General features: G+C 71.4%; 54 protein-coding genes and 1 pseudogene (2 of these 55 cut by a window edge). 20 read left to right on the top strand and 35 right to left on the bottom strand.

All coding sequences use genetic code 11. The features are described from left to right. The 4 genes from M5362_RS10000 to panD form a co-directional block, all read right to left on the bottom strand. Window positions 1-230, bottom strand: partial view of a transglycosylase family protein gene (locus tag M5362_RS10000; protein WP_260227025.1) — the beginning only. It extends 1,051 nt beyond the left edge of the window; the window shows 230 of its 1,281 coding nt (coding positions 1-230); the start codon lies at window positions 228-230; its stop codon lies beyond the left edge, outside the window. 358 nt (window positions 231-588) lie between these two features. After that, window positions 589-1,299 carry an arylsulfatase gene (locus M5362_RS09995; protein ID WP_260227170.1) on the bottom strand — a complete coding sequence of 237 codons (711 nt, stop codon included), beginning with the start codon at window positions 1,297-1,299 and terminating at the stop codon, window positions 589-591. Beyond that, window positions 1,296-1,643 (bottom strand): GNAT family N-acetyltransferase, encoded by a 348-nt coding sequence (locus M5362_RS09990; RefSeq protein ID WP_260227024.1) that lies wholly within the window; start codon window positions 1,641-1,643, stop codon window positions 1,296-1,298. The genes M5362_RS09995 and M5362_RS09990 overlap by 4 nt, the downstream gene beginning before the upstream one ends. A 27-nt stretch (window positions 1,644-1,670) precedes the next feature. After that, complete coding sequence (panD, locus tag M5362_RS09985) at window positions 1,671-2,096, bottom strand: aspartate 1-decarboxylase (protein ID WP_260227023.1); 426 nt, start codon at window positions 2,094-2,096, stop codon at window positions 1,671-1,673. 299 nt (window positions 2,097-2,395) lie between these two features. Between panD and M5362_RS09980 the strand changes: the two genes are divergently transcribed. Next, entirely contained in the window at window positions 2,396-2,785 is a 390-nt protein-coding gene (locus M5362_RS09980) for a hypothetical protein (protein ID WP_260227022.1), read from the top strand. A gap of 112 nt (window positions 2,786-2,897) precedes the next feature. Here the strand turns inward: M5362_RS09980 and M5362_RS09975 are convergent, their stop codons facing one another. After that, window positions 2,898-4,016: an NADAR family protein gene (locus M5362_RS09975; protein ID WP_260227021.1), complete on the bottom strand. Its 1,119-nt coding sequence runs from the start codon at window positions 4,014-4,016 to the stop codon at window positions 2,898-2,900. Between the two features lie 376 nt (window positions 4,017-4,392). Between M5362_RS09975 and M5362_RS09970 the strand changes: the two genes are divergently transcribed. The 3 genes from M5362_RS09970 to M5362_RS09960 all read left to right on the top strand — a co-directional run bounded on the left by M5362_RS09970 (window position 4,393) and on the right by M5362_RS09960 (window position 6,122). Then, window positions 4,393-4,710: a helix-turn-helix domain-containing protein gene (locus M5362_RS09970; protein ID WP_260227020.1), complete on the top strand. Its 318-nt coding sequence runs from the start codon at window positions 4,393-4,395 to the stop codon at window positions 4,708-4,710. 469 nt (window positions 4,711-5,179) lie between these two features. Further along, window positions 5,180-5,776 (top strand): hypothetical protein, encoded by a 597-nt coding sequence (locus M5362_RS09965; protein ID WP_260227019.1) that lies wholly within the window; start codon window positions 5,180-5,182, stop codon window positions 5,774-5,776. 64 nt (window positions 5,777-5,840) lie between these two features. Then, complete coding sequence (locus M5362_RS09960) at window positions 5,841-6,122, top strand: hypothetical protein (RefSeq protein WP_260227018.1); 282 nt, start codon at window positions 5,841-5,843, stop codon at window positions 6,120-6,122. A gap of 33 nt (window positions 6,123-6,155) precedes the next feature. Here M5362_RS09960 and M5362_RS09955 read toward each other — a convergent pair whose 3' ends face one another. Further along, complete coding sequence (locus M5362_RS09955; RefSeq protein ID WP_260227017.1) at window positions 6,156-6,710, bottom strand: hypothetical protein; 555 nt, start codon at window positions 6,708-6,710, stop codon at window positions 6,156-6,158. Between the two features lie 307 nt (window positions 6,711-7,017). Between M5362_RS09955 and M5362_RS09950 the strand changes: the two genes are divergently transcribed. Beyond that, window positions 7,018-8,115, top strand: a complete 1,098-nt coding sequence (locus tag M5362_RS09950) for a MerR family transcriptional regulator (RefSeq protein ID WP_260227169.1) — start codon at window positions 7,018-7,020, stop codon at window positions 8,113-8,115. 66 nt (window positions 8,116-8,181) lie between these two features. On the opposite strand, the gene M5362_RS09945 is transcribed toward M5362_RS09950, so the two are convergent. The 4 genes from M5362_RS09945 to M5362_RS09930 all read right to left on the bottom strand — a co-directional run bounded on the left by M5362_RS09945 (window position 8,182) and on the right by M5362_RS09930 (window position 13,005). Next, a complete protein-coding gene (locus M5362_RS09945; RefSeq protein ID WP_260227016.1) occupies window positions 8,182-10,665 on the bottom strand; it encodes a bifunctional serine/threonine-protein kinase/ABC transporter substrate-binding protein in 2,484 nt (827 codons plus the stop codon). A gap of 305 nt (window positions 10,666-10,970) precedes the next feature. After that, complete coding sequence (locus tag M5362_RS09940) at window positions 10,971-11,243, bottom strand: DUF3253 domain-containing protein (protein ID WP_260227015.1); 273 nt, start codon at window positions 11,241-11,243, stop codon at window positions 10,971-10,973. Window positions 11,244-11,407: 164 nt separating this feature from the next. After that, a complete protein-coding gene (locus M5362_RS09935) occupies window positions 11,408-12,052 on the bottom strand; it encodes a dihydrofolate reductase family protein (RefSeq protein WP_260227014.1) in 645 nt (214 codons plus the stop codon). 224 nt (window positions 12,053-12,276) lie between these two features. Next, window positions 12,277-13,005 (bottom strand): dienelactone hydrolase family protein, encoded by a 729-nt coding sequence (locus M5362_RS09930; protein WP_260227013.1) that lies wholly within the window; start codon window positions 13,003-13,005, stop codon window positions 12,277-12,279. Window positions 13,006-13,527: 522 nt separating this feature from the next. Here M5362_RS09930 and lanKC point away from each other — a divergent pair. The 4 genes from lanKC to M5362_RS09910 all read left to right on the top strand — a co-directional run bounded on the left by lanKC (window position 13,528) and on the right by M5362_RS09910 (window position 20,516). Further along, window positions 13,528-16,335: a class III lanthionine synthetase LanKC gene (lanKC, locus tag M5362_RS09925; protein ID WP_260227012.1), complete on the top strand. Its 2,808-nt coding sequence runs from the start codon at window positions 13,528-13,530 to the stop codon at window positions 16,333-16,335. After that, a complete protein-coding gene (locus M5362_RS09920) occupies window positions 16,332-16,460 on the top strand; it encodes a SapB/AmfS family lanthipeptide (protein WP_260227011.1) in 129 nt (42 codons plus the stop codon). Before lanKC ends, M5362_RS09920 begins: the two co-directional genes overlap by 4 nt. A 223-nt stretch (window positions 16,461-16,683) precedes the next feature. After that, complete coding sequence (locus tag M5362_RS09915; protein ID WP_260227010.1) at window positions 16,684-18,630, top strand: ABC transporter ATP-binding protein; 1,947 nt, start codon at window positions 16,684-16,686, stop codon at window positions 18,628-18,630. 164 nt (window positions 18,631-18,794) lie between these two features. After that, on the top strand, window positions 18,795-20,516 hold the full coding sequence (locus M5362_RS09910) for an ABC transporter ATP-binding protein (protein ID WP_260227009.1): 1,722 nt from the start codon (window positions 18,795-18,797) through the stop codon (window positions 20,514-20,516). Window positions 20,517-20,554: 38 nt separating this feature from the next. Here M5362_RS09910 and M5362_RS09905 read toward each other — a convergent pair whose 3' ends face one another. Then, window positions 20,555-21,172 carry a DNA-binding response regulator gene (locus M5362_RS09905; RefSeq protein ID WP_260227008.1) on the bottom strand — a complete coding sequence of 206 codons (618 nt, stop codon included), beginning with the start codon at window positions 21,170-21,172 and terminating at the stop codon, window positions 20,555-20,557. 514 nt (window positions 21,173-21,686) lie between these two features. Here M5362_RS09905 and M5362_RS09900 point away from each other — a divergent pair. The 3 genes from M5362_RS09900 to M5362_RS09885 all read left to right on the top strand — a co-directional run bounded on the left by M5362_RS09900 (window position 21,687) and on the right by M5362_RS09885 (window position 24,904). Continuing rightward, a complete protein-coding gene (locus tag M5362_RS09900; protein WP_308354864.1) occupies window positions 21,687-22,418 on the top strand; it encodes an ATP-grasp domain-containing protein in 732 nt (243 codons plus the stop codon). A gap of 798 nt (window positions 22,419-23,216) precedes the next feature. Continuing rightward, entirely contained in the window at window positions 23,217-23,951 is a 735-nt protein-coding gene (locus tag M5362_RS09890) for a phosphatase PAP2 family protein (protein ID WP_260227007.1), read from the top strand. Continuing rightward, a complete protein-coding gene (locus tag M5362_RS09885) occupies window positions 23,951-24,904 on the top strand; it encodes a YihY/virulence factor BrkB family protein (protein WP_260227006.1) in 954 nt (317 codons plus the stop codon). Before M5362_RS09890 ends, M5362_RS09885 begins: the two co-directional genes overlap by 1 nt. A 135-nt stretch (window positions 24,905-25,039) precedes the next feature. On the opposite strand, the gene M5362_RS09880 is transcribed toward M5362_RS09885, so the two are convergent. After that, window positions 25,040-26,116 (bottom strand): hypothetical protein, encoded by a 1,077-nt coding sequence (locus tag M5362_RS09880; protein WP_260227005.1) that lies wholly within the window; start codon window positions 26,114-26,116, stop codon window positions 25,040-25,042. Window positions 26,117-26,184: 68 nt separating this feature from the next. Here M5362_RS09880 and M5362_RS09875 point away from each other — a divergent pair, with 68 nt between their 5' ends. Together M5362_RS09875 and M5362_RS09870 are read left to right on the top strand one after the other, a co-directional pair. After that, window positions 26,185-26,790: a hypothetical protein gene (locus M5362_RS09875; protein WP_260227004.1), complete on the top strand. Its 606-nt coding sequence runs from the start codon at window positions 26,185-26,187 to the stop codon at window positions 26,788-26,790. A gap of 865 nt (window positions 26,791-27,655) precedes the next feature. Continuing rightward, a complete protein-coding gene (locus M5362_RS09870; RefSeq protein ID WP_260227003.1) occupies window positions 27,656-27,829 on the top strand; it encodes a CsbD family protein in 174 nt (57 codons plus the stop codon). Window positions 27,830-28,067: 238 nt separating this feature from the next. On the opposite strand, the gene M5362_RS09865 is transcribed toward M5362_RS09870, so the two are convergent. Further along, a complete protein-coding gene (locus tag M5362_RS09865; protein ID WP_260227002.1) occupies window positions 28,068-28,490 on the bottom strand; it encodes a DUF6003 family protein in 423 nt (140 codons plus the stop codon). Between the two features lie 329 nt (window positions 28,491-28,819). Continuing rightward, on the bottom strand, window positions 28,820-29,374 hold the full coding sequence (locus M5362_RS09860) for a hypothetical protein (RefSeq protein ID WP_260227001.1): 555 nt from the start codon (window positions 29,372-29,374) through the stop codon (window positions 28,820-28,822). An 84-nt stretch (window positions 29,375-29,458) separates the two neighbouring features. Here M5362_RS09860 and M5362_RS09855 point away from each other — a divergent pair. Next, window positions 29,459-30,230: pseudogene (locus tag M5362_RS09855) on the top strand (transposase). Window positions 30,231-30,281: 51 nt separating this feature from the next. Here the strand turns inward: M5362_RS09855 and M5362_RS09850 are convergent. From M5362_RS09850 to M5362_RS09810, 9 genes are all read right to left on the bottom strand, one after another. Continuing rightward, window positions 30,282-30,446 carry a hypothetical protein gene (locus M5362_RS09850; RefSeq protein ID WP_260226999.1) on the bottom strand — a complete coding sequence of 55 codons (165 nt, stop codon included), beginning with the start codon at window positions 30,444-30,446 and terminating at the stop codon, window positions 30,282-30,284. Continuing rightward, entirely contained in the window at window positions 30,443-30,694 is a 252-nt protein-coding gene (locus M5362_RS09845; RefSeq protein ID WP_260226998.1) for a three component ABC system middle component, read from the bottom strand. The genes M5362_RS09850 and M5362_RS09845 overlap by 4 nt, the downstream gene beginning before the upstream one ends. A gap of 186 nt (window positions 30,695-30,880) precedes the next feature. Next, a complete protein-coding gene (locus M5362_RS09840; protein ID WP_260226997.1) occupies window positions 30,881-31,294 on the bottom strand; it encodes a hypothetical protein in 414 nt (137 codons plus the stop codon). A gap of 23 nt (window positions 31,295-31,317) precedes the next feature. Beyond that, window positions 31,318-31,839: a protease inhibitor I42 family protein gene (locus M5362_RS09835; protein ID WP_260226996.1), complete on the bottom strand. Its 522-nt coding sequence runs from the start codon at window positions 31,837-31,839 to the stop codon at window positions 31,318-31,320. Next, complete coding sequence (locus M5362_RS09830; protein WP_260226995.1) at window positions 31,811-33,394, bottom strand: peptidoglycan-binding protein; 1,584 nt, start codon at window positions 33,392-33,394, stop codon at window positions 31,811-31,813. Before M5362_RS09830 ends, M5362_RS09835 begins: the two co-directional genes overlap by 29 nt. 11 nt (window positions 33,395-33,405) lie before the next feature. Then, entirely contained in the window at window positions 33,406-33,774 is a 369-nt protein-coding gene (locus M5362_RS09825; protein ID WP_260226994.1) for a hypothetical protein, read from the bottom strand. A gap of 258 nt (window positions 33,775-34,032) precedes the next feature. Next, window positions 34,033-34,299 carry a DUF4235 domain-containing protein gene (locus M5362_RS09820; protein ID WP_260226993.1) on the bottom strand — a complete coding sequence of 89 codons (267 nt, stop codon included), beginning with the start codon at window positions 34,297-34,299 and terminating at the stop codon, window positions 34,033-34,035. Then, complete coding sequence (locus M5362_RS09815) at window positions 34,296-34,757, bottom strand: DUF3618 domain-containing protein (RefSeq protein WP_260226992.1); 462 nt, start codon at window positions 34,755-34,757, stop codon at window positions 34,296-34,298. Before M5362_RS09815 ends, M5362_RS09820 begins: the two co-directional genes overlap by 4 nt. Further along, window positions 34,754-35,185, bottom strand: a complete 432-nt coding sequence (locus M5362_RS09810; protein ID WP_260226991.1) for a phage holin family protein — start codon at window positions 35,183-35,185, stop codon at window positions 34,754-34,756. The genes M5362_RS09815 and M5362_RS09810 overlap by 4 nt, the downstream gene beginning before the upstream one ends. A 200-nt stretch (window positions 35,186-35,385) precedes the next feature. Here M5362_RS09810 and M5362_RS09805 point away from each other — a divergent pair, with 200 nt between their 5' ends. Then, entirely contained in the window at window positions 35,386-37,560 is a 2,175-nt protein-coding gene (locus M5362_RS09805; protein ID WP_260226990.1) for a SpoIIE family protein phosphatase, read from the top strand. On the opposite strand, the gene gdhA is transcribed toward M5362_RS09805, so the two are convergent. The 8 genes from gdhA to M5362_RS09765 form a co-directional block, all read right to left on the bottom strand. Next, the gene (gene gdhA / locus M5362_RS09800; protein WP_260226989.1) at window positions 37,553-38,899 is read right to left on the bottom strand and encodes an NADP-specific glutamate dehydrogenase; all 1,347 of its coding nucleotides are present in this window, start codon (window positions 38,897-38,899) and stop codon (window positions 37,553-37,555) included. The two genes, M5362_RS09805 and gdhA, sit on opposite strands and share 8 nt — an antisense overlap. A 190-nt stretch (window positions 38,900-39,089) precedes the next feature. Then, window positions 39,090-40,040, bottom strand: a complete 951-nt coding sequence (locus M5362_RS09795; protein WP_260226988.1) for a Ku protein — start codon at window positions 40,038-40,040, stop codon at window positions 39,090-39,092. A 468-nt stretch (window positions 40,041-40,508) separates the two neighbouring features. Then, the gene (gene ligD / locus M5362_RS09790) at window positions 40,509-41,417 is read right to left on the bottom strand and encodes a non-homologous end-joining DNA ligase (RefSeq protein WP_260226987.1); all 909 of its coding nucleotides are present in this window, start codon (window positions 41,415-41,417) and stop codon (window positions 40,509-40,511) included. Further along, window positions 41,414-42,031 (bottom strand): DNA polymerase ligase N-terminal domain-containing protein, encoded by a 618-nt coding sequence (locus M5362_RS09785; protein WP_260226986.1) that lies wholly within the window; start codon window positions 42,029-42,031, stop codon window positions 41,414-41,416. Before M5362_RS09785 ends, ligD begins: the two co-directional genes overlap by 4 nt. Before the next feature lie 2 nt (window positions 42,032-42,033). Beyond that, the gene (locus tag M5362_RS09780) at window positions 42,034-42,990 is read right to left on the bottom strand and encodes an NmrA/HSCARG family protein (protein WP_260226985.1); all 957 of its coding nucleotides are present in this window, start codon (window positions 42,988-42,990) and stop codon (window positions 42,034-42,036) included. 218 nt (window positions 42,991-43,208) lie between these two features. Next, window positions 43,209-43,409 carry a DUF5988 family protein gene (locus M5362_RS09775; protein WP_260226984.1) on the bottom strand — a complete coding sequence of 67 codons (201 nt, stop codon included), beginning with the start codon at window positions 43,407-43,409 and terminating at the stop codon, window positions 43,209-43,211. A gap of 159 nt (window positions 43,410-43,568) precedes the next feature. After that, window positions 43,569-45,173: a phosphodiester glycosidase family protein gene (locus M5362_RS09770; RefSeq protein ID WP_260226983.1), complete on the bottom strand. Its 1,605-nt coding sequence runs from the start codon at window positions 45,171-45,173 to the stop codon at window positions 43,569-43,571. 312 nt (window positions 45,174-45,485) lie between these two features. Next, on the bottom strand, window positions 45,486-46,010 hold the full coding sequence (locus tag M5362_RS09765) for a DoxX family protein (protein WP_260226982.1): 525 nt from the start codon (window positions 46,008-46,010) through the stop codon (window positions 45,486-45,488). A 186-nt stretch (window positions 46,011-46,196) separates the two neighbouring features. Here M5362_RS09765 and M5362_RS09760 point away from each other — a divergent pair, with 186 nt between their 5' ends. After that, window positions 46,197-46,619 carry a DUF350 domain-containing protein gene (locus M5362_RS09760; protein ID WP_260226981.1) on the top strand — a complete coding sequence of 141 codons (423 nt, stop codon included), beginning with the start codon at window positions 46,197-46,199 and terminating at the stop codon, window positions 46,617-46,619. Window positions 46,620-46,696: 77 nt separating this feature from the next. Here M5362_RS09760 and M5362_RS09755 read toward each other — a convergent pair whose 3' ends face one another. The 3 genes from M5362_RS09755 to M5362_RS09745 form a co-directional block, all read right to left on the bottom strand. Next, on the bottom strand, window positions 46,697-47,185 hold the full coding sequence (locus tag M5362_RS09755; RefSeq protein ID WP_260226980.1) for a hypothetical protein: 489 nt from the start codon (window positions 47,183-47,185) through the stop codon (window positions 46,697-46,699). A gap of 55 nt (window positions 47,186-47,240) precedes the next feature. Further along, window positions 47,241-48,770: a glycoside hydrolase family 71 protein gene (locus M5362_RS09750; RefSeq protein WP_260226979.1), complete on the bottom strand. Its 1,530-nt coding sequence runs from the start codon at window positions 48,768-48,770 to the stop codon at window positions 47,241-47,243. 116 nt (window positions 48,771-48,886) lie between these two features. Next, window positions 48,887-49,864, bottom strand: coding sequence for an LCP family protein (locus M5362_RS09745; RefSeq protein WP_260226978.1), 978 nt, complete (start codon window positions 49,862-49,864; stop codon window positions 48,887-48,889). Window positions 49,865-50,185: 321 nt separating this feature from the next. Between M5362_RS09745 and M5362_RS09740 the strand changes: the two genes are divergently transcribed. After that, on the top strand, window positions 50,186-51,676 hold the full coding sequence (locus tag M5362_RS09740; protein ID WP_260226977.1) for a sugar transferase: 1,491 nt from the start codon (window positions 50,186-50,188) through the stop codon (window positions 51,674-51,676). 17 nt (window positions 51,677-51,693) lie between these two features. Here the strand turns inward: M5362_RS09740 and M5362_RS09735 are convergent, their stop codons facing one another. Further along, entirely contained in the window at window positions 51,694-52,662 is a 969-nt protein-coding gene (locus M5362_RS09735; protein WP_260226976.1) for a GDP-L-fucose synthase, read from the bottom strand. A 125-nt stretch (window positions 52,663-52,787) separates the two neighbouring features. On the opposite strand from M5362_RS09735, the gene gmd reads away from it, so the two are divergent. Both gmd and M5362_RS09725 read left to right on the top strand, forming a co-directional pair. Further along, window positions 52,788-53,801: a GDP-mannose 4,6-dehydratase gene (gene gmd, locus M5362_RS09730; protein ID WP_260226975.1), complete on the top strand. Its 1,014-nt coding sequence runs from the start codon at window positions 52,788-52,790 to the stop codon at window positions 53,799-53,801. A gap of 197 nt (window positions 53,802-53,998) precedes the next feature. Continuing rightward, a protein-coding gene (locus M5362_RS09725; RefSeq protein ID WP_260226974.1) for a LamG-like jellyroll fold domain-containing protein crosses the window boundary here: on the top strand, window positions 53,999-56,014 show its 5' portion. 708 nt of this gene lie beyond the right edge of the window; 2,016 of the gene's 2,724 nt are visible here — the first part of the coding sequence; it begins with the start codon at window positions 53,999-54,001; the stop codon falls past the right edge of the window.

Raw genomic sequence — 56,014 nt, 5'->3', positions numbered from 1 at the left:
GTGGACTGGCTGAACTGGAGGCCGCCGAAGTAGCCGTTGCCGGTGTTGATGCGCCAGTTGGAGGAGGATTCGCAGGCGGCCACCTTCTCCCAGACATCGAGGGAGGCCGCCTGGGCCGTCCCGGCGCCGACCAGCGGGAGCGCCATGCCGGCGCCGCTCGCCGTGACGGTGAGCGAGGCACGGTTGATCCGGCTCGGCTGGTACCTGCGGTGTCGTCCCCGTAAGGCCATGGCCCCCCCTTGAACCCGTCTGCCGAACCCATCGGCAGTCGCCCAAGGTAGGGGAAGGTCACAGGCCGTGACAAGGGTTCACGGGCCGGCGGGCCCCGGTTCGGGCTGAGGTTCGGGTTCCGGTACGGGGGCGGGGCGGGGCGGCTCCGGGACCGGGTTGGGCGGCGGTACCGGCGGCGGCTCGGGCACCGGGGCCGGTGGGGACGGGACCGGGCCGGGCGCCGGGATCGGCGAGGGCGGCACCGGAACGGTGGGCTGGGTCATCTCGGGCCTCTCGGTCGACGGGCGTACGGGGGCGTACGGGGCGGTACGCCCCCCAGGCTCTCCCGGAGCGTGTGCCCGCGCCCGCCGGGGCCATTCATCCGTGTCGGCACACGGCCGTGGCCGCGGCGGCGAGTCCGAGGCGGGGGCTGGAGAGGACGGTCAGCGGGGTCGTGGTCCGCTCGGTGGCGTCGGCCATGGAGGCCTGGGCCAGGACGATCACCGGTTCGCCGGCGGGGTCGACGCGGTCCACGGCCGCCGCCACCGCGTCCAGGTAGCCGTCGCGGTCTCCGGCCAGGAAGCGCTCCCACGCGCCGTCGACGACCACGGTGGCGACGGACGGGGTCCGGTCCCCCGACTCCTCGCGCAGCAGGTCGAGCGTGGGAGCGAGGGTGGACTCCACGGTCGCGACGACGACGACCCGCCCCCGGGCCTCGGCCGACCGGTCCTCGCTCCCCCGGGCCTCGGCCGGCCGGTCCCCGCTCTCGTCGCGCGAGGCGCGGACGGCCTCCACCGCCATCGGACGGTCGACCCGCAGCACGGGCACCCCGAGCTCCGCGGCATGCCGCTCGGCGACACCGCCGAGGGTCGAGCAAGTGCAGAGCACGGCCTCGGCGCCGCCCGCGACGGCCTCGGCGAGGACGTCACGGACGGCGCCGGCCACGGCTTCCGGCCCCTCGGCCCGGGCCCGTACGAGCAGTTCCTCGACGACGAGGTGCCGCAGGGCGAGCCCGGGGTGGTGGCGGTCGCGCAGCCCGTCGAAGACGGGCACATGGGCCTCGGAGGTGTGCAGGAGGGCGAGGCTCACCACAGCTCGGGGGTGGCCTTGAGCTGTAGCTTCGCCGCGCTCACGACGTCCTCCGGAGGCACGGGGGCCTCGTCGGGGTGCTTCGCGGCCCACTTCGCGGCGTACGGGCAGAGGGGCACGACGGGGACTCCCGCCCGGGCGGCGACGGCGTAGAACTCCCGCACGAGGGCTCCGGCGATGCCCTGGCCCTCGTGCCCGTCCTCCACGACCGTGTGGACGGCGACGAGCGCGTGGGGCTCGGCGTGGAGGGCGAAGTAGACGATGACGCCGACGTACGTCGTCCCGTCCTCGAACGCCTCCAGGCGCCCCTTCTCCCGGTCGTCGCGGATCTCCAGGTCGGCCATCGGGGAACCTCTCCCTCGTGCGGTCGGTCAGGCGTGCGCGGCGACGGCCTGCGGGCTGCGCTGCTGGTCGCTCCCGGGCACCGGCGCGGAGGCGTCGGCGCCGAGTTCCACGATCCGGTTGTCCGCGTCCACATGCACCACACGGGGAACGAGCGCGCGCGCCTCGGCGTCCTCGACCTGGGCGTAACTGATGAGAATCACCAGGTCGCCCGGGTGCACGAGGTGCGCGGCGGCGCCGTTGATCCCGATCACCCCGGAGCCGCGCTCGCCCTCGATGACGTAGGTCTCCAGGCGCGCCCCGTTGTCGATGTCGACGATGTGGACGAGCTCCCCGGGGAGCAGATCGGCCGCGTCCATCAGATCGGCGTCGACGGTCACGGAACCGACGTAGTGCAGATCAGCCTGGGTCACGGTGGCACGGTGGATCTTGGACTTGAACATCGTACGTATCATCGAGGTACTCCTGGACATAGGCTCCCTGCCTGCGTTTTTGCAGGTCAAGGGCTGTTTCCACACCCTACAACGAGTCGCAAGTCCGGACAGCCGTCCCCAGGCGTTTCAGGACTCATGCTGACCACTTGCCGACTTTACTGACGCATCGTCAGGCGAACCAGGAGCTTCGCATCCTCTCCTGCCCCACCGCGACGACCCCACAAGCCTACGCAGCACTCCCCCAAGATCCCTCGTGACCACCGTCACTCCGACGCTGCGGCAACGATCCCGCTCGCCACGCGCACGTAGGCCGTGGGCGCATGTCCATGGTTCCGCCTGAGGTGGCGGCCTTCGTCACCACGGCATCCCGGCTGCCCGAGCGGACGCTGGACGCGATCCGGCAGACCACCGCCGCAGCGGTGGCGACCGGTGCCTACGACCTCTCCGCCGTGCCCAAGCTGTCCGCCGCTGAGTTCAGTGCCTTGAACAAACTTGTCCGTGAGGCCTTCGCCCCGCGCGGCGACGAGCTCAGCGCCGGACGCCCGGGCGGGCTGCGGTCCGCGATCGCCCGTACGATCCAGACCGCACAGGCGCTCTGGAAGCGCGACCGGCTGACCGCCGATCAGTACGTCTGCCTCACGGAGATGTTCACGGCCCACGGCGTCCTTCTGCCGCCCAATGGTTCGGGATCCGGCGTCGGCTCGTTCTGATGGGGCGGAAAGCCAACCGCCGCAACCGATGCCCGGCGCGGGGGCAGACCGCCCACGTTCGACCGGCAGCCGTACGCTCATCGCCATGCTCCCTTCCCGGCGCACGGCCCGGTCACAGCCCCGGGATCCCGTTCTGTCTCATGCGCAGTTCGGAGCGGACAAGTTCGAGGAGTCGGCCGGTCCAGTTGCGGCCGCGGCCGGCATTGTCACCCCAGAAGGCCGAATCCACATCGTCGTAGACCACGGTGGCGCCGTCCGTCGCCAGCAGGATCTCTGCCAGTTCGGGATGCTGGTCGTACTTGGCGCGGAGCAGGCGGGTCATGACGGCGGCGCGGACGTGCTCCCAGTTCTCACGGCGAGCTGTCGCAGCCGCGAGCTTGTGTGCTGCGGCAGCGGTGTCCGCTGCCGCGATCGCGCTGCGGGACTCCGGCCGAGTCACCGACAGGGCCCAGTAGGCGTGGGCCACGGAGGGGTAGACGACCTCCCCGACGGAGATGGGTGCGGGGTAGTCGTTGCGCAGTCCGAGGTGACCGGGATCGGCCACCGGCTCGTTCGACAACGAGTGGCTGAGCCGGACCGCCGGGGCGTGCGGGGCCGCCGGTCCGTCTGCTGGGACGTACGTGCCCCGCTCCGTACTCCAGCGGGTGCGCTCCTCGAAGTACGCGAGGGCCCTGTCGTAGCTCTCCTGTGACACCGGCGGGTCACTCGGCAGGTAGGTCCGGCCTCCGGGCCCTGCCACAAGAACCCGCAGCGGCCAGTCCTTGGTGTCCATGTCGCCCAGCACGTAGCGGCGCCGTGACGCCGGGACGGCCAGGAACGCGGCGTGTGCCGCGGCCCGGTTCTCCTCTGTCCGATCTGCGAGGAAGGCGTCGACGGCGGCCAGGCACCGGCCGATCGAGTCGGGACGCTGGTTCAGCCGGTCGATGGTGTCGCGGACTTCGGCGACCAGCATTTCAGGGGTGAGCAGGCTTCGCGGCTCGCTGAACGTCCAGCGCGCCAGACCGTGCGCGGATGCCTGGGCGCCGTCCGGGAGGGTGGTGGCCACCCAGCCGGTCCGGACCTTCTCCTCGAACTCCTCGAGGGTGACCAGGCCCCAGCAGTCGATGAGTCCGTCGGCATAGATGCGGAGGTCGGTGAGGAAGTACCTGCCGTTGCGGATGAAGACGTGCCGCCAGGTTCCGGGTATGCGGACGCCGTCCACGGTGCGATAGGTGAGTCGTCTGCCGATCATCCCGTGATTGTGCCGCAGGGGCCGCCGAGTGGACCTGGCTCTCCCGGGGAGAGATCACCTGACGCTCCGCGCCGGCCGGGAAGGGCCCCCTGGCCCGACTGCCCGGTTTGCCTGACGCGCCCGTGAAGTCGCCGAAGGCGACCTCCGAGAGGTCGAGGACGACGCCGGCCCGGCCGCCGTCACAAGCGGTCGGTCCGTGCAGGAGGGAGGGCCGCACAGGTCCGTGACGGTGCCCCGGCCGATGAGGAACGTCACGGCCAACGCCGCCGGGCGCGCGAAAGGCCTGCATCGAGTGCTGCGCACCGCCGTACGTCATACGTCAGCAGTTACGTGAAACCTACTTCGCGTATGGAACGACTGAGGGCAGTATGGGGGTATGGCTGCCAAGGGAGATCATACGGAGTGGACGTTCCTCACCAATCACGCCCGCGTACTACTGGCGCTCTCCCGGGACCCCGGCGTGCGACTGCGGGACGTCGCGGCGTACTGCGGCGTGACCGATCGCACCGTGCAGGCGATCGTCGCCGACCTGGAAGCGGCCGGGTACATCACGCGGACCCGCGACGGACGGCGCAACCGCTACACCCTGGTCCCCGGTGCCGCGTTCCGGCATCCCGCCGAAGCAGGGCAGGAGATCGCCGGCCTCCTCGAACTCCTCGCCGAGCCGCACTCGTCCGCGGGGAACATCATGTAGGGCGCTGCACGCGGGGGCCGCGTACCAAGGTGCACGATGCCGGCGTGGGCTGCGTCCGCCTCCGGGGTGCTCCCCCTGGTCGAGCCGCTGACGTCGCGGCCTCGCGTCATTCGTCGTCCTCGCACTCCCGGACACAACCTCCGTGCAGCCAACAACAGCAGGCGTTGCTGCGTGTCTCGTCGCGATCGGCGAACTCCGTGACGATGCGGCCGTCTTCGACGCGCGACCCCAACTCGTGATCTCTCGACCTCTCATCCGATGCCACTCGACCTTGAAGGGGGCCCCGGCGGAGCAGGGTTGGCCGGTCCCGCGGCAGCAGCCGCGACGCCAGGCTCCCGCGTGATGGCCGAGCGCCGCGGCACTGGGCGACGCATCCCATGCCGTGGTCGGCTGTCGCCACCCAGCCTCTTTGTCAGACACCGCTGTTACGTTGACGTGAGAATCTTGCCTCGGCCTCTGGAGAGCATGCATGTACGACGAACAGCTCGCGGAGTTCTCCCGTGAGCGGCTGGACGGCCGTCCGATACCGGACGATCTGCGCGTTCTGCTGGTGGCGCAGTGGGAAGGCCGCACCGACTTCACCCGCCTTCTCGACCTCGACTTCTTCGAGGCGGGAGAGGTCCACCCGCTCCTGGACACCAGCTATCTGAGCGAGAACGAACTCGCGGACCCGGAGATGCAGGCCGTCAACGCCGCAGCCGCGGAGATGGCCACGTACGTCAAGCTCGTGGCGAAGGGCGGAAAGGGGTGGATCGGCTACTGGCTGCACCCCGACGAACCCGCGGACCGCGCCTGGCATCTCACAGAGCTCGACACCGAGTTCACCTTCTGGAGCCTGGTCGGCCTCACCCTGACCGAGGGAGCCGCTGCCGAGCGGGCAAGCAACCGGGACGAGCCCGACGAGCGCATCGCGTTCACCCAACTGGCCGCCGAGCTCGCCGAGATCGGCCTACCGCTGAGCACCCGGGACTACGACGCCCTCGATGACACCGAGTACAGGGTGGACCCGGAGGAACTCATGGAGGAGCTGATCGAAGCCGAACGCGAGAAGCGTGGCCTTCGCTGAGCGGGAGACGCCCGCGCGCCACGCGGGAGGTGGCTGCCTCCAGCACCTCCCAGACCTTGATCGTGTGGATGCGCCCCTCCACGGTGTTGCGCACCTTGTACAACGCGGCATGGTGAGAGACCCGGGCGTCCGCCCCGAGCACAGGGACCAGTACGGTTGCCGCCAAGGGGGTCACCTGAACGAGCAGAGCTGGGACGACGACACCGACTACCAGTCGGCAGTGAGACGCATGCGGATCACGATGGCATTCGCGTTGATCGGGACCCTGCTGGTGCTCGGCATCGTAGCTGTCGGTGTGCTCGCCACATGGCTGTTCCTGGCCGTCGCGGAACATTTCAGCCAGTAGACGTACGCCTCACGTGCTGTCCGACCCTCGCGTTCAGGCAGTCGGCGGACGGGTGGTGCCGGGCAGGCAGGTGACGGCCGGATTGAAGGTGGAGAACTCTCCCCCGGGGTTCTTCTTCCACAACCACAGATGCAAGGCGTAGTGAACGGGCTGACCAGGAAAGTTGCCGCGCTTGGGGCCCTTGAACGGCACCCCGAACATGCTCGGCCGATCGCCGTCCGTCGTCAGGTCCTGGTCCCTGTCGTGGACCAGCCATTCGACACCGACGAGACGCCTGCCTCCCGTGCCGTCGTCCTCGTAGAAGAGCGCGGCGGGCTTCGCCGGGTCGGTCGAGTTGTCGTAGGCGTGGTTGAAGTGCGGGTACCCCAGCGCGCCCGTCCTCCCTACCGAGTCGGAGACGCAGTACCGGTCGGGCTTGTACCCGGCCTGCACGCCTTTGCCGTGCTGCAGGTAGGGAGCCGTGGCGCGATAGGTCAGGGCCTTGTCGGCCGCCGCCCTCGCGTTCTCCGGACCCGCGGCAGCGGAGGCCGACGTCACGGCAAGCGCGACACCGGTGGTCAAGGCGGCCAGGGCGAACGTGCGTGCCATGAACGGACTCCTCAGGTGCTTGGGGCGCGGACGCACCGGAAGTCCTTCCCCGGCCCCGCTCTCCCGTCCCACATCGGGACCGGCCGGGTGACCCGTCCGGTCCCGATGTGGGACGGGCACATCGAGCACCGCGCGGTGGAGCTCGGCCCGCACCCGAACCTTCGACCACTCGCTGAACCGCCGATGGTCACCGTGACGCGACGTGCGGCCTTGGTCTCCGCTTCCGCTCCTGCTGCCGGGAAGCGCGGCTCTTGACCCTCACGTGACGTCAGGCTGCATAGTCGGTGCCGTGGAGGATCACTGGACCGTGGGACGCGTGGCCGAACTGGCCGGGGTGAGCGTCCGCACGCTGCATCACTACGACGAGATCGGGCTCGTGCGTCCGTCGGCGCGGACAGCGGCCGGGTACCGGGCCTATTCGGCGGACGACGTGGAGCGGCTGCGGGAGGTACTGGCCTACCGGCGGTTGGGCTTCGGGCTCCGGGAGGTTACGGAACTCGTCGGCGACCCGTCCACCGACGCGGTGGCGCACCTGCACCGGCTTCGCGGCCTGCTGCTGGAGCGTCGCGATCGCGCTGACGCCATGGTCACGGCCATCGACAAGGAGCTTGCGGCACGGGCGAAGGGGCTGACGGTGACACCGGAGGAGCAACTGGAGATGCTCGGTGCACGGCTGTACGAGGCGATCGGCGGCGCCTACACCGCAACTCGCCGCACCGAGCCACGGATCGCCGCACAGCTCTGGGACGCGCTCGGGGACGCTCAGACGGTGCTGAACGTCGAGGCGAGCACCGGCTCCTACGAACCTGCTGACCGCGACGTGACCGCGGTGGAGCCCTCGGCGGTCATGCGGGCGCAGCGGCCTGCCGGATCGGCGCGTTGCGTGGCCGCCGTCGCGGAGAGCCTGCCGTTCGAGGACCATTCCTTCGACGTCGCGATGGCCGTCTCCACCGTGCACCACTGGGGGAACCCGATGGCGGGGCTGCGAGAGATGCGGCGCGTGGCCCGCCGCGTGGTGGTGCTCACCTTCGACACCGACCAACCCGGGTGGCAGGACAGGTTCTGGCTCACCCGCGACTACCTGCCGGAGTTCGCCGGCGTCCTCGCGGACTTTCCCTCGCTTGCCGGGATGGCCGACGTGATCGGCGCACGCGCCGAGCCGGTGCCCATCCCGTGGGACTGCGCCGACGGCCTGTTCGAGGCGTACTGGCGCCGACCGGGCGCGTATCTGGAGGACCACGTGCGCCGTGCGATGTCCGTGTGGACGCGGGTCGGGCCGCAGGCCGAGCAGCGGGCGGTACGCAGCCTCGGCGACGACCTCGTCTCCGGCCGGTGGGCCGAGCGCAACAGCGACCTCGCTCACCTCGACGCGGCAGATCTCGGCCTCCGCCTGCTCGTCGTCTGAAGGGACGCCTGTCGCGGTCCTCGACCCTGCCTGGACTGGCTCCGGGCCCTGTCCCTCGGACGGGTGTCAGGGGGCGGCGGGGCCGCTCGTCACCACCTTCCAGCTGCCGGCGTTCACCGTGTACACCGTCAGCCGGCGGTTGACCGTGTCGCCGTACTCGTCGAAGGCGACACGGCCGGTGACACCGTCGAAGGCCGACCCGGCGACGGCCTCCGCCAGCTTCGCCCGGGCGTTGTCGGGGAGGGTGCCGCCGTTGGCCGTCACGACGGCCTTCACCGCCTCGATGAGGGTCCACGTCGCGTCGTAGGCGTAGGGCCCGTACCAGCCGGCCTCCTGCGGGTAGCCCGCCTTCTCGTACCGGGCGAGGAAGTCCCGCCCTGGCTCCGACTCCTCCGCGGGCAGGCCGATGTTGGTCGCGAGATCGCCCTCGGCCTCCGGGTTCGCCGTGAGGTACTGCTGGTCGAAGATGCCGTCGCCGCCCATCAGGGGGACGCTCACCCCCGCCTGCTTGAGCTGCTGGGAGAGCGGCGCCGCGGCGTCGTAGTAGCCGCCGAAGTAGACGGCGTCGGCGCCTGAGGACCGCACTCTGACGGCGAGGCCCGCGAAGGCGCGCTCCGCGGGATCGATCTGTTCGGTGCCGACGACGGTCCCTCCGAGCTTGGTGAACTCGGCCGTGAGGCCGGCGGTGACAGCGGTGCCGTGGGGGCTCGCGTCGTCGATCACGTAGAGCTTGGTCATTTTCGCCCCGTGCAGGTGACGGGCGGCGAACGGCCCCTGGGCGACGTCCGTGGCGATGGTGCGGAAGTAGGTGGCGTGAGGACGGGAGCTGGTGCCCGCGGCCCAGTCGGGGCCCAACGTCAGAACGGGGTCGGTGTTGCCCGGTGACACGTTGACCACGCCCGCCCGCGCGAGCGGCGGCACCAGGGTCCGGGCGACACCGGAGTTGAGAGGGCCGACGACCCCCAGCACCTTGTCGTCGGACACGAACTGGGCGGCGTTGGGTGCGCCCTTGGCGGGGTCGGCCTCGTCGTCGAGGGCCTTGATCTCGAACGTGACGCCGGGGACGTGCCGGGACTCGTTGGCGGTCCTGACCGCCAGGTCGGCGGAGTTCCTGACACCGGCGCCCATCGAGGACAGTCCGCCGCTCAGTGGTGCGTCCACGCCGATCACCACCGTGACGGACGTGGCCCCCGCACCGCTGCCGGCTGCCCCGTCGCGGGGTGCGTCGTCGTCACGGGTGAGGGTCCAGGTCAGGACGGAGCCGGTGGTGAGCACGGCCAGCGCCGTGCCCAGGATCGCGGAGCGCCGGGTGAGGCCGGGGCGTCGCCGGGCGGAAGCCCGCTCGACGTGCTCCGACGTGGCCGTCGCACCGAGCGTGACCGTGTCGTCGGCCGGGGAGGCGGGCGGCGCGGTCGGCCGGTCCGGTACGGGGTGGTGCGGGGGGCTGGCGGAGCCGGAGTCCTGGACCGTGGGGGTGGGTGGGGACGGCGTCGGTGGCTGCTGCGGCCTCGTCGGAGCGGAAGCATGCTCCGCCGCCGCATCGGGTGCCGGCGCGGGCACCCGCGGATCGGGCGTCGGAGTGGGCACCCGCGGAGCGGGGGTCGGAGTGGGCACCCGCGGAGCGGGGGTCGGGGTGGGCGCCGGTTCGCGTCCGGGGTCGTGGTCGTGCGTCGGCCCGTCTTCCTGCGTCGGTCCGTGTACGACGGAGGCGTCGGTCCGGGGTGGGGAGGAGCGCAGCACCGACGCGAGCATCTCGGCCGCATCCGCAGCGCTCACGCGCTGCGCCGGGTCCTTGGTGAGAAGCGCGTCGAGCACGGGGGTCAGCGGGCCGGCGTGGACCGGTGGCCGGTGCGGGCGGGTGAACACGGCCACGGCGAGGGCGTGGAGCCCGTCAGCGTCGAACGGCGGGTGCCCCTCGACGGCGTGGTAGAGGGTGGCGCCGAGCGCCCACAGGTCATTGGCGGGCGTCGGGCGCTTGCCCTCCAGCTGCTCCGGCGGCATGTACTGCGGCGTGCCGATGACGGTCCCGCTGTGACTCAGCTTGGTCGTGGCGTCCGCGAGGTGGGCGATGCCGAAGTCGGTCAGGACGACGCGGTCCTTGGTCAGCAGGACGTTGTCCGGCTTGATGTCGCGGTGGACGATCCTCGCTCCGTGAGCCTCGGCCAGCGCGTCGAGCATGGCGGCGCCGATCTCGGCCACCCGTCGTACGGGGAGTCGGCCCCGTTCCTTTATGGCGGCGGCCAGGGACTGCCCCCGGATCAACTCCATGACGATGACGGGGGCGCCGTGGTGCTCCACCACGTCATGCACGGTGATGACGCCGGGATGGCTGAGAGTGACCGCTGCGCGGGCCTCGCTGGTGAACCGCCTCAGCAGCGCGGCTCGGTCGCCGTCGTCCAGGCCCGGCGGGAAGAGGATCTCCTTGACGGCGACCTCGCGCCCGAAGAGCTGCTGGTCCAGGCCACGCCAGACCCGGCCCATGCCGCCTTGGCCGATGCGTTCGACCAGTTGGTACCGGCCGGCGATGAGTTCGGGATTCTGCTCGGTCACGCGCACACTCTAGGTCCTGCTGAGCCGATCAGGTGGCGGAAAGACGGCATGATCACGCCCACGGTGAGGCGGGAGCGGAGGGTCAGGCAGCGCCGGGTCGGCCGCGGATCTCCCGGGGACGGGGACAGGACCTTGCGCGACGCGGTTCACGGGACGCGGGTCAAAGGGCGCGCTCCGGGACGTGCGACGACGATCCGTTCGTCGTGATTGCCCCCAGGACGCCGTGTGCGGTCGCGGTCGTGGTCGTGGTGGCCCGTGGAGGGCGGTGGCCGGGCCAGAGCTCGGCGTCCTACCGGGGGCCCGCGTCATCCGGCGCGGCGGATACGGATGGGGCCTCGGGCGTCCGCCGGGTCGACGGGGCGACCGCCCTGGGTGATCTCCACCTCGCCGGACGTGAACAGTCGCCGTGCCGCGCGGCGAGCGGGCTCCATGAGCGCGCGCCAGCCGTCGTCGTCCCCCGTGTACACGGCTCGCGCGGCGTCGGAGGGGCAGATCGACGCGGACGGACCACGCCTCTCCAGCAGCTCCAGGATGGCGCGCTCCAAGCGCTGCTCCGCCTGTCGTCCGGCTTCTGTCACTCCTCCAGTGTCGCACTGGTGACGACACGGGCCAGGGCGTCGCCCTCGCGCGCGATCGGCCCCCGGCCCGCACCGGAAGGACACGCGCGAGATCGATCGGGAGGGCCGGCCGCAGGGAGCAGAACTGAGCCGGCACCGGCCGGCCGCACCGCCCTGAGAACCGGTCACTTTCGCCAGAACAGGTGGTGTGTCACCCCGCTCGGGCTGGGGACCACGTCCAGATGGAACCGGTCGAGCAGCTCGTCGGGTGACTCCCAGAGTCGTAGACCGGCCCCGAGCTTCATCGGCGAGACCGCCACGTGCAGGGTGTCGACGAGGTCGGCGTCGAGGAACTGCCGGATGGTCGTGACCCCGCCGCCAAGTCGGACGTCCTTGCCCTGCGCCGCCTCCCGCGCCTGCTCGAGGACCGTGGCAGGGTCGCCTTCGACGAAGTGGAACGTGGTGTCGGAGAGCGTGAACGAAGGACGCTTGTGGTGGGTCAGGACGAACACCGGGGTGTGGAACGGGGGCTCGTCCCCCCACCAGCCCTGCCACTCGTGGTCGTGCCAGGGCCCGCGCTGGGGCCCGAATTTGTTGCGACCCATGATCTCGGCGCCGATGTTGTGCGAGAAGTCCCGGGTGAAGTAGTCGTCCAGGCCCCGGCTCCCGCCGGGGTCGGTGCGCATGGGCCAGCTCGCCGTGGCACCGGCCCAGGAGAACAGCCGCTGGGGGTCCACATGGCCGAATGGCCTCTCCAGGGTCTGGTCCTCACCGGCACCGACCCCGTCACTCGAGACGTTGAAGTTCTGGACCCTCAGCAGCTGGGTCACGTGTTCCTCCTGTGATGGGTGCCTACGGTGGAGAGACTCCCCGAACCACGAAATCTCATCGCTGCGCCCGCGACCAGTCAGAAACTCGGCTTTCGAGGAGTTCGTGACGTCGGGCAGCGCGGGCCCCTGCCGAGTGGGCAGGGGCCCGCGGTGCAGAGCGCCGGGGAAGGTCGGGACCGGCGGCATCGCTCACCTTTTGTTGCCTGCCGGACGGCCCCGCCGCCTCACTTCAGGTGCCGGTCGTAAAACCGCCCCCCGTCCTCCACCTCGAACCACGGGGTCCCGACGTGCCCGCCCACATTGGCGTGCAGCGTCTTCTCCTTGCTGCCGAAGGCGTCGAACAGGTCCAGCGCTCGCCGCCGAGGATTCCCCTCGTCGTCCCACTGCAGCAGGAGCAGCAGCGGAAGGGTGACCTGACAGGCCTCTTCGCGCTGGGCTCGGGGCACGTAACCCCCGGCGAAGAAGCCGGCGGCCGCGAGGCGCGGCTCGACCGCCGCGAGGCGGATGCCGACTGCGGTCCACCCCGAGTACCCGACCGGGCCGCCGATCTCGGGCAGCTCAAGGAGGGCGTCGAGGGTGGTTCGCCAGTCCGGGACCGCCTTCTCGACCAGCGAGCCCACCAGGGACTCGAGGATCTCGTCGACGGGCTCGCCGGCCTGCATCGCGCGGCCGAGGTCGGCGCGCGCCTGCTCGTCGGCAGCGGAACGAGGTCGGTCACCGCACCCGGCGGCGTCGATGGTGGCCACCACGTAGCCGTACGCCGCGTAGTGCCGTGCCCGGGCCACCAGCCGGGGTTCCCTCTTGGGCAGGCCGTTGTTGTGGGCCATCAGGATCAGGGGGGCCGGTGTGGCGGACTCAGGCGTCCACAGTGTGCCGGGGATCTCGCCGAGGGTGAATTCGCGCTCGAGGACGCCGTCGTCGAGACGCTGCTCGGAAGTGAAGCGAAGGGCCATGGTCGTGCCTTTCGGGAGTGCTGTTGCACGGCGCTCCCGGACGACCTACCGCCCGACCGTGACCCCGGAGGAGAGCACCCATGTCGTTGCTGCGTTCACGGGTACCACCTCCTCGTTCTCTCGCACGGCCTCCGGAAACGTAGCAGCGGTCGTTGCGGGTCGCCAAGCGGGTTTCCGCGCGGTCTCCGTCGCGAGCGGTACCCGTGGTCGAACTCGCGGTCCCCCGTCCCCCAGACCGCCTCCATCGACCGCAGCGCCCGGGCCCGCGCCTGCTCGGCCAGGCGGATCGGCCAGGCGGACCTTCTCAGCCTCGGCCTCCCGACGTCCGGCACGCACCAGGCCCCCGACCGAGCCTGCCGCCCCCAGGACTGCCGACACCACCGGTTGATGCGTCCTCAGGAGGCCCCCGGGGAGCCGCGGTTACCTGTGCGTACTGCACATCCGAGACGTGACAGCGGCGACTGTCGGGGCCCTCGGGGGGCGTGACAACGTCGTGTCCGTCACCGACCGAGGGAGTGCGTTGTGAACAAGGGGTACGCGGTCTTCTGCGACGCAGACCGGCACTTCTACGACGCGCCGCACCGTCTCGTCTTCGCCGACGGAGCGGGCGACTCCCTCTACCGGGCCGCCGCTCTTCCCGTCCCCGAGGGGTGGACCAGCCATCGGACGGGTGACTGGCTCGCCCTGCGTCCGCTGGGGCGCAACCTCCCGTCGCAGGGCTGGAAGATCCACGTCTCGGCCTGCCTCGACAACGCGGAGCGGGTCCTCGACACGGTCCGGGAACACTGCCTGCGGCACGAGGTGGCGTTCAAGTTCGTGCCGAGCCGGTACCTGCTGCACCAGCGCAACGCCAAGTACGCGGACCGCGCCGCCAGCGGCAAGTTCATCACGGTGTACCCGGCCGACGACGAGCAGTGCGAGCGTCTGGCGACCGACCTGGCGCACCTGCTCGACGGCGAGCCCGGCCCGTACGTCCTCAGCGATCTGCGCTGGGGAAAGGGCCCCGTGCACCTGCGGTACGGCAGCTTCACCCGCCGCCACTGCTACGACGCACACGGGGAGCTGCGGCCGGCCATCGAGGACGGCACCGGCACCCTCGTGCCCGACGCGCGCGGGCCCGTCTTCCGCGTGCCCGACTGGGTCACTCCGCCGTCGTTCCTGCGCCCGCACCTCGAGGCGAGAGCCGCGGTGACGGTGCAGGAGATGCCGTACGAGATCGACAAGGCACTGCACTTCTCCAACGGCGGGGGCGTGTACGAGGCGCGGCACCGCGTGACGGGCCGTCGGGTCGTCCTGAAGGAGGCACGTCCGTTCGCCGGGCTGGCCGCCGACGGGGCCGACGCCGTCACCCGGCTGCACCGCGAACGCAGCGCGCTGGAACGGCTGTCCGGGCTCGACTGCACACCGGAGGTCCTCGACAGCTTCACCCTCGGCGACCACCACTTCCTGGCCCTCGAATTCGTGGAGGGCAGGCCGCTCAACACCTTCTTCGCCCGCAGGCATCCCCTGATGGAGGCCGAACCGTCGGCGGAGCGGCTCGCCGAGTACACGGACTGGGCCCTGCGGATCCACGGTCTCGTCGAGCAGGCCGTGGCCGCGGTGCACGCACGGGGGATCGTCTTCAACGACCTGCACCTGTTCAACATCATGGTGTCCGAGGACGAGAGCTCCGTGGTGCTTCTGGACTTCGAGGCGGCCCAGCCGGCCGCACAGGGCGGCCGGCAGACCGTCGCCAACCCGGCGTTCGTCGCACCCGCCGACCGGCGTGGCTTCGATGTGGACCGCTACGCACTCGCCTGTCTGAGGATCGCCCTGTTCGTCCCGCTCACGAGTCTGCTCGCCGTGGACCGGGCCAAGGCCGCCCATCTGGCGGAGGTCGCGGCGGCGCAATTCCCCCTGCCTCCCGGCTTCTTGGACGCCGCGGTACGGGAGATCGTGCGCCAGCCCGCCGGCACCTCGGCCCGCACGGGCGCACCGACCCGCACCGGAAACGAGGTCCGCACCGACACCTCGACCGGTACCGGCGCACCGACCCCTGTCGGCGCCTCGCCACCCGACCTTGCCCGGCCTCGCGACAGCGCCCCACTCCCCCGGGGCGTCACCGCACTCGGCGGCGCCGTCGGCAGCAGCTCCGCGTTCCTGCCCGTGGAGCCGGCGCAGTGGCCCCACAGCCGCGACTCGATGGTCCACGCGATCCTGGCGTCGGCGACGCCCGACCGGGAGGACCGTTTCTTCCCCGGCGACATCGCCCAGTTCGCCACCGCCGGGGGCGGCATGTCCGTCGCCTACGGCACCGCGGGGGTCCTCCATGCCCTGCACGAGAGCGGGGCCGCACGATGTCCGGCCGCGGAGGAGAAGCTCTTACGGTACGCCAAGCAGCCCGAGTCCGGCACGCCGCTCGGCTTCTACGACGGGCTCACCGGCATCGCCTGGACCCTCCAACGCCTCGGGCACACGGCGTCCGCCCTCGAGCTGGCCGAACTCGTCCTCGCCCAGGACCACGTCGCCCTCGCGCCGGACCTCCACGGCGGAACCGCCGGAATCGGCCTCGCCCTCGACTCCCTGGCCACCTCCACCGGCGAGACCGGCCTGCACGCGGCGGCGCTGAGGTGCGCCGAACTGGCGGCCCGCCCGCCCGCCGCGTCCGCCGGGTCCGTGGATGCGGCGCCGGGCCGGGTGCGGACCGGACTGCTGCACGGCGCCGCCGGCCGAGCCCTGCTGTTCGTACGGCTCTACGAACGCACCCGGGACACCGCGCTCCTCGACCTCGCCGCCGAAGCGCTCCACGACGACCTCACCCGCTGTGTGCGCGGAGTCTCCGGCACCCTGCAGGTCGACGAGGGCTGGCGCACGATGCCGTATCTCGGCGCAGGCAGCGTGGGCATCGGCATGGTGATCGACGACTACCTCCTCCACCGCCACGACGAGACCCTCGACCGGGCCCGGCGCGACATCGTGCAGGCGGCGCAGGCCACCTTCTACGCCCAGCCGGGCCTCTTCCGCGGCGTCGCCGGGATGGTCCTGCACCTCGCCCGCACGAACACCGGCGGACCCGGCACGGCGCCCGAGGACGTACGCCGCCAGATCGGCTGCCTGACCTGGCACGCGATGTCCTACCGAGGCCATCTCGCCTTCCCCGGCGAACAGATGATGCGGCTCTCCATGGACGTCGCCACCGGCACGGCGGGCGTCCTGCTGGCCCTCTCGGCAGCCCTGGGCGACGGCCCGGCACACCTGCCCTTCCTCCCGCCGCTTCGGCGGCCCCACGAACCGGCCCCGCTCCGGGGTCGCACAGCACAACCGTCCCCACACGAAAGGAAACGATCATGAACCTGTTCGACCTGCAGTCGCTGGAGACCCCCAAGGACGAGGCCGTCGGCGACGTCGAGACCGGCAGCCGCGCGAGCCTGCTGCTCTGCGGGGACAGCAGCCTCAGCGTGACGACCTGTAACTGACCCGATCCGGCTCCGCGCACGGCCGCCGAGGCGGGCGACGCGAAGTCACGGTGCCCCGGAAGCGAAGCTCCCGGGGCACCGGCCGCGGGCCCTGGGCGCGGGCGCGGGCCTTCGGAGCCGCCGAGGCCGGCCGCCCGGCGACCACCCGCCATGCTCGCCGCACTCACCGCTCTCGCCGTACCCGCCGTACCCCTGCCGTACCCGCCAGGAGAAAGGGCATCGGATGGCCTCGCCGACCGGGTCCGACCGGCTGCTGCGCGGCGCCGTACGGCACACCGCGGGCAGCGCGGCGGTGCTGCTCGTCTGCTCGGTCGCCGGTGCGGCCTGCGCGCTCGCCGTCCCCGCCGTCGCCGGCCGCGCGCTCGACCTGCTCCTGCACCAACGACCCGGCGCGGGTACGTGGCTGGCATGGGCCGCCGTACTGCTCGCCGCGGAAGTCCTGCTCGAGACCGCCGCGGTCCTGCTGACCCAGCTCACCACCGCCCGCGCCACCGCCTGGGTCCGCCTCCGCGCACTGAACGGTCTGCTCGGCACCGCCCCTCACCGGGCCGCGCCCCTCTCGGGCGGCGACGTCGCCGCCCGGCTGTGCGTCAACGCCACGGACAGCGGCGCCGCACCGGCGGCCCTCACGACATCGGGGTCCTCCGTCCTCGTCCCGGCCGGCGCCCTCGTCGCGCTGGCCCTGATCGACCCCTGGACCGCCGCCGTCTTCGCGGCCGGCCTGCCGCTGCTCCTGCTGTTGCTGCGTACGTTCGCGCACCAGTCGTCCGACTCGGTCGGCCGCTACCAGCAGGCGCAGGGCACCATCGCCGCGCGCCTGACCGAGGCGCTGAGCGGTGCGCAGACCATTGCCGCCGCGCACACGGCACGCCGCGAGGAGGAACGCATCCTCGCCCCGCTGGAGGACATGGCGCGGCACGGAACGCGCATGTGGCTCGTCCACGGCCGCGCCGTGGCCCGCAGCGGCGTCCTGCTCCCGTTGCTCACCACGGCGGTCGTGGCGGTGGCGGGGGCCAGACTGGCCGCGGGGGACCTCAGCATCGGCGACCTGCTCGCCGCCTCGCGGTACGCCGCCCTCGCCGCCGGCATCGGAGGCATCGCGGCACCGCTCGGCACGCTGGTCCGGGCCCGCAACGCGGGCCGCCGCACGGCCGCTCTGGCCGACCTCCCGCCGATGGCCCACGGTTCCGCCGCCCTGCCGGCCGACAGGCCCGGCGAACTGGAACTGAGGGGGGTGGGAGTGGTACGCGACGGCGTCCCACTGCTCACGGACGTGACGCTCACGATCGACGGCGGGGCGACGGTCGCCGTCGTGGGCTGTTCCGGCGCCGGCAAGTCCACGCTGGCCGCCGTCGCGGGCCGGCTGACCGACCCCGACGAAGGGCGCGTCCTCCTGGACGGGGTCGACCTGGCCGAGCTGGGCCGCGCGGAACTGCGCGGGTCGACGGCCTACGCCTTCGCGCGTCCCGTATTCGACAGCGGTGCCGCCGCCACGGTCCGCTCCGCGATCGCCACGGGGCTCGGGCCCGCACAGGGCCGGGCTACGGCTACGGCCGAAGCCGTGGCGGAGGAAGTCGGACACGCCGCCAGGGCCGCGAGCGCCGACACCTTCATCCGCCTGCTGCCACTGGGGTACGACACACCCCTCGACGACGCGCCGCTCTCCGGCGGCGAGAGTCAACGACTCGGCCTGGCACGGGCGTTCATCGGTGCCGGGCGGCTGATGATCCTGGACGACGCGACGTCGAGCCTCGACACGGCGACCGAACGGCAGGTGGAGCTCGCCCTCGCCACGTCGCTGCGGCCGTGCACCAAGCTCATCGTGGCTCACCGGGTCTCCACGGCGGCCCGTGCGGACCGGGTGGTCTGGCTCGAGGCCGGACGGGTGCGGAGATGCGCACCGCACCACCTGCTGTGGGAGGACCCGGACTACCGCGCCGTGTTCCTGACCGAAGCGTCTGCGGTGCCCACGGGGACGGTCGCCTCGGTGGGGGGCGGGGCCGAGGCGAGGACTGCCGGCACGGGGGCGGGGGCGCCTGCCGCCCCGGGGACGCCGTCCACTCCTGACCCCGTGGTCGCGACGGGCACCCGCCCTGCCGGGCGAGCCGCCCGACAGGACACGCGTCCCGCCGGGCAGTCCGCCCGCGACGGCCTCGGGAGCGGCGAGTGAACCCGGGAGCGGACGCGGGACGGACGACGGATCCGAAGCCGCCGCCGGCTACGGGACGACCCCGACCGGCAGCGGGAGAGCTCGGGTCGGCCACGGGAGGTCCCCGGCCGGCAGCAGCCACCGTCGAACCCGCCCCGGCCGTCGAGGGGACGTCCCGGCGGGTCATGGCTTCGGCACGCGGGTTCCTCGGCCGCCGCAAGCGCGTCCTGGCCAAACTGGCGGCATGGTCCGCGGCCGAATCCGCGCAGACGTTCCTCGGCGGGTTCTGCGTGGCCCGGTCGTTGGACGACGGATTCCTGCGGGGTGCCACCGCCACCGGCCTTCTCTGGCTCGTGGGAGCCGCCGTGGCCATCCTGCTCGGCGCGCCGGTCGTCCGGGGCGTCTTCGCCCAACTCCCGCATCTCACGGAACCGTTGCGCGACCACCTGGTTCGGCGGTCGGTCGCGCGCGCACTACGCGCTGCCACCGCCCGGGGTGGAGCCGTGGACACGACCGCGGTGTCACGCCTGACGAGCCAGACGGAGATCGCCCGGGACAGCTTCGCCGGGCTGGTCCTCGCCGCCCGCTCCTTCGTCTTCGTCGCCGCCGGAGCCCTCGTCGGCCTCGTGTCCCTCGCGCCGCAGTTCCTCCTCGTCGTCCTTCCGCCGCTCGTCCTGGGACTCATCCTGTTCACCGCCACCCTGCGGCCCATGGCGCGAGCCCAGCACCGCTACCTCGACGCGGACGAGGCCGTGGGACGGCGCGCGGAGATCACCCGTGCCGCCCTGCGCGACATCGTCGCCTGCGGCACCCAGGAGCCGACCGCCGCCCGGAACCGCCGTGCGACCGAGGAGGCCGCCGCCGCCCAGCGCGCCATGGCCCGCTGGGCGGCGGTCCGTACGCTGTCCGTGGCGACGGCGGGCCAGTTGCCCGTGTTCCTGCTCCTGGCGGCGACCCCGTGGCTCCTTCGCCAGGGCCTCACGGCGGGCGCCTTCGTGGGTGCGCTCACCTACGTCCTCCAGGCGCTGCTGCCGGCCCTGCACACGCTCATGACCGTCCTGGGGGCCGCGGGGGCGCGTCTCTTCGTCATCCTCGACCGGCTCACCAGTCCGCTCCCCGGATCACCACCCGCCCTCCCGTCCCCCTCCGCCACGCCCCCCGCGCGCGGGCAGGGCCCGGAGGATCGGGCGACGGCGGCCCTGGAGCTGCGCCGCGTGCGAGCCGCGTACGGTCCCGGCGCCCGTGCCGTCCTCGACGCTCTGGACCTGACCGTCGAGGACGGGGAGCACATCGCGGTCGTCGGCCCGAGCGGCATCGGGAAGTCGACCCTCCTGCAGGTCGCGGCAGGCCTGCTGACGCCGGATCGGGGCGACGTGTGCCTCTCCGGCCGCCCCGCCGGTCAGTACCCGCCGGCCGAACTCGCCGCCCTGCGGGTACTGATCCCGCAGGAGGCGTACGTCTTCACGGGCACTCTGCGGGACAACCTCCGCTATCTGCGGCCCGACGCGGGCCCGTCCGACGTCGACGACGCCGTACGGGCCCTCGGGCTGGAACCGCTCGTCGACCGCGTCGGCGGGCTCGACCGACCGCTGCGGCCGGAGGCCCTGTCCCTCGGCGAACGGCAGCTGGTCGCCCTCGCGCGCGCCCACCTGTCCCCGGCCCCGCTGCTGCTGCTCGACGAGGCGACCTGTCACGTGGACCCCGTCGCGGAGGCCACCGCCGAACACGCCCTGCGCGCCCGGCCCGGGACGTTGGTCGTCGTCGCCCACCGGCTGTCGTCGGCGTTGCGCGCGGACCGGATCCTCGTCCTCGACGGCACCCGCGTCCAGTGCGGCACGCACGAGGACCTGCTCGTACGGTCGGCTCTCTACCGCGATCTGGTGGGGCACTGGAACGTCCGGCACTGAACAGGGACCGCGCCCGCGGAGACGTCACGCGGCGGCGGTCAGGTCCACCCGGCCCCCTGGGCGATCCGGATGGCGTCCACCCGGTTGCGTGCGCCGACCTTGCGGATGACGCTCGCCATGTAGTTCCGGACGGTTCCCTTGGAGAGGTACAGCGTCGCGGCGATCTCACCGACGGGCGCTCCCTTGGCCGCCAGCGAGAGGACGCTCAGCTCACGCCGGGTGAGAGGCATCTCGGCGGCCTGGAGGAACCCGAGGGCGAGCCCGTCGTCGATGAAACGTTCACCCTTGGCGACACGGTGCAGGGCATGGAGTAATCGGCTCTTCGAACCGTTCTTGTCGACGAAACCGGTCGCCCCCGCCGCGTGCGCCCGGCGCAGCACACCGGGCCGCTGCGCGGGGACCAGCGCCAGCAGGGCCGAACCGCCCGCAGAGAGTGACGCCGATACCGATGCGACGGCGCTGTCGGGCTCCGCCCCGGAGGGCGGCAGACACTCGGCGTCGGCGACGAACACGTCCGGCGCCGATGCGACGGACTCCGGCTCCTGTGGCCATTGGGACATCGAGGAGACGACCACGACCCCGGCGTCCGACCGCAGCAGATCCACCAGCGCGGCACGCAGGAGCTGCGCCTCGTACACCACCGTCACCCGTACCATTCCCCACCCCTTCGGTCTGCGGCATACCCGCAGGGCATGCCGCGATCAGCCCCTCACCCCTCTGCCCTTGTCTCCCTCGCAAGAACGCGGCACCGGGCGCACAGGGGGCGCACTCCGGGGCGCCGGGGCCGGAACCGCTTCCTGCGTACGACCGGTGCGCAGGCCGACGGGGTGCGGGGCCGACCGGGGCCGACGGGGAATGTCCAGATCCCGTCTCCCCCGGGCGGCCCCCTCCGGTGAAGCCCTGCGGTGAACCCTCCGTTGAGCCCGACGGGGGTGGACGATCCGACGACTTCATCGTCCGGCCCGAGGGGCGGGAGCCGCCGGCTGCCGAAGGGTCGATCAGCCCCTGTCTTGTGACGAACACTCGGTCCGTGCGCGAGCGTGTGTCGCACCTGCTCCGCGGGCCCGGATACTCGCGTGCGGCTGGGAGGGGACAGGTCTAGCGTGGCGGCTTTGCACGTGTTCGGAGGAGGAAGCGGTGCTGGTCATGCCCGGGCGGCGGACGTCGACGATGGAGCTGTTGGCCGTTGAGGCCGCGGCGCGGGGGATGGTGGTCCTGGCGGCGGAGGAGACCGGCGCGGCGGTGGGACCGGCCCACTGGTACGGCGGGCCGGCGGCGGGGGCGCGGCTGGCCGGACGGCTCGGGTTCGCGTTGCTCGAACCGGCGGACGACTGGCTTGCCGAGCTGCCGGAGGAGTTCACCGGTCGCGAGGTCCGTGCGGCCACTGTCGCCGACGCGTGGGCGGTCGAGCGGCCGATGTTCGTCAAGCCGCCGCGTGACAAGTCCTTCCCGGCGGACGTCTACGCCGATGGCTCCCGGCTGCCCGCCGATCTGGACCCGGCGACACCGGTGCTGCTCTCCGAGGTGGTGACCTTCGCCGCCGAGTACCGGATGTTCCTGCTCGACGGACGGATCGCCGCGGGCAGCCGGTACGCGGTGTTCGGCCGGCTCGACCCACGTCCGCTCGACAGCCACGGGGCCATCGCCGAGGAGATCGCCGAGTTCGTCGACCGCCTGGTCGCCTCGGCCGGCCCCGCCCTGCCGAGCGCCGTCGTCGTGGACGTCGGACAGCTGCGCGACCCGTACCGCCCCGGCCACCGGTGGGCCGTGGTGGAGGCCAACATGGCGTGGTTCTCCCACGCGTACGCCGCTGACCCGGCACGGGTGCTGGACGTGGTGCTGCAGGCGGCGGGTCCGCGCGAGCGGGTGCAGCCGGGGGATCTGCCGTTCGTGCGGCACTGAGCCCTCAGTAACGCCCCCGCCCTCCGGCGCCTCGCCTGCGACGTATGGAGAACTCCAACGGGCCACCCGCAGAAGGAGGATGAGGGACGCGAAGAACCGCCTCGGGCCGCGCCGGGGCGACCGACGCGGCGAGCGGGCGCATCAGGCGCCGGCGTGCCGCGGAGCCGCTGCCTGTCGCGGAGCCGCTGTCTGTCGGGGACGCGCTGCCTTTCGGGGCGCAGCCGTCATTCGTGGAACGAGGGCGGGTCGCGGAGCGGTTGCGTGGCGCGGCGCCGCGTGATGGGCCGGCTCGCGGCCGGTTTCCGGTCGAAGGCGGCGGAGCCAATGGGAGGCCGCGCCCAGCAGGGCGGCGAAGATCACCGAGAGAAGCACGGAGACCCACATCTGCCGGCTCCCGGGATGCGCCCGTCCCGTCCACACCGCCGCGGCCGCCCACAAAAGGAAGCCTGCCGCGTAGAAGGTACGGACCCGGCGCAGTTGCCGCGCGGCCCGCAAGGACGTGAGGTGATCAGTCGTCGGTGCCATGCCGGCCCGTGTACCCCGGACGGCGAGAACCATCGGAGCGCGTACGGCATTTCTCCCGGAGACCGGTCGACGTGCCCGTGGGCGAGAAGGATGCGCGGCGGGGATCGGCACATCATCCGGCGGTGGCCGGGCAACCAGAGTGTCATGACGACGGGGTGGGGTTCGGGTGCGAGGTTCTGCCGGCTCGCGGCGCTGGTGCCGGTGCAGACGACTTTGATGGTGGGGGCGGGACTCGCCGTGACGTCTGCCGGGACGAACACTCGGCTGGAGTCCATGGAGCTGCGCGCCATGCGTGAGGCGGTGGCGTACCGCGGGGACCGGCTCGACGTGGTGTCTCAGTGGTTGTCGGCACTGGCCCGCACGGAGACGGTCGTCGGCGTGACGCTGGCGTCCCTCGTGGCGCTGCTGCTGTTGTCGGGCGGGCGATGGTGGCGTGAGGCCGGGTTCCTGGGGGCCGCGGTCGCTCTGCAGTCGGCGGTCTTTCTCGCCGTCACCGCCTGGGTGCAGCGGCCGCGCCCAGGGGTTGCTCCCTTGGACACGGCGCCGCCGACGTCGAGCTTCCCCTCGGGGCATGTGGGTGCCTCCGTCGCCCTGTACGGCGGATGGGTCGTACTGGCGCTCGCTCGTGCCCGCGGGCCGTGGCGGTACGCATCGACCGTGCTGCTCCTGGTTCCCGCAGCCGTGGGGGTGTCCCGGATCCACCGTGGCATGCACTATCCCACCGACGTCCTGGGCGGTCTGCTCAACGGCACCCTGACGCTCCTGCTCGTGGGGTGGGTCGTACTGTCGGCCCGCTCCCCCGCCGAGGACCGCCCCGGCCGTCCGCGACCGTCCGAGGCGGTGCTTGGTACGGCACTCGGTGAGGAGGCCGGTGGCCCTGGCGGGCTGCGGGCCGGACCCGACCCCGCTCGACGGCGCGGGCGGTGGATCGGCGACGTCCGGGGCACACTCGCCCCGCGAGCGGACGTCGATGTGACGCGATCGTCGGCTGCACGGAAAGGACGATGATGGGCACCGCCACACGCGTACCGCAGCGACGTGACGTCGTCGGGGACGAACTGTCCGGTGACGAGGCGTGGACCGCTCTACGCCGGTACGGGGGGTGGAGCCTGGCGAGGGACTCGTTCATACGTTTCCGTTACGCCGACGGCTTCACTCACTCGCGCGCCCTGGCGCTGCAGACCGTGCTCTCCCTCGTACCACTGGCCATCGTGGCGATCGGCCTCTCCGGGGTGCTGCACACGGAGGGCATCGGCCGTGTCGCCGAGCTGACCATCCGTCGGATCACCAGCGGCCCCAGCCAGGAGATGGTCGACGAGGCGCTGAGCCTGAGCCGCCGGCACGCGGGCGACGGGGGTGAGGCGGCGCTCTGGCTGGGGCTGCTCTTCTCGCTTGTCAATGTCACGACCAGCCTGTGCCAGGTCGAACGCGGCGCCAACCGCATCTACGGCGTCGAACGGGACCGGCCTTTCCTGCGCAAATACCTCCGGGGGACGGTGATGGCCGTGCTGGCCGGGTTGCCCCTGGGGCTGAGTTTCCTCCTCACCGTCCTCGGCTCCGATCTGACCCAGGCGTTCGCGGACGTCTACGGTCTCGGGCCGGGCGCCACCCGCGCCTGGGAAGTGGTGCGTTGGCCGGCGGGAGTGCTGCTGGCCGTGCTGGCCACCAGCGCGATCTTCCGGCTCTCCCCGCGCCGGGACCAGCCCGGCTACACATGGCTGGCCTTCGGCGCGATCCTGTACCTGGTGCTGTGGAACGCGGCGACCTGGGGGCTGAGCCTCTACGTCGGGGCGAGCAGTTCCTTCACCAGTGTGTACGGGCCGCTCAGCGCGGTCATGGCGTTGCTGCTGTGGTCGTACCTGACGTCGCTGGCCCTCTTCCTCGGCGTCGCGTTCGCCGCACAGCTGGAAGCCGTGCGGGCGGGAGTGGAAGAGCCGGCCGGGCCGGATCCCGGAGTCTGACCGTCGGCCCTTTCCGACCCCGGCCCTCTGCCCCCCGCCCTTCGACGGCCGGGTCACGCACGGCTCCGTGACCCCGTACGGCCTCAGCTGCGTGGCAGCACCGCGGTCTGGAGGGTGTGTGACAGGCCCGACGGTTCATTGGATCAGGTCGGTGTGGGGATGTTCGGGGGAGGTCGGGCAGACGTAGATCTGCATGTTGTCCGTACTGCCCACTTCAACCCTCGTCGGCTGCGAGGGATCCTGACCCGCGTAGTGGGAGTCGGCGAGGGCGGCGGCCCGGTCTTCCCGCGGCGCCCAGCTGTGACCTTCACCGCCGTCCCACTCCCAGGAAGCGATCGTCAGTAGCGGGACCATCTGCACCTCGCACACCACGCAGTACCGGGGGTTCGGATCAGTGCGGCCCCAAGGGGGCCAGCCGCCGACCTTCCAGCCGGGTGCGTTGCCCAGATGGATGGAGTAGAAGTCGCGCGGGTACTCCGCGTAGGAGCTGTCCAGGCCGGCGCCGGCTGCCTGCCACCTGTTCCAGTCCTCCAGCATCCGCTGCAGCTCCGGGCTCAGGTCCAGGCTGTTGGGGTACTCGGTGATCGCTTCTGGCGCCAGCAGGCACCGTTCCGGCACGTAACCCGGATAGTCCGCCTCGTACGGTTCTGGTGGTGTGGCGAGGATGTCGCCGACCTCCGCGGCCGACCGCCAGAACAGTGCGGTCGCCGGCTTGTAGTCCGGTTCGTGCTCGTGCGGGCACCAGAGAATCTGAAGCAGATCGGCCTGCCCCGGCGGCCGCAGCAGGGGTATGTCACGCAGGAAGAGCTGAGCCACGGGCAGCATCGGGACCGGGCATTCGGCGGGCCAGGGAGGGCCGGCGTCGATCCGTTCGGCGAGCCACGCGGCATTGCGCTCCTTGAGCGCTTCCTCTTCGGGCGTGAACGCGGGAGGTCGGCCATCAGGGGTCCACCGGGACTGCATGCGTCTCTGGAGCCGCACTTCGGTCGGTGACCGGCGGAATCCGGTGTCCACGTGCAGATGTGCGTCTTCGCAGTGCGGCCACGGCTCCTCAGCCGGCCACAGCAGGGGCCCACCGACCGAGCTGTCCCTGACCGAAGGCGACCCCGGACGCGGATGCAGCCGCATCGCAGGTCGCGCCAGGGGAGCCAGCTCGGGAAAGGCCGCGGTCACATCCACAGGCCGCGGCGGAGTAGTTCGTACGAAACCCATGCCGGTGATCCTGCCACCGGCCACCGACAGTCTCCTGCCGCCTCAACCCGGCCACCGTGACACCAGGCATGCCGATGTGGCAACTGTCGAGCCTCGGCTCACTCGGACAGGAAGATCGCGATCTGCAGCTGGCGTACCGGGCCGTCTCCTTCGGATCACCGACCGGCATACTGGGCGTCATCCAACGGCGGGAAGCAGACAGCGTGCAATTCGATATATTTCGCATCGGCGCAAGCCTTGCGACCGCCACCGTGTTGGCATTCGCCCCGTCCGCCTGCGGGACAGCCAAACCCGCCCCCGCCCCGAAGGCCGTCACTCATGCCGAATTGGTCGGCCGGTGGGACGGGGAGGGGAAATGCGGATCGCCGATCGTCCGGCTACGCGACGACTACACCTTCTCCAGCAAGGACTTTCCGGTCCAGTGGGACGGCCCCGGGCCGGACTCGCAGGTGACACGCCGTTCAAGCGACGGGACATGGCATGGGGTCAACAAGGACCCCGGCCTGACGCCTTATCTGGTGCTTCGTTTCAAGAATCACAACGACCACCAGTTTCTGCCGTTCTATCTGGAGCACGGAAAGCTGTGGATGGACGGGACTGTCCGCGCGGACGGCGGGGACCCCTATCCGTACTCATGTCACTACAAACGCACTTCCGCCGACCCCGAGGCCTAAGGGCTGCCCCGTAACTGCCGGGGGGTGACGGCCAGGCTCACACTGCGTCGTGGTGTGCTGCTGCGGCCCAGCGACGGATGTGCTGGTCGGGATGAGCCTGGGCGGATGCGAGTGCACTTTCAAGGAGTTGTGCAGGTGCGGTGGGTATGCCGCGCGGGACGTGGGCAGGCTCAGCAGGACGCGGTGGCGCAACCGCAGATCGGTGGCCTCGGCGAACACCCGTATGGAGGCCTCCAGCCACGCGTACTTGATGTCTTGCGACTCGTCCAGAGCTGGATCACGTGCCCACCGGGTCCGTACGCCGGGGATCGATCTGCGCGCAAAGGCACATGGGCGCAGTACCAGGCCCGCACGGCACCCGCTCGCTCAGCATCCGTGCCGAACCGGAGATAATCGACCAATGCTGCCATCACTCGGCGGCGTCCGAACGCGTAGACCGCTGGTTCGACGAACCAGCGGCAGAAGCTGGGATCTGGGTCGTATACGGCTGCCGCCATCCACGGGGCGAACAGCTCCTCGGGCAGACATGCACGTTCGAGCAGTGGCTTACGCACCGCGTGGGCGAGGTGGCGGGCAGGCCGGTCGTCCGACTTCATTGATAGGTCTTCGACGTCCAGCAGCCGAGCTACCTCCGTTGCGCACGCCAGGAATGAACGCGGTGCTATGCCGCTCTGTTCGTCTGCGGTCACGGCAGCATTCTGGACTGGCCACGTCGGCAGGCACAGCAGCATCGGCCGCTGCCCCTTGCACGGAAGGGCAGTGGCCGGAGTACAGCGGGACTTCGATCGTGGGGGTGGTGTTTGGGATCGGCGTGGGCGAGCAGAAGGGGCCTACGACCAATCCGGTACGTCACGAGGAGGTCCCCATGTCGGGCGAGCAGAAGTCCACGGCGAAGGCCGAGCAGGCCAAGGGCAAGGTCAAGGAGACCGTCGGCCGGGCCGTCGGCAACGAAGGCATGACGGCCGAGGGCCGCGCCGAACAGGCCAGGGGCGACGCGCGCCAGGCCAAGGAGAAGGCCAAGGACGCCTTCCGTCACTGACGCGGAGTCCGATTACGCCGGGGCCGGCCCGTCATCGACGGGCCGGCCCCGGCTGCGTCCGCTCTCGCCTCTGGCCCGTTCACGGAGCGGATGACAGCCGATGCACGCCCCTGCGGCTCAGCCGATCGGCGGCGTCGGTGTCCGGGAGCCCCGAACGAAAGTGCCCTGATGACGCACGCGGACCGCCGTCGCCACGAGTGAGGGGCGACGGCGGTCCGGTCTGTGCACGTCCCGCGGGTCAGGCGGTCAGGCGAGCGATGTCCTGCGGTTCCAGGCCGGTCAGTTGGGCGATGCGCTGCGCGGGGATGCCCGCGGTGAGGGCCCGGTGCACGAGAGCCTCCCATTCCTGGGTCGCGTCCCGGAAGCCGAGCAGTTCGCTCTCCATGTCCGTGACGGACTGGGGCGCACACTCCTGCTGAACACGGAGAGTCTCCTCCTCGCTCAGGGGCACCGGCAGACGCTCCGCGTCCTGCGGGATGAACATCTCCGCCTCCGCCGGGAGGATCCGGATCTCCTCGGAGGAGGCGGAGACTCCGTGGGCCTGCAACCACCCGTGCACGGCCGGGGTTTCGGAGCATTCGAGCGCCCCGACGGTGGCCAGGGCCGCCCCGATCCGGGGATGCCGGGGAGGGAGGAGGAACAGGAATGCGTCATCAGCCATCGCGCGAATTCGCCTTCTCGGTGGTCAAGCAGCGGGCGCACTGATGCTAGCGCCCCACGTGCGCCCACCTCCCGCCCCTGGCAGGAGTTCGACGTCCTTGAAGGCCCGTCCGGCTTCGAGTTCGTCGAAAGCCGGCGGCGGGGATCCGGCCGGCTGGAACTGCAGGCACAGGCGCGGGCGGCGGTCGTGCTGTTGGATGCCGGGCGGGCGGTGAACAGTTGCCGCTCCCCCACCACCAGTTGCAGTGCATAGATCTGGACGTAGTCGCGGACGACGCCGGCCTTTACCGGGTAGTTACCGCTGCCTAAGGGTTGTCCCGCAATAGCCGCTCATAGCTCCGGGAACGGCGGGATGCGGTCCATCTCCTGCAACAACTTCCGAGCAGGCGTCCCTTCCTCTGGCCGTACGGAGGAGGCGACGCCCCCGATGACTGACCGACCTGCGTACACAGCTGTCCTTGCTGCTGCCTCCCAGCCGGGTTGCTGCTGGAGGCTCGCGTCGTGCTTGCTGTCCTGCGCTGCCGCAGCGGCAGAATGCCATTGGTCGGCCCGGCAGATGCTTCCCAGCAGGTCTAGCAACTCGGCCTTGCAAGCCACGTGCGGGGACCCGAGCAGTTCAAGAAGGAACGGCACCGTGGGAGCTGTCGCCTCGCCAACGACAAACCCCAGAGCACAGATGGCATCGCCCAGGTCATCGATGGCGATGCGGGCCGTGTCCTGATCCCCGTATGCGATCCGGGACAGCAGAGGGGGGACACCGCCAGCCGCGGCGCCCGTCGCGTCGCGTAGTTCTCCCCAGCGGACCCCGGAAACGCCCTTCAACAGACTTCCCACGCCCTGCTCCTCATCAGATCGTCGTGCCGGCCCTGGCAGTGCTTTGAGCATGGTGCAGCTATGAGTGAGGACCTGACCAGGCGGCCCGTAACGGGGTGGTGCTGCAGGGCCCCGGCTTGGCGTCATGATCTTGCTGTGACTGGAGTGATCACGGCGTCGGCCCCGTCCTGGATAGCCCCGTTCACTGGGCTGAGCCCGCGCTGTTTCGGCAAGCTGGTGACCGCGCTGCCCAGTGAGGGGGCCGATGAGGCGCGGCGGGGCCGGCCATGGGGGTTGCCGCTGGAGGACCGAGTGCTGCTGGTCACGAGGTACTGGCGGACAAACTTGACGCTGCGCCGGCTTGCCCCGCTCTTCGGGGTATCGAAGTCCGCGGCCGACCGCGTCATCAGACACCTCGGCCCCTTGCTCGCGCTCCGGCCGCGCAAGCGGTTCCGCAAGAACACTGTGCTGATCGTGGACGGAACCCTGGTCCCCACACGCGACCACACGGTGGCCGAGCAGTCGAAGAGCTATCGATACTCCACGAATCACCAAGTCGTCATCGACGCCGACACCCGCCTCGTCGTGGTGGTCGGCCAGCCCCTGCCCGGCAACCGCAATGACTGCAAGGCCTGGGAGCTGTCCGGCGCCAAAACCGCAGTCGGCCGCACCACTGTGGTCGCTGACGGCGGCTACCAGGGCACCGGTCTGGTCATCCCGCACCGTCGCGAGCGCGGGCAGAGCGAACTGCCCGCTTGGAAAGAAGAGCACAACGCCTCCCACCGCCAGGTCCGTACCCCAGTCGAGCACGCCTTCGCCCGGATGAAAGCCTGGAAGATCCTTCGCGACTGTCGATTGAAAGGAGACGGTGTCCACCACGCGATGAGCGGCATCGCTCGCCTGCACAAACCTCACTCTCAGGGGATAGACAAGCGGACCGAACACCAGCCGGCCTCGCCCGCCCCAGCCTGAAGATCCTTTACGGGACAAGCCTTAGGCAGTAGTCGGTGATGGTCGCGATCGATGTCTTGCCGGTGCGGGAATCACCGGTGACGATGCTCAGTTTCCCGAGCTCGAACGGGAGGATCTCCATCTGGTCGGGCTGCTTGCCGTAGAGGACGACGGCACGGATCTGGCAGGTCACGGACGAACTCCGAGCAGAGTCAGGGTGGTGACGGTGCTGCCGGCGGTCGGCAGCCAGCGTCCGAGCGTGCCGGCCGCTTTCTGGATCGCGAGCGCCGTGGGTGCGCTGTCGCGGGGCTGGGCGGGGATGGCGCGAGGGGTCGCGAGGCTCAGGCTGGCATCAGGGTGCGCTGTCAGGACGCCTGTCTGGGCGGCGAAGAGCAGTCCGGCCCGAGCCACGGGGGCTAGCGCGGTGGTATTCGCGGCCATCATGACCTCCCTGCCTGCTTGTTGCAGGTCAAGGGCGGTCTTCGGAGCCTACAGCGATTCGCATGTCCGGTCAGCTGTCCCGGGGTGTTGCGGGGCTCACGCCGACCGGTCGCCGGGTTGCCTGACGGCGCGTCCGTCATGAGGTCGGAAGGGCCTGGTGCCAGAGACCCCGATCGGCTGCTCAGGTCATGTACTCCGGTCCCGCGACCGAGTCCGCTGCTTCAGTTCGATGATGGTCGCGACGGCGCGCAGCCACGTGGCCGCGGTGTCGTCCACGGCGGGCCCGCCCACGAGTTCGGCGGCGGCGCGCAGCCACTCCCGTACGAGGACGGCCGCCTCCCGGCGGGGCAGCGGTTCGGGCAGCTCCACGGCGCGGGCGAGTCCGCCGGCGCGCACGGTGTCGGCGAGGAAGGCGACGGAGCGCGGCTCGGTGCCCAGGCGGTCGAGGATGACGGCCGCGGCCGCGGCGCCGTCGCCGAACAGGGCGGTGCGCCGACTGCCGGGCTCGGCGGCGAGGCCGTAACGCAGCAGGACGGTGATCTCGAGCTGAGCCAGCTCGTCGTCCGTGCGGTCCGGCGGGTGGGAGGAGTCGTCGTTCATGGTGGGGCCTCGGATATCTCGTCTCAGCTGACGGTGACCGTGTAGGTGATGCGCTCGGGGGCCTGGGAGGGAGTGGCCGCCCCCTTCGCCGGGGTGGCGGAGGGGCCGGTCGTCTCGGGGGGCAGGGTGGAGTCGTTGCCCTCACACGTGGTGGACGTGCAGTGCAGCAGCGTGAACCGCGTGGTCCCCTTGCCCTTGGCCTCGAAGGTGAAGGTCAGCCGGCCGCCGGCGCCGGGCACCGGTGTGTCGCCGGAGTCCGACGCGTACTCCTTGCCGAGGCTGACCAGTACCGAGCTGTCGGGCTGGGGGTCGACCAGGTACCAGTACTCGCGGGTGGAGGCGTTCTGGTCGACGGTGAGCGAGAAGCGCTCGCCCGGCCCGGCGCTGATGCTGGTGTCCTTCACCGGGTGGCTCGTCGTGCGGCTCTGTGAGCCGCCGCCCGGTTCGTCCGTACCCGAGCCGCAGCCCGTGGCGAGAGCGAGGAGCGCGGCCGCCGCGATCGCGGCACCGCCCCTGCTACCGCGGAAGATAGACGCTGTACGCATTGGGGAGTTCATTGTTGGAAGCCTTGCCCATGTGACCGTTGATGAAGTCGTCCTCGCTGACCCAGGTGGTCGAGCCCCAGGGGTTGTACACCTGGAGCATGTCACCCTCCTGGGCGATGATGGTCATGGCGTGGGCGCCGTCCTTGCCCGAGACGTCGACCGGCACCGGCCGCCCCTCCGCCACCGACTTCTCGACTTCGGTGAGGACAGCCCTGCGGTCGTCGGCGCTGTTCAGGTCCTGGCGCTGGTAGTCACTGCCGGTGGCACTGCCGACGGTCGTGTCGTTGATCCGCTCCTGCCCCTCGGGGCCCATGCCGGTCCAGTTCTTGCCGCCCTCGCCTTCGGTGTGCAGCCGGTGCTGTTCGGCCACCAGGCGCTGCTTGAAGGCGTCGGGGTCGTCCTGCTGCCCGTCGGGGCCGCCGGTGAGTTCGAGCGCGTAGAGCGGATCGACCATGGCGCGGGACGTGACGGTGGACGAGGCGACACAGGTGCCCTCGGAGCCGTCGCCGCCCTGCACCCACCGCTGGCCGTTGAACGTCGCGTATTCCATGTTGTTGTTCGAGCCGTTCGGCGCCAGGCCCTCGTCGTCCATGCTGTCCGCGCCGGTGACCACCGGACTGAGATGCCGGCGCATCCAGTCGGGGTCCTTGCCGTGGATCTTGTCCTGGAACTCCTCGATCTCGGCGACGCTGTTGCCGGCGGCCAGGGCCTTCATCAGGTAGGCCCGCTCCTGCGGGCTGTCCGACCGCGCCAGCATCCGCTCCATCGCCGTCTCGTCCTCGAGGCTCAGCATGTCCATACGCGTCGACGCGCGCGCCAGCTCGCCGGCCTTGAGGATCTCGTTCAGTTCGGCGTCGGCGCCCGCGATGCCGGTGTCGGCGAGCATCAGCTTGTCGACGGCGGTGAGTTCGCTGGTCCCCATCTTCCCGGCGCGTGCCTCGGCGGCCCACTTGTTCAGGTCCCGCGCCGCGACGCGGGTGGCCTCCTGGGCGTCCGAGACGGCGTCGTGCATCAGGTCGACCGCGTAGGAGCCGAAGTGGGCGGCGTTCTTGCGGTCCCACTCCTCCCCGTCGTCCTCGTGCAGGTCGTCGAAGAAACCGTCCTTGCCGCCGAGCAGCTTCTTCTGCTCCAGCAACTGCCCGCGGCCCTGCTCGTCCTTGCGCTGCGCGGCGCCGATCGCGTCGGCGAGCGTCAGCAGCACCCCCGCGCCGTCCTTGAACGCCTCTCTCATCTGCTCCACGGCCCGCCCGGCGGCGTTCACCGCGTCGGAGGCACGGACGCTCGTGTCGCCGACCCACACCTCCGGAAGGCCCTTACGGCCCACCCGGTCGACCTGGTCGAAGACGCCGCCGACCGGGTCGGCCTGGCCGTGGTAGAGCCGTGCCGCGCTCTCCAGCACGCCCTGGTCGCCGCCCGGTTCGGGCACCGAGAGGGCGTTGTCGATGAGGTCGAGGAGCTCGTTCTTGCTCCCGGCACCGAGCATCTTCTTGGACAGCCCGGCGAGCAGAGCGAGACGGAAGGAAGGGGAGTCGAGGGGATTGGAGAAAAGCGACACCGGCCCGCCCCTCAGTAGCTCGACAGGGCCGAGGTGCGCTCGCCCTGCTTCGATGTGTCGGTGAGGCTGCTCGTGCCGCCGGTGGGAACGCTGTCCACCTGCGACTGCACCTGGCCGTCCGTGCCTCGGTAGATCTTCTTGGCCAACTGCACCTTGCCACCGAGCTCGTGCAACGCCGACGCCAGCGTCTTGGCCTCCGCCTCCCAGGCCTTGACGAACGCGTTCAGCGCCGACGCGGCGTCCTCGCCGCCGACGTTGCCGTACGAGTAGGTCGTGCGCGCCTTGACGGCCGAGCTGACGCCGTCCATGTCCGTTCCGGCGTCGTCGAGTTGCTTGGCCTGGCCGGTCAGACCTGACTTGACTTGGTAGCCATCCGACACCACCGTGCCTCCCCCGTACGCATTCGATCTTGACCGCGGGCAGGCTAACACGCACCGTACATACGAACGATCACACGCCGCCCGCCCCACACGCCTCCTCCACACCACAGCCACGACACGCCTGGAGGCTCGTCCCGGCCGAGGCGATGATGAAGGGGCGGTGACCGGTTTCCCGGTCACCGCCCCTTCGCGGCAGGCGCTGTCGGTCGGCAGTCCGGGGGCGTCCCGCCCCGATCGCCGCCGTGGCAGCGGGATCCGTCAGCCCGGCCAGGTTCCGGTCAGGCGGCGGACGGCGGTGGCGCCGGAGCGGTCGACCGCGGCCTTGACGACCGCGAAGATCGCGCCCTGCAGGGTGGCGGCGAGCAGGACCTCGCCCCAGGTGCGTTGTTCGTCGGTGGCGTCGGGGGCGTCCTTGTCGTGTCCGACCCTCTTCCAGACCTGCTTGAACACCGCTCCGGACACCATGCCCGTCGCGGCGCCGAGGGCCATGCCGACCGGCTTGTAGGCGACTTTGGAGGCCTTCATCGGTGCCCCTTCCAGCGTCGGCGCATCAGCACCAGGGCCAGCACCCCGGCCGCGGCGGCGAGCACCACAGTGCGGTTCTCCCGTGCCAGACGGGCGCCCTGCCCGGCCCTCTGCCTCACCGGTTCGGGGGCCTTGTCCTGCACCAGATGTTTGGCGTGCGCGGCCGTGTCGCGGACCTGCGCGGCGCTCTGGCCCGCCTTCTCCTGGAGGGTCTCCGGAGTCTTCTCGCGCACGGTCCGCGCGGCACGGGCGGCCTTGTCCCGCACCTGGGTCGCCGCGTGCCCCGCCTGCTCCTTCACCTCGGCGGCCTTGTGCTGCGCCCTGGCCTTGACATCGGTCTTGGCGGCCAGCGCCTCGACCGTCTCTCCGAGCTCCTGACGGCTCTGCTCCACCTGGTCGCGCAGTTCCTCGGGCGTCACGGCGCCCGCGTCCTGCGGCCGGTCCTCCGAATGGGTCATCGCTTTACCCTGTCCTTGATCTCGTTCATGTCGGCCTTCACGCTCTCCACCGTCTGCTCCGGCGCGGGAGACCCTGCCCGGCCCATCTCCTTCTTGCCGGTCAGCGCCATGACCACGGCGATCACGCCGAGCACTGCGCCGACGATCAGCGCCGCCGCCCACACGTCCAGCGTCAGGGACAGCGCGGCGATCGCGGCGGCCACCAGAGCCTGCAGCGTCAGTACTCCGAAGAGGCCGGCGCCGCCGAAGAGGCCGCCGCCGCGCCCGTACCGCCTGCCCTTCTGTGCCATCTCCGCCTGTGCGAGACGCATCTCGTCACGAACCAGGGTGGACAGCTGCTGTGAGGCCTGTTGCACAAGATCGCCCACCGGCTCCCCGGAGCGGCGCTGTCGTCGGTCGTCGCGGGCGCTCTCGTACGGATCGTCCATAGCCATGTTCGTTCACCTGCCGTTCCCACGCGAAGCGGTCGTCCGATGTCCGTGTCACTCCGCGCGTACCCGGCCTGCTCGCCACCACGCGGTCCACCGAGGCGCTTTTTCCCGCAGCCGGCGAAAACGGACGCGAGAGCGGATGCAGGCGCGTGGAGCCCTGAGGGGCGCGCGACCCGGTCCTTCGGTACGTTTCCGGTATGGCGACCGATGTCGACGCATTCCTTCGTCGTCTGGCTCAAGAGCTCAGGCCGCGGGTGAACGAGTCGGCTGACGTGCTGCTGCGGCGCATGCGCAGCGAGCTTCCCGAGCTGTGGCGGTACGACGACCTCTCCCCCATGGCGGTGGAGGAGACGGCGGGGCACGTCACCGCCTTTCTCGACGTGCTGGAACACGGCCTCGACGTGACCCAGGCCAGGACGCCGCCCTCCGCCGTCGAGGTCGCCCGCAGGTTCGCCCGGAGCGGGGTGCCCATCAGCAAGCTCCTGCGCGCCTACCGGCTCGGCCACGTCAGCCTGCTGCAGCTGGCGCAGTCGACGGCCGCCGGCCTCACCGACGACTGGGAGCTGATCAACGCCTCCTGGCTCAGGCTGATCGCGATGGGGTTCGAGTACGTCGACCGGGCCTCCGAGCAGGTGGTCGCCGCGTACCAGCAGGAGCGCGACCGGAGGCTGCAACGGCGGCTCGTCCTGACCAACGAGGCGAGCCGGCGGATCGGGACCACACTCGACACCGCCCGTACCGCTCAGGAACTCGCGGATGTCGGCGTCGACGACTTCGCGGACCTCGTCACCGTCGACCTCCTCGAATCCCTGCTCCAGGCGGAGGGCGCGCACCTGCCCTCGGGGCCGTCCGTGCTGCGTCGCATCGCCCAGCAGTCCGTCCTGGAGGGATGTCCGGACTCCGCGATCGCCGCGGGCCGGACCCATACGTACCCCGAGGAGTGCCACCCGGCTCGCGCACTGGCCTCGGGGCAGCCGCTCCTCTTGCGCATCATGGACACCGGCGTCCCCGCGTGGTGGTCGCCGGACCCGGAGCGCAGTGGCGCCCTGAGCGTGCCCGGCATCCACTCGGTCCTGGTGCTGCCTCTGCTGGCCCGTGGAAGCACCCTGGGCCTCGCCCAGTTCTTCCGCCATCGCACGGCGGCCCCCTTCGACGAGGACGACCTCCTCCTGGCGCAGGAGATCGCCGCCCGGGCGGCGGTGTACATCGACAACGCCCGTCGGTACACCCACGAACGCTCCACCGCGCTCACCCTCCAGCGCAGCCTGCTGCCGCAGCGCGCGGTGGAACAGTCCGCCGTGGTGGCGGCCTCGCGCTATCTGCCCAGCGGATCCCGCGCGGGCGTCGGCGGCGACTGGTACGACATCATTCCGCTCTCCGGGGCCCGCGTCGCGCTCGTCGTCGGGGACGTCGTCGGCCGCGGCCTGCACGCCGCCGCGACCATGGGCGGACTGCGGACGGCGGTCCGCGCCTTCGCCGACATCGACCTGATGCCCGACGAACTCCTCACCCATCTGGACGACGTGGTCATCCGCCTGCAGCGCGAGGAGGCGCCGGACGCGGGCGAGACCAGCGCCACCTGCCTGTACGCGATCTACGACCCCGTCTCCCGGATGTGCTCCGTCGCCAGCGCCGGTCACGTGCTGCCGGCCGTGGCGACTCCCCTCGCCGCCGACGGTGACAGCGCGGCCTCCACGTCGGTCGGCTTTCCCGACATGCCGATCGGGCCTCCGCTGGGCCTGGGCGGACTCCCCTTCGAGACCGCCCAGTTCGAGCTGCCGGAGGGCAGCCTGCTGGCCCTGTACACCGACGGCCTCATCGAGAGCCGCACCCGCGACGTCGACACCTCACGCGCGATGATGTGCGAGGTCCTCGCCCAGGCACCGGACGCCCCGGAGGACATCTGCGAGCGGCTGCTCTCCGCGCTCCTGCCCCACCATCCCTCCGACGACGTCGCCCTTCTGGTGGCGCGGACCCGGGCCCTCGACCCGGGCCACGTCGCCACGCTGGACATCCCGCCGGACCCGGCGGCCGTCTCCGAGGCCCGCGTCTTCGCGGCCGGGAGACTGACCGCCTGGGGACTGGACGAACTGTCCTTCACGACGGAGCTGATCGTCAGCGAGCTGGTGACCAACGCCATCCGCTACGCCAAGCCACCCGTCCAGCTGCGGCTGATCGTCAATTCCACGCTGACCTGCGAGGTCTCCGACGCCAGCAGCACCGCTCCGCACCTGCGCCGCGCCCGGACCTTCGACGAGGGCGGTCGCGGCCTGCTGCTGGTCGCTCAGCTCGCCGAGCGCTGGGGCGCCCGGCACAGCCGCGAGGGAAAGGTGATCTGGGCGGAACAGGCGCTCCCGGGCGTCGTCAGATGACGCCCTGCGCCGTCATGGCCCGCGCCACCCTCAGGAAGCCCGCCACGTTGGCGCCGAACACGTAGTCCTCGGGTCCGGCGCCGTACGCCTCGGCGGTGGTGCGGCACTCGGCGTGGACGCCGCGCATGACCTCGGCGAGCCGGGACTCGGTCTGCTCGAAGGACCAGCTGTCGCGGGCGGCGTTCTGCTGCATCTCCAGGGCCGAGGTGGCCACCCCGCCCGCGTTGGCGGCCTTCCCGGGGCCGAAGAGGACCCCGGCCTCCCGGAACACCCTCACCGCCTCGGGGGTACAGGGCATGTTCGCGCCCTCCGCCACGGCCAGGATCCCGTTCTTGACCAGGGCCACGGCGTCCTCGCAGCGCACCTCGTTCTGGGTCGCGCAGGGCAGTGCGATGTCGCACGCCACGTCGTACACCGTGCCGCGGGCGGAGAAGCGCGCGGTCCGCTTCGCCTCGGCGTAGGCGGAGACACGCTCACGCCGCACCTCCTTGACCTGCTTGAGCAGCTCCAGGTCGATGCCGTCCTCGTCGACGAGATACCCGGAGGAGTCACTGCACGCCACCACGCGACCGCCCAGGGCGTGCACCTTCTCCACCGCGTACAGGGCCACGTTTCCGGACCCGGAGACGACCACCCGGCGTCCTTCGAAGTTCTGGCCGCGCGTGGCGAGCATCTCCTGGGCGAAGTACACCGCGCCGTAGCCCGTGGCCTCGGTACGGACGTGGGAGCCGCCCCAGCCCACCGGCTTGCCGGTCAGGACACCGGACTCGTAACGGTTCGTGATCCGCCTGTACTGGCCGAAGAGGTAGCCGATCTCCCGCCCGCCCACGCCGATGTCGCCGGCCGGCACGTCGGTGTGCTCCCCCAGGTGGCGGTACAGCTCGGTCATGAACGACTGACAGAACCGCATGATCTCGCCGTCCGAGCGGCCCTTGGGGTCGAAGTCGGCGCCGCCCTTGCCGCCGCCGATCGCCATCCCCGTCAGCGCGTTCTTGAAGATCTGCTCGAAGCCCAGGAACTTCACGATGCCGAGGTTGACGCTCGGGTGGAAGCGCAGGCCGCCCTTGTACGGTCCCAGGGCGCTGTTGAACTCCACCCGGAAGCCCCGGTTCACCTGTACGGCGCCCTGGTCGTCCACCCACGGAACCCGGAAGATGAGCTGCCGCTCCGGCTCGACCAGCCGTTCCACGATCCCGGTGTCGGCGTACTCGGGGTGCCGTTCGAGCGCGGGAGCGAGGGACTCCAGCACCTCGGCCGCCGCCTGGTGGAACTCCGCCTCGCCGGGGTTGCGCCGGCAGACCTCCGCGTAGACGGCCTCGATGTGTGCGCTGACATTCATGGCTGGGTCTCGCCTTCCTGTCTCCGAATCAGGTCCGCCGCCCGGGGGCGGCGGCACACCGTTGTGGTCGGACCTTAGCCCGCGCGGGTGTCGGGGCGGTCGGCCGTCCGGTCGACCGCCCGGGGGCACGCAGGGGATCGGAGCCTTGCGAAGGGGGTGAAACAGGGGGCGGCGGGTGGACCGGGCCGCGTCAGGCCGCGAGGTTCCTGATGAGCTCGGCTCGTGTCATCGTGGAGCGGCCCCGTACCTGGGCCTCGGCGGCCATGTCGTAGAGGTCGGACTTGCTGAGATCCTGGAGATCGCGAGCCCGCCGCGGGGAGCGCGAGCGCCCCTTTCGCCGTTCGGCGGCGCCCGTCGCCTTCGAGCCCCGCCCCTTCTCGACGCTGGCGCGCAGCGCCTCCAAGAGGTCGACGGGTGTCGTGGACTCGGACGGCGGCTCGGCCTTCTCCACCGTCTCCCCCGCCTTCTTCGCCTCGATCAGCGCGGCGACCTTCTCCTGGAAGGTGTCCCGGTACTCCTCGGGGTCCCAGTCGACCGCCAGCGTCTCGATGAGCTGCTCGGCCATCCTCCGTTCCTTGTCGGAGGTCCTCACCCGGCCGGGCAGCGTGTCGATCTGCTCGCGCGGATCCCGGATCTCGTCCGCCCAGTGCAGGGTGTGGCAGGTCAGCAGCCCGTTCTCGGCCTTCACCGCGACCAGGTACTCGCGCTGCCGCATCACGAACGTGGCGATACCGGCGCGGTTCGCGCGCGACAGGGCCTGTTCGAGCAGGCGGTAGACCTTGCCGTGCTCCTTGTCCCGCGGACCGAGGTAGTACGTCCGGTCGAAGAAGATCGGATCCACTTCGTCGAGGTCGACGAAGCCGGTGATCTCCAGCGTCCTGGAACGGCCGGGCGCGATGTCCTCCAGCTCCTCGGGCTCGACGAGGACGTACTCGTCCCCCGCGTCGAAGCCCTTGACGATGTCGTCCAGGGCGACTTCCTCGCCCGTCCGCTCGTTCACCCTCCTGTTGCGGACGCGGTCGGAGGTGCCGCGCTGCAGCTGGTGGAAGTGGACGGTGTGGCTGTCCGTGGCCGTGTAGAGCCCGACCGGCACGCTGACCAGCCCGAACGTCAGACTTCCCGACCAGACCGGCCGCGCCATGGCCCTCACCCGCCTCACCGAACCGCTGCTTCCGACGCCCGGCGGGTTCCCGAAACGGACGTGCACACACAAAGGCCCCGGCCCTTCGGTGCCCGAACCTGTCTACGGGCACGCGATCCGGGTACGCGCCCCTCACGTCCCGAACGGACATCCCGAACGGACATCCCGAACGAACGGAGCCACCATGGGTACACCCCCCGACGATCCCGTGCCCCCCAGCCCCACTCCCGCACCCGGCCCGGGGCCCGGTCCGTCCCCGGGGCCCCTGCCGGGCCCCGTGCCCGCCCCAGGAGGGCCGGACCCGGTGCCGCCCGCACCGCCCCAGCCGGAGCCCGACCGGGAGCCGCCGCCGGTGCCACGACCCGATCCCCACCCCCGCCCGGGACCTCTGCCCGGCCCCCTCCCCGGGCCGAACCCCGCCATCTGAGGCGAGGCCCGGGGGGGTGCTCCGGCACGGCGAGTACTCCGTCACCCCCGGCGCGAATGACGGAGCCGGTCCGCGGCCGCGCCCAGCGAGCGCGGCCGCGGGGCCGGACTCCAGGGGTTGTCCTCAAGGAGCCGCTCGGCGTCGGCGAGGGCCCAGCGACGGGCGTCCAGTCCCGGGTCGTCCAGGTCGCCCCAGGCGATGGGGGCGGCGACGGGCGCTCCAGGGCGGGCGCGTACCGCGTAGGGCGCGACGGACGTCTGGCCGTAGGCGTTGCGCTGGATGTCCAGATAGAGCCGCCCTCCCCTGGCCTTCTTGCGGGCCTCCGTGGTGAGCCGGTCGGGGTGGCGGGCGGCGAGCACTCCGGCGACGTCGGCGGCGAAGGCACGTACGTCGTCGAACGTCGCGCCACGGTCCAGCGGGACGATCACGTGCAGACCGCGTGAGCCCGTGGTCATCAACAGGGAGGGCAGCCGCAACTCCTCCAGGAGGTCGCGCAGCCACCGCGCGGCGTCACGGACCGGCGCGAAGTCGTCCTCGGACGGGTCGAGGTCGAAGACCAGCCGGTCCGGGCGGTCCGGCCGGTCGGCCCTGGAGAGCCATCGGTGCGGGGTGACGCAGCCCTGATCGGCGAGCAGGACGAGCGTGGCCGCGTCCTCGCACAGGACGTAACGGACGGTGCCGCCCTCCTTGGGCAGTTCGGCGCGGTGGACCCAGTCCGGAAAGTGCTCCGGGATGTCCTTCTGCATGAACCCCCGGTCGCCGATGCCGTCAGGGTGGCGTTCCAGCATCAGCGGGCGGCCCCGCAGGTGCGGAATCATCCGGCGGGACACCGTTCGGTAGTACGTGGCCAGGTCGGCCTTGGTGATGCCGTCCTCGGCGAAGAGCACCTTCTCCGGTCTGCCGACCTCGACGGTGCGCCGGCCCGCCCGGATCGTGAGTGCTCCGCTCATGTCTTCCTCTCCTCGGCGGCCTGCCGAAGTGTGTGACCGGTGCGCACCGAGCGGGCGCGCCTGGGGTCGGTTGTGCCGTGTCGGGAAGCCCGCTCGTCGGCCCGCTTGACCAGCAGCCATGCCTCCCGTCGCCCGTCCGTGCCGTCACGGAAGCGGGTGAGCGACCAGCCGCCGCGCAGCTTGTGTCCGTCGAGCCAGAACGAGGCGTGGCCGTCCTCCAGTGCCTTCGCGAACGGCTTCTCCGTGCGCCCGTCCTGCCGCGTCGAGAGATTGCGGTACGTCCCCTCGTCCCAGACGATCACGGTGCCCGCGCCGTACTCGCCGTCGGCGATGACGCCCTCGAACTCCCGGTACGCCAGGGGGTGGTCCTCGGTGGGCATCGCCATCCGCTTGTCGTGCGGGTCGCCCGACGGCCCCTTGGGCACCGCCCAGGACTTCAGCACGCCGTCGACCTCCAGCCGGAAGTCGAAGTGCATGGCCGTCGCGTCGTGGATCTGCACCACGAAGGACGGCTGTTCACCCGGCTCTCCGCCGCCGGTGTCCTGCGGTTCCGCCGTCTTCGAGAAGTCCCTGCGCCGTCGGTACTCCTCCAGCGCCGCGTCCTTGGGCGCCATGATCAGGACCAGGCGGCGCGCACGTCGTCGCGGTGCTCCGCGAGCCAGGTGGCGAAGGTCTGCAGGGCGGGGTTGAGATGGCGTACGGCCGTGAGGTCGCGGGCCGCGACGAACCGCTCCTCGCAGTCCGCGTAGAACTGGAACATGTTCCCTGCCTCGTCCGCGCCGGGGAAGCCCTGCGCGCGGAACGCGTCCGGCGTCAGCGGCCGGTACAGCACCGGTTCACCGCACGCCTCGCCGAGCGCGGCCGCCATGTCGGAGAGCGTGAGGTGTTCCCCGGCGATGCTGACCGTGGCGGCGATGAGGTCGGTGCCCCGCTTGAGTACGGCCAGGGCTGTTCTGCCGATGTCGGCGGCGGCGATGCCGGAGAGCCGGTGGTCGCCCATCGGGAAGGTCAGCTGGAGCGTGCCGTCCTCGGCGCGCTGCGGGGCGAAGGTGTCGAGCAGGTTCTCCCAGTAGAAGGTGGCGCGCAGGAACGTGGTCGGCACGCCTTCCTCGGCGAAGTACCGGTCGGCCTCCGCCTTCCCGTCGAAGTGCGGCACCTTGTAGTGCTCCTGGAGGGTGGGCATCCGGTCGTCGTCGAGCGGGATGCACGCGCGCGTGTCCTCCAGCGTGGACCAGATCGCGTGCTGCACACCCGCGTGCGAGGCGGCCCGCGCGAGCGCCAGCGCCTGTTCCTTCTCGTGGGAGGCGGACATGTGCTCCCAGAACGGGGTGACCAGGAATGCGCCGTAGGCGTGCTCGAACGCCGGGGCGAGGCTCGGGGGATCGTCCATGTCGGCCTCGACGATGTCCGTGACACCGAGGCGCTTCAGCTCCTCGGCGGCCTCCCCGTCGAGATGCCGGGTCACGGCCCGTACCGCGAACTCCTGCTCGGGGTCGGCCAGGACGGCCCGGACGAGTCCGCCGCCCTGCCTGCCGGTCGCCCCGATCACCGTGATGATCTTCTTCGCGGCCATGACTCGATTCGCCTCGCAACGTCTCGTCCGGGGCCACGCCATGGGCCCTCTGCTCTGCGCCTGCCCGGGGTGCGTACCCCTATGCCCCGAATCCGCGGAAGGGCCGCGGCGGGGCGGGGCCGCCCGGCCGCGTGTGCCCGGCCGCGTGTGCGACGGGCCGCCCGGCAGCGTGTGCGACGGGCCGCCCGGTCGCGTGTGCGGCGGGGCGGGGTCGCCTCCTACTCGGCGATCTCCGTACGCTCCCACCACTCGTACACGCGAAGGGTCCCCTCCGCGGTGTCCTCCCGCTTCGGGGTCTCCTTGAAGTGCTCGTAGCCGCCGCGGTGCGGGATCTTCAGGTCCTCGCCGGGGGTCTCGACCGAGGCGACCCGCTCGGGCAGGTCGTCCGGCCCGCCCTCCAGAAATACCTTGTGCGCCATGGCACCAGTCTCACCACACCCGGTGCGCGTCGCACGTGGGACGCGTCCGCCCGGGACTCCCGTACCCACCGCGTCCGGTCCGGGGCGACATGCCCGACCGGCCGCGCACGGGGACCCCCGTGCGCGGCCGGTCGTGGTCCTGCCGGCGTCAGCCCGCCGTCACGGGCGGACGATGAGGACGTTGCCGAGGGAGCGCTCCCCCGTCGCGTCCGAGGGCCGGTTGGCGATCCCCGACCGGGCGGTGGCGAGGACGCTGGAACCGCCGCCGTCGAGGTTCATCGCCTCGCGCGCGCCGAGCTGCTTCATCAGCTGTGCTGCCTCCGCGACACCGAGCCCCTCGCTGTATCCGGCCTGCCGTCCGTCGACGACCACGAGCATCAGCCTGCCCCGGTCGTCCACACCGACCATCGAGCGCGGGTTTCCGCGCAGGGTCCAGTTGTACGTGAAGCTCTGGTCCGTACCGTCGCGGATGACGCCGTCCGCCTGGGCGTTGACCGACACCTGCCCCTCCCGCACCAGGGTCGGGCCGACCTGGAGGATCGTGGTGTCCGCGGCGAGCGGCACCTGACGGCCCCGGCCGTCCTCCACCCGCTCGGAGAACGTCAGCTTCTGGCCGACCACGGCGTGCTTCAGCAGCCACTCCGCGCTCGCGCCGGTCGCCTGGAGAGTCGACCCGCCCGCGGGCACGCGCGTGCCGCGCGAGGTGTGCACGGCCGTCACTCGGCCGTCGCCGTCGAGCACGGCCTCCGCGCCCGCGCCGGCCGGCGGGGTCCCCCACTCCGGGGTGAAGCGCACCAGCTCGCTGTCGTCCGTGCACTTCACGTCGTGCTGAGGCTTCTGGGTCGGCAGGTCACCGCCGACACCACCGCAGTTCCAGACGTCACCCGGTACCCGGTTCACCCCGTCGACCTCGACGGTCTCCGTCCCGGCCCGGACCGTCACATGCGCCGTGTACGTGTCCACCGCGAAGGAGCGTCCGCCGTTGCCCAGCTTGATGCCCGCCCGGCCCTGGGTCGCGGAACCGAGCAGCTTGCCGTTCCTCACATACAGGCCGCCCGGGGCGTCGTTGTAGAACCACTGGCCGTTGATGCCGGCGATCGCGCCCGTCGAGGCGATGAGGTCGGTCAGCTTCTCCGTGCCCTTGAGCGTGGGCCCGTGGTCCGTGGTGACACTGCCCTTGAACGTACGGAAGTCCAGCCGCAGCACATGGACCTTCTGCGGCGCACGCTTGTCGGTGCCGTCCTGCGCGGTGTAGCGCGTGCCACCGGCGAATCCGGCGGCCTTGATCCGGTTCAGTTCCGCGGTCGCGTCGGCGACGTCCGCGTGGCGGCCGACCCGCACGGTCCAGCCGAGCGTTCCGGGGCGGCGGTCGGCGAACGCCGGTGCCTTTACTTCCTCGACGCGGGGGTCGAACCCCTTCCCCCGCAGCGCCGTGGCCACGCGGTCGGCGGTCGCCCGGGGGCCCAGCGCCATGACCGCCGACCCGAGCGGTCCGTCGGGGGTGGCGGGCAGTTGGACGTGCACGGTCCACCGGTCGTCGGCGTCCTGCTTGCCGTACGCCGTGGAGGTCAGCGTCACACCGGGCGCGACGGTGGTGACGGTGGCGGGAGCGCTCGGGACGAACGGCCTGGCGACGACGCCGGCGGCCGCTGCCCGGCCCGCCGTGGACGGCTGCGGCGGCGCCGCCTCGGCGACGGGCACGGCCGCCGCCGTGCCCAGAACCGTCGCAGCCGCCGCCAGAAGGGAGAGGGACTTGCGCTGCATGAGCGTCCTTCCGTCGTAGGAACGTAAGGCAAGGCAAAGCGCAGTCAGTTGCCGGAAGATGACTCGTAGTGCAACAGACGAGGCAGCTCGGTGGAAGGCTCCGTTCCGAGACGCGCCACGTCGTGTCAGCGTGCGCCGCGCATGCGCCCCCACGACTCACACACCGTCATGACGAGTGCGCCCACGAAAGGTTTCGCGGCAGCGCGCAGCGCGGCGCCCCGCCACATGGGCGGGGCGCCGCGCTGTTCTTGTGCCGGTGTCCGTCGGTGAAGCCGACGGGGAGGAGGCCGGTTCAGTCCGCGCTCTCTCCTCCTACTCCTCCTCGGACTCCTCGTTCTGGGCCTGGACGCGGCGGCCCACCACGGCGGCCGCCGCCAGAGCACTCCCGAGGAACGCCGTGGCGACGACCCAGGGCCGGTCCAGGACGTGGCAGGTGGCGTGGTCGAGGGAGTAGCGGCCGGCGCCCGCGATGCCGATGGCGGCCGCCGTGAAGCCGAGGAAGGCCGGGTACTCGTAGCCGCCGCCCTGGGCGAAGAAGCCGGCCGGCAGGTGGACGGAGACCGCTCCCGCCATGGCTCCGGCCGCGGCGGCGCCGGCTGCGGGCGTGGCCAGGCCCAGAGCCAGCAGGACCCCGCCGCCCGTCTCACCGAGCCCCGCGGCGATCGCGCTCTCGCGGGGCGGATGGAAGCCCATGGCCTCCATCCCCTTGGCCGTTCCCTCCACGCCCCCTCCCCCGAACCAGCCGAAGAGCTTCTGCGTGCCATGCGCGGCGAGGACGGCGCCGGTGCCGACCCGGAGGACGAGAAGCCCGAGGTCGCGTCGGTTGAGGGTGGTCATCTGGGGTCTCCTTGGGCAGAGCCGAAGCCGTACGCCTCCCACTCTCGCCTCCGCGCGGGCCGGGGCCTGCGCGTTGCTGCTCCATACAGGGCATGGCCGCCCGGCGGGGGCCCTCGGCCCATGCGCTACATTTTGCCGGTCCTTGACCGCGATCATTCACGATCCTTCCCTCGGAGCCGGCAACCCATGAGCGACATCGTCAACGGCCTCGGCCGGGCCACCGCCTACGGCGCCCTCGGCGTGGTGCTGCTGATCCTCGGCATCGTCCTGGTCGACCTGCTCACTCCGGGGAAGCTCGGCCGGCAGATCTGGGAGGAGCGCAACCGCAACGCCGCGACGCTGCTGAGCTCCGCGCTGCTCGGCATCGGCGGCATCGTCTTCACCTCCATATGGACGACGTACGACGACTTCGGCAAGGGGCTCGCCTCCACGGCCGCGTTCGGGCTGCTCGGCCTCGCCATGATGGCCGTGGCCTTCCTGGTGGTCGACCTGGTCACCCCGGGCAAGCTCGGCGCCACCCTCGTCGACCCGCAGCCGCACCCGGCGGTCTGGGTCACGGCGTCCTGCAACATCGCGGTCTCGGCGATCGTCTCCGCCTCCATCGCCTGAGCCGGAACCCGCGCCCGGGCCCGGGCGCGGGCCTCGACCTCGGCCCGGTCCCGGGCCTGGGAAGCTGAGCCGGTCGGCTAGCCGACCGGCGCCGGGCCGCCCATCGGCTCGGCCTCCAGGAACCGCCTGCGGCGCGGCCCCCGGTAGAGCAGTGCCTCCCAGCCGAGCCGCTCCAGCGCAGGCACGCACGCGCCCAGGGCGGACTCCTCCTCCTGGGCCGCGCCGCCGCCGGGCGGCCCCACCCACTCCACGACGGCGGTGCCCGGCCGCTCGCCGGCCGTGACCCGGTAACCGGTCGCCGCCCGCGCGCCCGCGGGGTCGACCGCCGAGGGCGGGACGCCCGCCGCCTCCAGGACGAGCGCCACCGCCCGGACGGGCTGTCTCCGCTCCCACTCGGCGGGCCGCTGCCGCGGATCGCCCCCGCCCGCGCCGCCGGTCAGCCGACGTATCTGGAGCAGCCCTTCGACCGCGGCCCGTACCTCGCGGGATCTCTGCTCCCTGTCTCCCTCCGGCAGCGGCGGGTCGTCCCCCGTCGCCGCCTCGAAGGTCCCCCGGTTCGTCGTCATGCCCCCACGCTAGGGCCCTCCACTGACAACGGCCGCGGCGTCACCGGTCCGCGCCTCAGCGCTGGCTGCGGCCGCTCGTCACCGCGTAGTACTGCAGGTCCTGCTTCTCGACCGCGCGCCGGACCGGGTAGCGGCTCGTGACCTCCGTGGTGGTCGTCCCGGCCCGCACGACGGTCGCGGAGCTGTGTCCCGTACGCAGTGGAAGCAGTTGCGCGTGCACACCGGCCGGTGTGCGACGGCTGTTCTCCGCCCCACCGGTCCTGGTGCGGACCTCCGCCGGCGCCGTGAGGAAGGAGAGGACCTCCACGGTGTCGCGGGGCGTCGCGGTGCCCTCGCGAGGCCGTATGACCTGGGGCTGGAGCGTGGCCGGCGGGAGGTCGTCGACGAACTGCACGCGCGAGGTCAGATAGAGCGTGTCGCGCAGGATCCTGGGCCAGGCGCCGGTCTTGAACCGCGTCAGGTAGTACGAGGACAGGTCGAGGTACGCGTAGCCGTTGTGCAGCGAGGGCGCGACATGGGTTCCCTCGGAGTAGTCGTTCCAGGTGGTGAGCTGGACCCAGTCGGCGCCGGAGTCGATGGCGGCTCCCCAGCTCGCGCGCAGGGTCTCGGTGTTGCCGGCCTCGTCGAAGACACCCTGGTTGGGCCGGGCGTCCTGGACGGCGACCGGCTGCATCCAGATCTTGCCGAGCCGGTGGGCCCGTTCGGCGTCGGCCACGGCTCCGGACTGACGGCCGGCGCTGCGGGCCCCCCACTCGGAGAGGCCGTGGCTGATCGCCGCGTACTCCTCCCGGTCCGGTGTGAAGTCGAGGAAGAGCGGGACGAGCGCGGTACGGATGCCGTGGCGGGTCTCCAGTTCGCTCATCATCCGCCGCCACCAGGCGGGGTCCTTCTCCTCGGCCTTGAACGGGGAGACGACGAGCCGGCCGTCGGGGAGTCGGTGGGCCGAGGGGCTCTTGGCCAGTTGCGCGAGCGAATCGGCGAGTCCGGCGGGGGTGGTGGACGTCAGCGCGGTCATGTCCGGCATGAGCTGGACGCGGAAGCCGGGGTCCTCCTCGTGGGCCGCGCGGAGCAGCAGTTCGGCACGGTCCCGGTTGCGTCCGCTCTCGGACAGCAGGTCGAGGGTGAAGCCGTCGAGTCCGGCGTCGCGGGCGGTGCGGACCTCCTGGCGCAGATGGGCCAGTTCCCAGTCCCCGTCCTCGGGCGCGGCCGGGAGCGGGCGGTCGCGGAGCAGCCCGCCGTACGCCTGGTGCTTGCCCTTCTCGCCGTCCGGGGTGAGGTAGTTGCGCGCGTAGTAGTCGCGGTGGGCGGGCTCGTTGTCCAGGGAGAGCGGGTACGGGGTGAAGTAGTGGGCGAAGACCAGCTTGCCCGAGCGGCGCAGTTCAGCGGCCGGCGGCAGGTCGAAGGGGAGGACGGTGCTGTACGCCTTCGGGGGCGGGGCGGCCTTCTCGGGGGCGTCGGCACCGAGCGAACCGGCCGCGCCGATGCCCGCCCAGGCCCCGAGGAGGAGTACTCCCAGGGCGATTCCCGGGGCGAGCCGGCGCCGTCCCGGAGCCCGGTGGGTCCGGGCCGAGGGCTTGTCCGCCATGGGGCGTCCTTAGGGTCGTTCGCGAGTGCCGCGGAGCCGCGGGCTGGCAGTAGTACAGCCGATGGCGGACGGTGGAACAACCACCGTCGGGCGGGTGGCGGACCGGCCGGCCGGGCCTAGCGGGTACCGCTTCCGAGGCGGTCGGTGCGGTGACTTGCGACGTAGTCCGCCAGGGTGTCGTTCCGCATGGCCGCCCAGAGGGCGTCGGATTTCCCCCGGTCGAGGAGGACGACGGACTGACCCTTGATCATGTCGGCCCCGGCGACGGGCGCGTTCATGAAGACCATCTCGCCGGGGCGCACCGAGCGGTTGTCCCAGAGGAGTTCGCGCAGGTCCGCGTCGCTGAGCCGGTCGTCGACGCTCACGCTCGCGGTGAGGGTGTCGAGGAGTTCGGCGGCCCGGGCGGGGTTGGTGAGGTTGCGGGTGGTCATGGTGCGGGTGAGGACCGCCCTCAGGAAGTTCTGCTGGCGGTGGGTACGGTCGAAGTCGCCGCGGGGCAGGTTCTTGCGCTCCCGCACGTAGACGAGCGCCTCGGTGCCGTTCATGTGCCGGACGGTGCCGTCCACCCGGAGGTCGACCCCTCCGACGGCGTCGGTGAGGTGCTTGAACCCCTCCCAGTCGATGATCGCGAGGTGGTCCACGCGGACGCGGGTGAGGCGCTGGACGGTGTCGATGAGGAGGGGCGGACCGCCCCAGGAGAACGCGGCGTTGAGCTTGGCCCTGCCGTGTCCGCGGACGTCGACCCAGGAGTCGCGGGGCAGCGAGACGACGTAGGCGTTGGAATGGTCGGCCGGGAGGTGGACCAGCATCATCGTGTCGCTGCGCTGGGCTCCGTACGTCCAGGACGGAGCCTTGGCGTCGCGGCCCGTGGTGGGCAGGTCGGAACGGCTGTCGACGCCGACGAGGAGGAAGGTCTGCCCGCCTCTGGAGGGTGCGGGCTGCTCCGCCGGCGGTACGTGGGTGGGGAAGGCGCCCGGGATGCGTTCGACCTTGCCGGTGTAGTGCTCGACCGCCCACCAGCCGGCGCCGCCGATCATCAGAACCCCGATGCCGAGCAGGGCCAGCGCCGCGAGCAGGACGCGTTTCGGGCTCACTCGGCGCTTTCGCGGGGTTACGGACGGTGTGCTTTGCGCCACAGTGGTGGGCCCCTCCTCCACCGCGACCTCTTCCCCCTCCGCCACGTTCCCGCCCCTTCTCCCCATGGCCTCACGTGCGTCAACTCCCTTGGGACAGACGTATCATGCCCCCGGCCGTGACCACACCGGCCCCCGTGTCACGAGATGAACACGCCATCACCTTCCGAGGTCGTATCCGTGAACCGCAGCGGACGTGCGTGCGTATGTCGTACTGTTCCGGCGTTGCGACGCTTGTTCATCGATCAGGGGGTCGACGAACAAGGTGGCGAACATTGACACGTGCCTGGGGGGTACATGTGGCATGCCCGCACTTCTGAGACCAACTCCGCTGCGACCGGCACCGGTTCGGTGCCCGCATCGGCGCGTCCTCGCGCCAAGGCGGGCTGGTATCCGTTCGCCGCGCTGACCGTCGACGTCCTCGGGGTGGGGCTGCCGGTCGCGCTGATCCTCGGCGTCGAGCGCCAGCCGTACGCCTACGTCAGCGCGCTCGTCGCCGCTCTCGCCTGGGCCGCGGTGCGGTCGCTGCGGCGGCGGTACGCACGACGCGCACTCGGTGAGTCGCGAGGCAGCCTGCCCGTGCTGCACGACTGGCTGATCCTGCTCGGCGTGCTCGCCGTGCTGCGGGCCGCCGCCGATCTCCACCACCCGGCGCTGCTCTGCCTCGCCGCGCTGCTTCCGGCGCCCGTACTCACCCTGGCCTGCTCGAAGCTGACCTGGCATCACCTCGTGGCGGCACGCCGTGAGGCCCAGGTCGTGACGCGCGTACTGCTCCTCGGCGAGCCCACGGCCGCCGGTGACGTCGCCGAGCATCTGGCGGGACGGACCGAGCATCCGTACGTGGTGGTCGGCGTCGTCGCGATCGGCGAGGGACCTGTCCGCACCGGAGCCCCGGTGGCCGCGCGGCTCGGCGTCCCGACGCCCGAGGCCGCGGACGGGGACACGCGCCAGGTCCTGGCCGCCGCCCGGGAGCTGGAGGCGGACGTCGTGCTGGTCGCGGCGGGCCCCCGGATGGCGGGCGAGCGGCTGCGCAGGCTCTCCTGGGGGCTGCACGACGCGGGGACCGAACTCGCCCTGGCTCCGGGCCTGGTGGAGTGCGCGGTCAAACGACTGGAGACCACCTCGGCCGCCGGCCTTGCGCTGCTCCGGGTCGCCCCGCCGCTCCGCAGCGGGGTGCAGCCCTTCCTGAAGTCCGTCATGGACCGGGTGGGGGCGGCCTTGGGGCTTCTCCTGCTGTCGCCGGTGTTCCTGGCGATCGGCGCGGCGGTCCGACTCGGCTCGCAGGGGCCGGTGTTCTACCGGCAGATCCGGGTCGGCCAGGGCCGGGCGCCGTTCGTGATGTGGAAGTTCCGCACGATGTTCCTGGACGCCGACGCCCGCAAGGCGGAGCTGGAGCGGTCCAACGAGAACGACGGACTGATGTTCAAGATGCGCCGCGATCCGCGCGTGACCCGGGTCGGCCGGCTGCTTCGGCGTACATCACTCGACGAACTGCCCCAGTTGATCAACGTGTTGCTCGGCTCCATGTCCCTGGTCGGGCCGCGCCCGCCGCTGCCGGAGGAGGTGGCGCGGTACGGGGACGTGGAGCTGCGCCGGCTCGCCGTGCGGCCCGGGATGACGGGGCTGTGGCAGATCAGCGGCCGGTCGGACCTGTCGTGGGACGAGACCGTCGAGCTCGATCTGCACTATGTGGACAACTGGTCCTTCACCAGCGATGTGGATGTCATGGCCCGTACGTTCCGCGCCGTCGTCGACGGTCGCGGAGCGTACTGACGGGCCGCCGCATGACGTCAGTGCTGTTCGCGCCACCATGCGTAGGTGGCGGCGATCCCGTCCGGCAGGGCGACGGCGGGCTTCCAGCCGAGCCCGGTCAGCCGGGACACGTCGAGGAGCTTGCGCGGTGTGCCGTCGGGCTTGCTCGTGTCCCAGGCGATCCGTCCCCGATAGCCCGTCACCTCGGCGACAGTCTCGGCCAGTTCACGGATGGTGAGGTCGTCGCCGCAGCCGATGTTGACCGGCTCGTCGCCGTCGTATCCGCGCAGCAGGACCGCGCAGGCGGCGGCGAGGTCGTCGACGTGCAGGAACTCGCGGCGCGGGGTGCCGGAACCCCAGAGCGTGATCTCCTCCCGCCCCTCCTCGCGCGCCTCGTGGAAGCGGCGGATCAGGGCGGGCAGAACGTGCGAGGTCTCCAGGTCGAAGTTGTCGCCGGGACCGTAGAGGTTGGTCGGCATGGCGGAGACGTACTCGGCGCCGTACTGCTTCCGGTACGCCTGGATCTGGACGATTCCGGCGATCTTGGCCAGCGCGTAGGCCTCGTTGGTGGGCTCCAGCGGCCCGGTCAGGAGCGCGTCCTCGCTGATGGGCTGGGGCGCGAGCCGGGGGTAGATGCAGGACGAGCCGAGGAAGAGCAGGCGCCGGACGCCCGCGGCGTGCGCACCGGCGACGACGGCGAGCTGGATCTGGAGGTTCTCCTCCAGGAACTGCACCGGGTAGGTGGAGTTCGCCATGATGCCGCCGACCTTGGCGGCGGCGAGCACCACGGCGTCGGGGCGGGTCGCGGCGAGGAACGCGGCGGTCCGTGCCGCGTCGCGCAGGTCGAGTTCGGCACGGGTCCGGGTGATGACCTCGTGCCCGTCGGCGGTCAGCCGGCGGGTGATCGCGGAGCCGACGAGGCCGCGGTGTCCCGCGACGAATATCCGGGCTCGCTCGGGCAGGTACGACGTCGATGCGCTCAAGGAGACGCTCGTCGATTCAGTCATGGCCCGGATCATGCCAGGCCGAGCGGGACCGCAGTACACCAGATCCGGATTTTCGGCCCGGATCACACCATATCCGTAAGTTACGGACCGGCTGGGGGCCGGTCCGTCAGGGAGGGGCACGACGCATGAGCAAGACCGCACTGATCAGCGGCGTCACCGGGCAGGACGGCTCGTACCTGGCCGAGCTGCTGCTGTCCAAGGGGTACACCGTGCACGGCCTCGTCCGCCGCTCGTCCAGCTTCAACACCGAGCGGATCGACCACATCTACCAGGATCCGCAGCAGGCGAACCGGTCCTTCGTGCTGCACCACGCGGATCTCTCGGACGGTGTCGCCCTGGTGAACCTGCTCCGCGACATCCGCCCCGACGAGGTCTACAACCTCGGGGCCCAGTCGCATGTGCGGGTCTCCTTCGACGCGCCCCTGTACACGGGCGACGTGACGGGCCTCGGCGCCCTGAGGCTCCTGGAGGCGATCCGGGCCAGCGGTGTCGACACCCGGATCTACCAGGCGTCGTCCTCGGAGATGTTCGGCGCGACCCCGCCTCCGCAGAACGAGCAGACGCCCTTCCACCCGCGCAGCCCGTACGGCGCCGCCAAGGTCTTCGCCTACTGGACGACGGTCAACTACCGCGAGGCGTACGACATGTTCGCGGTCAACGGCATCCTCTTCAACCACGAGTCGCCGCGCCGCGGCGAGACCTTCGTGACGCGCAAGGTGACCCGGGCGGTCGCCCGGATCAAGGCCGGCCTGCAGGACCGGCTCTATCTGGGGAACCTCGACGCCGTACGCGACTGGGGTTACGCCCCCGAGTACGTGGACGCGATGTGGCGGATGCTCCAGCGGGACGAGCCGACCGACTACGTGGTGGCGACCGGAGTCCCGGCGACCGTACGGCAGTTCGTGGAGACGGCGTTCACGCACGTGGGGCTGGACTGGGCCGAGTACGTCCGCTACGACCCGAAGTACGAGCGCCCCAGCGAGGTCGACGCGCTGATCGGCGACGCGAGCAAGGCCCAGGAGCTCCTTGGCTGGAAGCCCTCCGTACAGGTGGACGAGCTCGCCCGGATCATGGTCGACGCCGATGTCCGCCTCGTCGAGGACCAGTTGGCCGGCGTCACCGTACGCATCGACCGCTGACCTGCGTCTTCTCGCCGAACCGGGGACCCGAGGGGCGTGTGCGCTCCCGGCGTCCCCGGGCGGCTCCCGGGCCGGAGGATACAGAATTGGTCAAGTTGGCTTGTCCGACTGCCACTTCGTCATACAGTTCGCATTCATCAGATGGCAGTTGCACCACTTCACGCCACATTGACTGGGCTATCACGCCTGGGGGGAACATGCGTAGATCCTGGGGGCTCACCACTGCCCTCGTCCTGACCGTCGCGGCCGGAGCCGGAGGCTCTCTGGCCCCGACGGCCGCGGCACTGACGCCGCCGGTGGCCTTCACCGCGGACGATCTGCCGACCTGGCAGACCAACGGTGTCGTCTGGGCGCTCGCCGAGGCGAACGACACCGTCTTCGTCGGCGGCACCTTCTCCGAGGTGCGCCCGCCCGACGGCACAACCGGCACTCCGAGGAGTGCCGTCAACTTCGCGGCGATGGACGCGGCCACGGGCGCGCCCACCAGCTGCACCCTCTCCTTCACCGTCGGCAGCGGCACCGCGACCGTGCGGACCCTGGTGGTCTCGCCGGACAAGAAGACGCTGTACGCGGGTGGATACTTCGGCGCCGTCAACGGCACCCCGGTCTCCAGCCTCGCCGCGATCGACATCGCCACCTGCACGCCGAAGGCGTCCTTCACCCCGAGCTTCCCCTCCACCGTGCGGGCACTCGCCGTCACCGACACCACCATCTACGCGGCCGGCGACTTCGGCACCGTGGAGGGGCAGACGCGGGAGCGGTTCGCCGCGATCACCACCGCCGGCGCGCTGCTGCCGTTCACGGCCGACGCGGACGAGCCGGGCCGCGCGATCGAGGTGACGCCGGACGGACAGAACGTCCTGCTCGGCGGCGACTTCTTCAGCGTCAACGGGGCCAACTCGCACGCGCTGGCCGTGGTGAACGCCACCACCGGCGCCGTGACCAAGGCGTACCCGAACGGCTGGATCCCGTCGAACTCCGTTGTCAAGGACATCGAGACGGACGCCACGGGCTTCTACACCGGCAACGAGGGCACGGGCGGCGGCGTCTTCGACGGCCGCATAGCCCTGAACCTCTCCAACTTCGAGCAGCGCTGGCGCGACACCTGCCTGGGTGCCACCCAGGCCGTCCGCTCCTACGAGGGCGTGCTCTACAGCGCCTCGCACGCCCACGACTGCGCCAGCGTCGGCGAGTTCCCCGACGGGCGCCGCTACCACCTGCTCGCCCAGCCGACCACGTCGACCGGCAAGCTCGGCTGGTTCCCGGACACCAACGACGGCATCGGCGAGGGCATCGGCCCGCGCGCCTTCACCGTCTCGGGCACCGGCTCCGCCAAGTACCTGTGGGTGGGCGGTGAGTTCACCACCACCAACGGCGCCCCGGCGCAGGGCCTGACCCGCTTCGCGTCCGGTCCGGACACGGGTGCTCCGACCGTGCCGGTCGCCAGCGCGGCGGCCGTCGGCCCGAACGCGGTCCAGATCCGCTGGCGTTCCAGCCTCGACCTGGACGACTCGAAGCTGACGTACAAGGTCTACCGCAACGGCGCCGCGACGCCGATCGCGACCGTCCAGGGCAACTCGCTGCACTGGTCCCGCCCGCAGGTCTCCTTCAAGGACACCGGCGTGACCCCGGGCCAGACCTACAGCTATCGGGTGACCGCGGGTGACGCGGACGGCAACACCAGCGCCCTGTCCGCGACGTCCACGGTGACCGTGCCGACCTCCCCGGAGCCGTACGCCTCCAAGGTGATCGCCGACGGCGCCGGGCTGTACTGGCGCTTCGACGAGTCGACCACGCCGTACGCGGCCGACTCCTCCGACGGCGGTGACAACAGCGGTCTGTACGTCAACGCCCCCGCGATGCGGCAGACTCCGGGAGCCGTCTCCGGCGCGTCCACGGCCGTCGCGCTCAACGGCTCGGACGAGCAGATCCACAGCGACCGGCGGCAGAGCGTCACCGGTGCCTTCACCGTCGAGACGTGGTTCAAGACCACCACGAACCGCGGCGGCAAGCTGGTCGGCTTCGGCAACAACACCACCCGCAACAGCGGCAGTTACGACAAGCACCTGTACATGACGAACTTCGGCAACGTCGTGTTCGGCGTGTACACCGGGTCCACCCGGACGCTGACCTCCTTCGGCTCGTACAACAACGGCCAGTGGCACCACGCCGTGGGCACCCAGGGCCCGGAGGGCATGAGGCTGTACATCGAC

The sequence above is a fragment of the Streptomyces sp. Je 1-79 genome (assembly GCF_025195125.1).
Classification (GTDB): Bacteria; Actinomycetota; Actinomycetes; order Streptomycetales; family Streptomycetaceae; genus Streptomyces.
Note: the sequence above shows the minus strand (reverse complement) of the source record. Positions and strands in the feature narration are given on the sequence as shown.

Coding starts and splice junctions, on each gene's coding strand:
- M5362_RS09900 (WP_308354864.1), top strand. CDS start 21,687: ATGGAGCTGTTGGCCGTTGAGGCCGCGGCGCGGGGGATGGTGGTCCTG.
- panD (WP_260227023.1), bottom strand. CDS start 2,096: ATGATACGTACGATGTTCAAGTCCAAGATCCACCGTGCCACCGTGACC.
- M5362_RS09975 (WP_260227021.1), bottom strand. CDS start 4,016: ATGATCGGCAGACGACTCACCTATCGCACCGTGGACGGCGTCCGCATA.
- gmd (WP_260226975.1), top strand. CDS start 52,788: ATGAGCAAGACCGCACTGATCAGCGGCGTCACCGGGCAGGACGGCTCG.
- M5362_RS09955 (WP_260227017.1), bottom strand. CDS start 6,710: ATGGCACGCACGTTCGCCCTGGCCGCCTTGACCACCGGTGTCGCGCTT.
- M5362_RS09770 (WP_260226983.1), bottom strand. CDS start 45,173: ATGCAGCGCAAGTCCCTCTCCCTTCTGGCGGCGGCTGCGACGGTTCTG.
- M5362_RS09765 (WP_260226982.1), bottom strand. CDS start 46,010: ATGACCACCCTCAACCGACGCGACCTCGGGCTTCTCGTCCTCCGGGTC.
- M5362_RS09880 (WP_260227005.1), bottom strand. CDS start 26,116: ATGGGTTTCGTACGAACTACTCCGCCGCGGCCTGTGGATGTGACCGCG.
- M5362_RS09775 (WP_260226984.1), bottom strand. CDS start 43,409: ATGGCGCACAAGGTATTTCTGGAGGGCGGGCCGGACGACCTGCCCGAG.
- M5362_RS09920 (WP_260227011.1), top strand. CDS start 16,332: ATGAACCTGTTCGACCTGCAGTCGCTGGAGACCCCCAAGGACGAGGCC.
- gdhA (WP_260226989.1), bottom strand. CDS start 38,899: ATGAATGTCAGCGCACACATCGAGGCCGTCTACGCGGAGGTCTGCCGG.
- M5362_RS09805 (WP_260226990.1), top strand. CDS start 35,386: ATGGCGACCGATGTCGACGCATTCCTTCGTCGTCTGGCTCAAGAGCTC.
- M5362_RS09980 (WP_260227022.1), top strand. CDS start 2,396: ATGTCCATGGTTCCGCCTGAGGTGGCGGCCTTCGTCACCACGGCATCC.
- M5362_RS09755 (WP_260226980.1), bottom strand. CDS start 47,185: ATGACGACGAACCGGGGGACCTTCGAGGCGGCGACGGGGGACGACCCG.
- M5362_RS09820 (WP_260226993.1), bottom strand. CDS start 34,299: ATGAAGGCCTCCAAAGTCGCCTACAAGCCGGTCGGCATGGCCCTCGGC.
- M5362_RS09750 (WP_260226979.1), bottom strand. CDS start 48,770: ATGGCGGACAAGCCCTCGGCCCGGACCCACCGGGCTCCGGGACGGCGC.
- M5362_RS09885 (WP_260227006.1), top strand. CDS start 23,951: ATGGGCACCGCCACACGCGTACCGCAGCGACGTGACGTCGTCGGGGAC.
- M5362_RS09870 (WP_260227003.1), top strand. CDS start 27,656: ATGTCGGGCGAGCAGAAGTCCACGGCGAAGGCCGAGCAGGCCAAGGGC.
- M5362_RS09890 (WP_260227007.1), top strand. CDS start 23,217: ATGGAGCTGCGCGCCATGCGTGAGGCGGTGGCGTACCGCGGGGACCGG.
- ligD (WP_260226987.1), bottom strand. CDS start 41,417: ATGAGCGGAGCACTCACGATCCGGGCGGGCCGGCGCACCGTCGAGGTC.
- M5362_RS09910 (WP_260227009.1), top strand. CDS start 18,795: ATGGCTTCGGCACGCGGGTTCCTCGGCCGCCGCAAGCGCGTCCTGGCC.
- M5362_RS09815 (WP_260226992.1), bottom strand. CDS start 34,757: ATGACCCATTCGGAGGACCGGCCGCAGGACGCGGGCGCCGTGACGCCC.
- M5362_RS09840 (WP_260226997.1), bottom strand. CDS start 31,294: ATGAACGACGACTCCTCCCACCCGCCGGACCGCACGGACGACGAGCTG.
- M5362_RS09735 (WP_260226976.1), bottom strand. CDS start 52,662: ATGACTGAATCGACGAGCGTCTCCTTGAGCGCATCGACGTCGTACCTG.
- M5362_RS09780 (WP_260226985.1), bottom strand. CDS start 42,990: ATGGCCGCGAAGAAGATCATCACGGTGATCGGGGCGACCGGCAGGCAG.
- M5362_RS09905 (WP_260227008.1), bottom strand. CDS start 21,172: ATGGTACGGGTGACGGTGGTGTACGAGGCGCAGCTCCTGCGTGCCGCG.
- M5362_RS09970 (WP_260227020.1), top strand. CDS start 4,393: ATGGCTGCCAAGGGAGATCATACGGAGTGGACGTTCCTCACCAATCAC.
- M5362_RS09915 (WP_260227010.1), top strand. CDS start 16,684: ATGGCCTCGCCGACCGGGTCCGACCGGCTGCTGCGCGGCGCCGTACGG.
- M5362_RS09835 (WP_260226996.1), bottom strand. CDS start 31,839: ATGCGTACAGCGTCTATCTTCCGCGGTAGCAGGGGCGGTGCCGCGATC.
- M5362_RS09875 (WP_260227004.1), top strand. CDS start 26,185: ATGCCGATGTGGCAACTGTCGAGCCTCGGCTCACTCGGACAGGAAGAT.
- M5362_RS09930 (WP_260227013.1), bottom strand. CDS start 13,005: ATGGCCCTTCGCTTCACTTCCGAGCAGCGTCTCGACGACGGCGTCCTC.
- M5362_RS09965 (WP_260227019.1), top strand. CDS start 5,180: ATGTACGACGAACAGCTCGCGGAGTTCTCCCGTGAGCGGCTGGACGGC.
- M5362_RS09760 (WP_260226981.1), top strand. CDS start 46,197: ATGAGCGACATCGTCAACGGCCTCGGCCGGGCCACCGCCTACGGCGCC.
- M5362_RS09785 (WP_260226986.1), bottom strand. CDS start 42,031: ATGGCGCCCAAGGACGCGGCGCTGGAGGAGTACCGACGGCGCAGGGAC.
- M5362_RS09810 (WP_260226991.1), bottom strand. CDS start 35,185: ATGGACGATCCGTACGAGAGCGCCCGCGACGACCGACGACAGCGCCGC.
- M5362_RS09860 (WP_260227001.1), bottom strand. CDS start 29,374: ATGCTCAAAGCACTGCCAGGGCCGGCACGACGATCTGATGAGGAGCAG.
- M5362_RS09990 (WP_260227024.1), bottom strand. CDS start 1,643: ATGGCCGACCTGGAGATCCGCGACGACCGGGAGAAGGGGCGCCTGGAG.
- M5362_RS09795 (WP_260226988.1), bottom strand. CDS start 40,040: ATGGCGCGGCCGGTCTGGTCGGGAAGTCTGACGTTCGGGCTGGTCAGC.
- M5362_RS09845 (WP_260226998.1), bottom strand. CDS start 30,694: ATGGCCGCGAATACCACCGCGCTAGCCCCCGTGGCTCGGGCCGGACTG.
- M5362_RS09865 (WP_260227002.1), bottom strand. CDS start 28,490: ATGGCTGATGACGCATTCCTGTTCCTCCTCCCTCCCCGGCATCCCCGG.